Annotated in this window: 57 protein-coding genes and 4 riboswitches (2 of these 61 running past the window's edge); of the genes, 19 read left to right on the plus strand and 38 right to left on the minus strand. The window is 53.6% G+C overall.

Going from position 1 to position 57,671, the window contains the following annotated elements; all coding sequences use genetic code 11:
• A protein-coding gene (locus VN24_RS07245; protein ID WP_045669843.1) for a Fe-Mn family superoxide dismutase crosses the window boundary here: on the plus strand, positions 1-943 show its 3' portion. 263 nt of this gene lie to the left of the window's left edge; the window shows 943 of its 1,206 coding nt (coding positions 264-1,206); its start codon lies beyond the left edge, outside the window; the stop codon is at positions 941-943.
• Positions 944-1,049: 106 nt separating this feature from the next.
• Positions 1,050-1,994 (plus strand): DNA-3-methyladenine glycosylase family protein, encoded by a 945-nt coding sequence (locus VN24_RS07250; protein ID WP_238590854.1) that lies wholly within the window; start codon positions 1,050-1,052, stop codon positions 1,992-1,994.
• Between the two features lie 3 nt (positions 1,995-1,997).
• Here VN24_RS07250 and VN24_RS07255 read toward each other — a convergent pair whose 3' ends face one another.
• From VN24_RS07255 to VN24_RS28095, 7 genes are all read right to left on the minus strand, one after another.
• Entirely contained in the window at positions 1,998-3,284 is a 1,287-nt protein-coding gene (locus VN24_RS07255; protein ID WP_045669844.1) for a glycosyltransferase, read from the minus strand.
• A gap of 138 nt (positions 3,285-3,422) precedes the next feature.
• Entirely contained in the window at positions 3,423-4,040 is a 618-nt protein-coding gene (locus tag VN24_RS07260; RefSeq protein WP_045669845.1) for an NUDIX hydrolase, read from the minus strand.
• A 284-nt stretch (positions 4,041-4,324) separates the two neighbouring features.
• Positions 4,325-5,998, minus strand: a complete 1,674-nt coding sequence (locus VN24_RS07265; protein WP_045669846.1) for a glycoside hydrolase family 13 protein — start codon at positions 5,996-5,998, stop codon at positions 4,325-4,327.
• 137 nt (positions 5,999-6,135) lie between these two features.
• Positions 6,136-6,339 (minus strand): type II toxin-antitoxin system RelE/ParE family toxin, encoded by a 204-nt coding sequence (locus tag VN24_RS28690; RefSeq protein ID WP_082083657.1) that lies wholly within the window; start codon positions 6,337-6,339, stop codon positions 6,136-6,138.
• Positions 6,340-6,463: 124 nt separating this feature from the next.
• Complete coding sequence (gene csaA, locus VN24_RS07270; RefSeq protein WP_045669847.1) at positions 6,464-6,796, minus strand: chaperone CsaA; 333 nt, start codon at positions 6,794-6,796, stop codon at positions 6,464-6,466.
• A gap of 47 nt (positions 6,797-6,843) precedes the next feature.
• Positions 6,844-7,167 (minus strand): DMT family transporter, encoded by a 324-nt coding sequence (locus tag VN24_RS28090; RefSeq protein ID WP_238590855.1) that lies wholly within the window; start codon positions 7,165-7,167, stop codon positions 6,844-6,846.
• 11 nt (positions 7,168-7,178) lie between these two features.
• Positions 7,179-7,754, minus strand: a complete 576-nt coding sequence (locus tag VN24_RS28095; protein WP_238590856.1) for a DMT family transporter — start codon at positions 7,752-7,754, stop codon at positions 7,179-7,181.
• A gap of 157 nt (positions 7,755-7,911) precedes the next feature.
• Between VN24_RS28095 and VN24_RS07280 the strand changes: the two genes are divergently transcribed.
• The 3 genes from VN24_RS07280 to VN24_RS07290 all read left to right on the plus strand — a co-directional run bounded on the left by VN24_RS07280 (position 7,912) and on the right by VN24_RS07290 (position 11,387).
• Complete coding sequence (locus VN24_RS07280; protein WP_045669848.1) at positions 7,912-8,805, plus strand: AraC family transcriptional regulator; 894 nt, start codon at positions 7,912-7,914, stop codon at positions 8,803-8,805.
• A gap of 112 nt (positions 8,806-8,917) precedes the next feature.
• A complete protein-coding gene (locus tag VN24_RS07285) occupies positions 8,918-10,795 on the plus strand; it encodes a copper amine oxidase N-terminal domain-containing protein (RefSeq protein ID WP_045669849.1) in 1,878 nt (625 codons plus the stop codon).
• Positions 10,796-10,940: 145 nt separating this feature from the next.
• On the plus strand, positions 10,941-11,387 hold the full coding sequence (locus VN24_RS07290) for a hypothetical protein (protein WP_238590857.1): 447 nt from the start codon (positions 10,941-10,943) through the stop codon (positions 11,385-11,387).
• 98 nt (positions 11,388-11,485) lie between these two features.
• Here the strand turns inward: VN24_RS07290 and folE are convergent, their stop codons facing one another.
• The 7 genes from folE to VN24_RS07325 all read right to left on the minus strand — a co-directional run bounded on the left by folE (position 11,486) and on the right by VN24_RS07325 (position 16,298).
• Positions 11,486-12,079, minus strand: a complete 594-nt coding sequence (gene folE / locus VN24_RS07295) for a GTP cyclohydrolase I FolE (protein WP_045669850.1) — start codon at positions 12,077-12,079, stop codon at positions 11,486-11,488.
• A gap of 33 nt (positions 12,080-12,112) precedes the next feature.
• Complete coding sequence (locus VN24_RS07300; protein ID WP_045669851.1) at positions 12,113-12,352, minus strand: YneF family protein; 240 nt, start codon at positions 12,350-12,352, stop codon at positions 12,113-12,115.
• A 165-nt stretch (positions 12,353-12,517) separates the two neighbouring features.
• A complete protein-coding gene (gene queG, locus VN24_RS07305; RefSeq protein WP_045669852.1) occupies positions 12,518-13,696 on the minus strand; it encodes a tRNA epoxyqueuosine(34) reductase QueG in 1,179 nt (392 codons plus the stop codon).
• A gap of 224 nt (positions 13,697-13,920) precedes the next feature.
• Complete coding sequence (rnhA, locus tag VN24_RS07310) at positions 13,921-14,355, minus strand: ribonuclease HI (RefSeq protein ID WP_045669853.1); 435 nt, start codon at positions 14,353-14,355, stop codon at positions 13,921-13,923.
• 60 nt (positions 14,356-14,415) lie between these two features.
• Positions 14,416-15,030 carry a signal peptidase I gene (gene lepB, locus VN24_RS07315; protein WP_045669854.1) on the minus strand — a complete coding sequence of 205 codons (615 nt, stop codon included), beginning with the start codon at positions 15,028-15,030 and terminating at the stop codon, positions 14,416-14,418.
• Complete coding sequence (locus tag VN24_RS07320; protein WP_045673076.1) at positions 15,027-15,596, minus strand: DUF402 domain-containing protein; 570 nt, start codon at positions 15,594-15,596, stop codon at positions 15,027-15,029. The genes lepB and VN24_RS07320 overlap by 4 nt, the downstream gene beginning before the upstream one ends.
• A gap of 279 nt (positions 15,597-15,875) precedes the next feature.
• Positions 15,876-16,298 (minus strand): GNAT family N-acetyltransferase, encoded by a 423-nt coding sequence (locus VN24_RS07325; protein WP_045669855.1) that lies wholly within the window; start codon positions 16,296-16,298, stop codon positions 15,876-15,878.
• Between the two features lie 339 nt (positions 16,299-16,637).
• On the opposite strand from VN24_RS07325, the gene VN24_RS07330 reads away from it, so the two are divergent.
• Positions 16,638-17,252, plus strand: coding sequence for a superoxide dismutase (locus VN24_RS07330; protein ID WP_045669856.1), 615 nt, complete (start codon positions 16,638-16,640; stop codon positions 17,250-17,252).
• Between the two features lie 186 nt (positions 17,253-17,438).
• A complete protein-coding gene (locus VN24_RS27310) occupies positions 17,439-18,572 on the plus strand; it encodes a hypothetical protein (protein WP_148505207.1) in 1,134 nt (377 codons plus the stop codon).
• 760 nt (positions 18,573-19,332) lie between these two features.
• On the opposite strand, the gene VN24_RS07345 is transcribed toward VN24_RS27310, so the two are convergent.
• Together VN24_RS07345 and galU are read right to left on the minus strand one after the other, a co-directional pair.
• Positions 19,333-19,533 (minus strand): cation transporter, encoded by a 201-nt coding sequence (locus tag VN24_RS07345; protein WP_045669859.1) that lies wholly within the window; start codon positions 19,531-19,533, stop codon positions 19,333-19,335.
• A gap of 27 nt (positions 19,534-19,560) precedes the next feature.
• Positions 19,561-20,451, minus strand: coding sequence for a UTP--glucose-1-phosphate uridylyltransferase GalU (gene galU / locus VN24_RS07350; protein ID WP_082083658.1), 891 nt, complete (start codon positions 20,449-20,451; stop codon positions 19,561-19,563).
• A 211-nt stretch (positions 20,452-20,662) separates the two neighbouring features.
• On the opposite strand from galU, the gene VN24_RS07355 reads away from it, so the two are divergent.
• From VN24_RS07355 to VN24_RS07370, 4 genes are all read left to right on the plus strand, one after another.
• Complete coding sequence (locus tag VN24_RS07355; RefSeq protein WP_045669861.1) at positions 20,663-21,070, plus strand: secondary thiamine-phosphate synthase enzyme YjbQ; 408 nt, start codon at positions 20,663-20,665, stop codon at positions 21,068-21,070.
• A gap of 116 nt (positions 21,071-21,186) precedes the next feature.
• Positions 21,187-22,707, plus strand: a complete 1,521-nt coding sequence (locus VN24_RS07360; protein ID WP_045669862.1) for an MDR family MFS transporter — start codon at positions 21,187-21,189, stop codon at positions 22,705-22,707.
• A 178-nt stretch (positions 22,708-22,885) separates the two neighbouring features.
• Positions 22,886-23,824: a thioredoxin-disulfide reductase gene (gene trxB, locus VN24_RS07365; protein ID WP_045669863.1), complete on the plus strand. Its 939-nt coding sequence runs from the start codon at positions 22,886-22,888 to the stop codon at positions 23,822-23,824.
• Positions 23,825-24,772: 948 nt separating this feature from the next.
• Complete coding sequence (locus tag VN24_RS07370) at positions 24,773-25,219, plus strand: Dps family protein (RefSeq protein ID WP_045669864.1); 447 nt, start codon at positions 24,773-24,775, stop codon at positions 25,217-25,219.
• 117 nt (positions 25,220-25,336) lie between these two features.
• Here VN24_RS07370 and VN24_RS07375 read toward each other — a convergent pair whose 3' ends face one another.
• Together VN24_RS07375 and VN24_RS07380 are read right to left on the minus strand one after the other, a co-directional pair.
• The gene (locus VN24_RS07375; RefSeq protein WP_045669865.1) at positions 25,337-25,933 is read right to left on the minus strand and encodes a hypothetical protein; all 597 of its coding nucleotides are present in this window, start codon (positions 25,931-25,933) and stop codon (positions 25,337-25,339) included.
• A 214-nt stretch (positions 25,934-26,147) separates the two neighbouring features.
• The gene (locus VN24_RS07380; RefSeq protein WP_052702838.1) at positions 26,148-27,332 is read right to left on the minus strand and encodes a sulfite reductase subunit alpha; all 1,185 of its coding nucleotides are present in this window, start codon (positions 27,330-27,332) and stop codon (positions 26,148-26,150) included.
• A 149-nt stretch (positions 27,333-27,481) separates the two neighbouring features.
• Between VN24_RS07380 and cudC the strand changes: the two genes are divergently transcribed.
• Positions 27,482-28,057, plus strand: a complete 576-nt coding sequence (cudC, locus tag VN24_RS07385) for a choline uptake/conversion transcriptional regulator CudC (RefSeq protein WP_238590858.1) — start codon at positions 27,482-27,484, stop codon at positions 28,055-28,057.
• Positions 28,058-28,381: 324 nt separating this feature from the next.
• Here the strand turns inward: cudC and VN24_RS07390 are convergent, their stop codons facing one another.
• The 13 genes from VN24_RS07390 to VN24_RS07455 form a co-directional block, all read right to left on the minus strand.
• Positions 28,382-29,320: a glycine betaine ABC transporter substrate-binding protein gene (locus VN24_RS07390; RefSeq protein WP_052702839.1), complete on the minus strand. Its 939-nt coding sequence runs from the start codon at positions 29,318-29,320 to the stop codon at positions 28,382-28,384.
• 12 nt (positions 29,321-29,332) lie between these two features.
• Positions 29,333-30,193: an ABC transporter permease gene (locus VN24_RS07395; RefSeq protein WP_045669866.1), complete on the minus strand. Its 861-nt coding sequence runs from the start codon at positions 30,191-30,193 to the stop codon at positions 29,333-29,335.
• Positions 30,190-31,284 (minus strand): quaternary amine ABC transporter ATP-binding protein, encoded by a 1,095-nt coding sequence (locus tag VN24_RS07400; RefSeq protein ID WP_238590859.1) that lies wholly within the window; start codon positions 31,282-31,284, stop codon positions 30,190-30,192. Before VN24_RS07400 ends, VN24_RS07395 begins: the two co-directional genes overlap by 4 nt.
• Positions 31,285-31,323: 39 nt before the next feature.
• Entirely contained in the window at positions 31,324-32,475 is a 1,152-nt protein-coding gene (locus tag VN24_RS07405) for an aromatic ring-hydroxylating oxygenase subunit alpha (protein ID WP_045669867.1), read from the minus strand.
• Between the two features lie 28 nt (positions 32,476-32,503).
• Positions 32,504-33,661, minus strand: a complete 1,158-nt coding sequence (solA, locus tag VN24_RS07410) for an N-methyl-L-tryptophan oxidase (protein WP_148505208.1) — start codon at positions 33,659-33,661, stop codon at positions 32,504-32,506.
• 27 nt (positions 33,662-33,688) lie between these two features.
• On the minus strand, positions 33,689-36,130 hold the full coding sequence (locus VN24_RS07415) for a GcvT family protein (protein ID WP_052703186.1): 2,442 nt from the start codon (positions 36,128-36,130) through the stop codon (positions 33,689-33,691).
• A gap of 114 nt (positions 36,131-36,244) precedes the next feature.
• Positions 36,245-36,360, minus strand: a riboswitch (glycine riboswitch).
• 273 nt (positions 36,361-36,633) lie between these two features.
• Positions 36,634-37,476 carry a lipoate--protein ligase family protein gene (locus VN24_RS07425; protein ID WP_045669869.1) on the minus strand — a complete coding sequence of 281 codons (843 nt, stop codon included), beginning with the start codon at positions 37,474-37,476 and terminating at the stop codon, positions 36,634-36,636.
• 6 nt (positions 37,477-37,482) lie between these two features.
• Positions 37,483-38,913, minus strand: a complete 1,431-nt coding sequence (gene lpdA / locus VN24_RS07430; protein ID WP_045669870.1) for a dihydrolipoyl dehydrogenase — start codon at positions 38,911-38,913, stop codon at positions 37,483-37,485.
• Positions 38,914-38,944: 31 nt separating this feature from the next.
• A complete protein-coding gene (sdaAA, locus tag VN24_RS07435; protein WP_045669871.1) occupies positions 38,945-39,835 on the minus strand; it encodes an L-serine ammonia-lyase, iron-sulfur-dependent, subunit alpha in 891 nt (296 codons plus the stop codon).
• A 25-nt stretch (positions 39,836-39,860) separates the two neighbouring features.
• Positions 39,861-40,526 (minus strand): L-serine ammonia-lyase, iron-sulfur-dependent subunit beta, encoded by a 666-nt coding sequence (gene sdaAB / locus VN24_RS07440; RefSeq protein WP_045669872.1) that lies wholly within the window; start codon positions 40,524-40,526, stop codon positions 39,861-39,863.
• Positions 40,527-40,542: 16 nt separating this feature from the next.
• Positions 40,543-41,439, minus strand: a complete 897-nt coding sequence (lipA, locus tag VN24_RS07445; RefSeq protein ID WP_274520425.1) for a lipoyl synthase — start codon at positions 41,437-41,439, stop codon at positions 40,543-40,545.
• A 4-nt stretch (positions 41,440-41,443) separates the two neighbouring features.
• Complete coding sequence (gene gcvH / locus VN24_RS07450) at positions 41,444-41,836, minus strand: glycine cleavage system protein GcvH (protein ID WP_045669874.1); 393 nt, start codon at positions 41,834-41,836, stop codon at positions 41,444-41,446.
• Positions 41,837-41,873: 37 nt separating this feature from the next.
• Positions 41,874-43,124, minus strand: a complete 1,251-nt coding sequence (locus VN24_RS07455) for a serine hydroxymethyltransferase (protein WP_082083661.1) — start codon at positions 43,122-43,124, stop codon at positions 41,874-41,876.
• A 148-nt stretch (positions 43,125-43,272) separates the two neighbouring features.
• Positions 43,273-43,392, minus strand: a riboswitch (glycine riboswitch).
• 149 nt (positions 43,393-43,541) lie between these two features.
• A riboswitch (glycine riboswitch) is annotated at positions 43,542-43,645 on the plus strand.
• Positions 43,646-43,648: 3 nt separating this feature from the next.
• A riboswitch (glycine riboswitch) is annotated at positions 43,649-43,755 on the plus strand.
• 107 nt (positions 43,756-43,862) lie between these two features.
• Here VN24_RS07455 and gcvT point away from each other — a divergent pair.
• The 4 genes from gcvT to VN24_RS28425 all read left to right on the plus strand — a co-directional run bounded on the left by gcvT (position 43,863) and on the right by VN24_RS28425 (position 48,254).
• On the plus strand, positions 43,863-44,972 hold the full coding sequence (gene gcvT, locus VN24_RS07460) for a glycine cleavage system aminomethyltransferase GcvT (protein WP_045669875.1): 1,110 nt from the start codon (positions 43,863-43,865) through the stop codon (positions 44,970-44,972).
• 5 nt (positions 44,973-44,977) lie between these two features.
• Entirely contained in the window at positions 44,978-46,336 is a 1,359-nt protein-coding gene (gene gcvPA / locus VN24_RS07465; RefSeq protein WP_082083662.1) for an aminomethyl-transferring glycine dehydrogenase subunit GcvPA, read from the plus strand.
• Positions 46,337-46,338: 2 nt separating this feature from the next.
• Entirely contained in the window at positions 46,339-47,850 is a 1,512-nt protein-coding gene (gene gcvPB, locus VN24_RS07470; RefSeq protein ID WP_045673085.1) for an aminomethyl-transferring glycine dehydrogenase subunit GcvPB, read from the plus strand.
• Between the two features lie 269 nt (positions 47,851-48,119).
• On the plus strand, positions 48,120-48,254 hold the full coding sequence (locus VN24_RS28425; protein WP_082084191.1) for an IS3 family transposase: 135 nt from the start codon (positions 48,120-48,122) through the stop codon (positions 48,252-48,254).
• 80 nt (positions 48,255-48,334) lie between these two features.
• On the opposite strand, the gene VN24_RS07475 is transcribed toward VN24_RS28425, so the two are convergent.
• The 5 genes from VN24_RS07475 to VN24_RS07495 form a co-directional block, all read right to left on the minus strand.
• A complete protein-coding gene (locus tag VN24_RS07475; RefSeq protein WP_045669876.1) occupies positions 48,335-49,045 on the minus strand; it encodes an AAA family ATPase in 711 nt (236 codons plus the stop codon).
• 139 nt (positions 49,046-49,184) lie between these two features.
• Complete coding sequence (locus tag VN24_RS07480) at positions 49,185-50,348, minus strand: MFS transporter (RefSeq protein WP_045669877.1); 1,164 nt, start codon at positions 50,346-50,348, stop codon at positions 49,185-49,187.
• A gap of 36 nt (positions 50,349-50,384) precedes the next feature.
• Positions 50,385-50,768: a VOC family protein gene (locus tag VN24_RS07485; RefSeq protein WP_045669878.1), complete on the minus strand. Its 384-nt coding sequence runs from the start codon at positions 50,766-50,768 to the stop codon at positions 50,385-50,387.
• 279 nt (positions 50,769-51,047) lie between these two features.
• Positions 51,048-51,704: a fumarylacetoacetate hydrolase family protein gene (locus tag VN24_RS07490; protein ID WP_045669879.1), complete on the minus strand. Its 657-nt coding sequence runs from the start codon at positions 51,702-51,704 to the stop codon at positions 51,048-51,050.
• A gap of 74 nt (positions 51,705-51,778) precedes the next feature.
• On the minus strand, positions 51,779-53,827 hold the full coding sequence (locus tag VN24_RS07495; RefSeq protein WP_045669880.1) for an ABC-F family ATP-binding cassette domain-containing protein: 2,049 nt from the start codon (positions 53,825-53,827) through the stop codon (positions 51,779-51,781).
• Positions 53,828-54,040: 213 nt separating this feature from the next.
• Here VN24_RS07495 and VN24_RS07500 point away from each other — a divergent pair, with 213 nt between their 5' ends.
• Positions 54,041-54,772, plus strand: a complete 732-nt coding sequence (locus VN24_RS07500) for a hypothetical protein (RefSeq protein ID WP_045669881.1) — start codon at positions 54,041-54,043, stop codon at positions 54,770-54,772.
• A 137-nt stretch (positions 54,773-54,909) separates the two neighbouring features.
• On the opposite strand, the gene VN24_RS07505 is transcribed toward VN24_RS07500, so the two are convergent.
• Positions 54,910-56,133, minus strand: coding sequence for an IS110 family RNA-guided transposase (locus tag VN24_RS07505; RefSeq protein ID WP_045669882.1), 1,224 nt, complete (start codon positions 56,131-56,133; stop codon positions 54,910-54,912).
• 353 nt (positions 56,134-56,486) lie between these two features.
• On the opposite strand from VN24_RS07505, the gene VN24_RS07510 reads away from it, so the two are divergent.
• Positions 56,487-57,005 carry a GyrI-like domain-containing protein gene (locus VN24_RS07510; RefSeq protein ID WP_158453662.1) on the plus strand — a complete coding sequence of 173 codons (519 nt, stop codon included), beginning with the start codon at positions 56,487-56,489 and terminating at the stop codon, positions 57,003-57,005.
• Between the two features lie 50 nt (positions 57,006-57,055).
• Here the strand turns inward: VN24_RS07510 and VN24_RS27910 are convergent, their stop codons facing one another.
• Positions 57,056-57,364: an IS110 family transposase gene (locus VN24_RS27910; protein WP_045669884.1), complete on the minus strand. Its 309-nt coding sequence runs from the start codon at positions 57,362-57,364 to the stop codon at positions 57,056-57,058.
• A gap of 239 nt (positions 57,365-57,603) precedes the next feature.
• Here VN24_RS27910 and VN24_RS07520 point away from each other — a divergent pair, with 239 nt between their 5' ends.
• Positions 57,604-57,671: the 5' end (the start) of a hypothetical protein gene (locus VN24_RS07520; protein ID WP_238590919.1), read on the plus strand. It continues 826 nt past the right edge of the window; only the first 68 of its 894 coding nucleotides appear in the window; it begins with the start codon at positions 57,604-57,606; its stop codon lies off the right edge, out of view.

Below are 57,671 nucleotides of genomic sequence, written 5' to 3' on the forward strand. Positions count from 1 at the left end.
GCTGCTGCAGGCGGCGGCCCTCCAGTCGCAGACGTTCGCCTTGCAGCTGATGCAGATCGTGGGCGGCAGCGCCGTTTTAAAGGCGGATGGGGCAGCGCGCTCGGTCGTGCTGCATGCGCTGCGGGAATCAACGTATTACTTGGGCAAGATGGAAGCGATCGAGCATGCCCGGAATCAAGGCGTGGATCCGCACACGGATCCGGCAGCGGAAAAGGGCGGTATACCTACCGCCGGATTGCCTGGAATCGGAGACGGCAGCGGCATTTTGGCTTATGAGCATAATTTGGACCTGATAGGCGTGGAAGAGCGCGAATCCCGCAAACCGGTGCCGATCGGCGGGCATACGCTCCCTCCGCTGCCCTACCCTTACAACGCGCTGGAGCCGTATATCGACGAGGCCACGATGAGGATTCATCACGATAAGCACCATCAAAGCTATGTCGACGGACTGAATAAAGCGGAAAAAGAACTGCAGCAGGCGCGACAGAGCGGCGACTTTTCGCTTGTTCGCCACTGGGAGTGCGAGCTTGCCTTCAACGGAGCGGGGCATTATTTGCACACGTTGTTCTGGAACGTCATGTCACCTCAAGGCGGCGGCCGGCCGGTAGATGAGCTTGCCGATGAAATCGACCGCAGCTTCGGCAGCTACGAGGCGTTCAAGAAGCAGTTCAGCGAAGCGGCTGCCAAGGTACAGGGGGGCGGCTGGAGCATTCTCGTCTGGAGCCCGCGCAGTCAAAGGCTGGAAGTGCTGACCGCAGAGAAGCATCAAAACCTGTCCCAATGGGACATCGTCCCGGTTCTTCCGCTTGACGTATGGGAACACGCTTATTACCTCAAGCACCAAAATAAAAGGGCCGACTACATCAAAGACTGGTGGAACGTCGTCAACTGGCCGTATGTAAATGAACGGTTTCACAAGGCGAAGACGCTCGTATGGGATTGAATGACCCTATTTCGCCCATTAGTTTCGAATACTTGCTGTCCTATTCCTCCGCTATTATCAGGGGGCGGACAGTGGTTTATAATGGGCGAAGAGGAGGTGCGTGATCATGATGGACAAGCCGGCTGTCGAAACATACGGGGAACCGTTCCATTCGGACGACCGGTCTGTGACGCTGACGACGCCAAGCGAGTTCAGTTATACCGAAACTCTCATGTATCTCTCGCGGTCGGCCGCCGAATGTCTGCATTACGTTGAAGGCCGCAGCGTTTATAAGCTGCTTGAAATGGAACGGGAGCCGGTGCTTATTGAAATTAGCGAACAGGACTCCTCTTCCATTCGAATCCGATTTGCGGACAGAGCGCCCCTAAGCCGGGCGGCATGCGGTCAAGCTGCGAATTATGTACGGGAGTGGTTCGATCTGCACACCGATCTGGCCCCATTCTACCGGATGGCGAAAGACGATCCGCTGCTCGGAAGGCTCGCCTCCGATTATGTTGGCCTGCGCATTATCGGCGTTCCCGACTTGTTCGAGGCGCTCATCTGGGCGGTGCTTGGACAGCAGGTCAACCTGAGCTTCGCTTATACGCTAAAAAAGCGTTTCGTGCAAACGTTCGGCAGATACACCCAGTGGAACGGACGGCAATACTGGCTGTTTCCGAAACCAAGCGACATCGCCGCCCTCGCGGTCGACGAGCTGAAGAAGCTGCAGTTTACGGGCAAGAAAGCCGAGTACATCATCGGAATCGCCCGGCTCATGGAAACCGGTGCGCTCTCCAAGGATGGGCTGATGGCATCCGGAGATTTCAGAGCTGCCGAGCGGCGGCTGCTTGAGATCCGCGGCATCGGGCCGTGGACGGCGCATTACGTGCTGATGCGCTGCTTGCGCGATCCTTCGGCGTTTCCGATCGGCGATGCAGGTCTGCAAAACGCGCTGAAGCAGCTGCTTCAGCTGCCGCAAAAGCCGCCGGCGGACGAAATCCGCCGGCTCTTCGTGCCATGGCGGAGCTGGGAGGCCTACGCCGTCTTCTATTTATGGCGAAGCCTGGTATAATCGTCAGCGAGATTCGGCGAGCCCCACCAGCTCTTGCGCCGTTCTTTCAAGCGCATTGCAGGACTGAAATTCCTTGGACAACCGCTGCACGTTTTCCTTATAGGACGAGGTGTGCAGCACTTCTCTTACCGCACGCAGCACCTGGTCCTTCGTCGGACGTCCCGTTTTCAGATTGATGCCCACCCCCGCCCACTCCACCCGCGCGCATACTTCCGGTTTATCCTCGGATTTTCCGGCCGCAACGAGCGGGACGGCAGAATGAATCGCCATTTGAACGCCGCCGTACCCGGCATTGGTAACCATCACATCCACATGGGGGAGCAGCTCGTGATGAGGAATGAATTTCTCCAATCTTACATTGTTCGGAAGCGGTATATCGACCATCTCGAGCGGTTTGCCTCCGGTCGTCGCAACGACCAACATATCTTCGGATGCGAGCGCTTCAATCGTCGGGATCAGCAATTGATGAAAGTCGGCGTTGGCAATCGTCCCCTGTGTCACATGCACGACCGGACGATGCTCCTTCATCTCCTCCCACCAGATTGGAGGGGTGAAGTCCTGCGGTTTCGCCGGCAAATAAGGGCCAACGAAAGTGACGTTCTGCGGCAGATCGCTGCGCGGGTATTCGAAGGAGGGGCAGGTGCCCTGAATAAACAAATCGCTGAGCGCCGCCGGCGCATCCAAATAAAAGCACGGCAGCTTCGGAGCCCCCAATCGAGTCAGCAGCGCGTTCACGTGCTTCTGTACGTCCGCAAACACCATATTTTGCACAAAACCATTCAGCAAGCGGTTCCGGATCCGGCCCAGCGGCGTAGCGCTCGGCTGCAGCCCAAATCCGAATGGAGCGGCGTCCCTGCTGCTGAGCGTCAAGGGCAGGATGCCGTATACGGCGCTTTTGGGCGCTCTGCCCCTCAGCTTCATCGGCATCATGCCGGCAAAAGCCGAATCCATCACGACCGCATCGGCGGGATATTCCTCCAGAATGCGACCCAGATCCGCGTCGAACCCGACCATTTCGTCAAAAAAGATATGCTTCATATCAAACTTAAGCTGGTTTAGCCCATTCAGCTTGCCTCTTCCCGGAAACGCCTCATTCAAATCGCCGTCGTCATAATCCTTGGCCGCCTGCACCTTCGTAAAACGGGCGCCGGTTGCTTCGATTTTACCCTGGTACTTCGAGGTGCTGTACCAGAGAACCTCGTGTCCCATTTCCACCAGCCTGCGGGCAATCGGCAGTCCCGGACTGATATGACCGTGAATCGGTACAACCGTGAACAAAAATTTCGCCATTCGAATCGCTCCCATCCCATCAGGGTCAGCTCATATTTAACTTCAGCCTTGCAATTCCTTCACTGCAGGGACAAAAAATGCCGTCAAGAAACATCTCCTGACGGCATTCATGCTGCGATATTTTGCCATGCTTCAAGCTTAATCGAGAATAACGCTTTTGTGCGGAATTTTCAGAAATTCGAACATCGTTCGGATTTGCTCTTCCGTGTTGCGCCCGAGTGAGAGCTCCGGCAGCTTATCCTCTTCGAAAAACGCGACCGCGCTCGTTTCCACCCCGCCGGCCGCTTGTCCGCCGACGATTTCGCACTCAATAAATAGCTTGTAAATATGAAAAGGGTCCGGCGGATGACCGTGAAATTTCTTGTCCAATACCGCGAGCAGCCTGACCGGCGCGACATCGAATCCGGCCTCTTCCTTGATTTCTTTCACCGCGACTTCGGACGGCGAATAGCCGATATCGGCCCAGCCGCCCGGCAGCGACCAGGCGCCGTCCAGCTTCTCGCGAACGAGCAGCACTCTATCGTCCTTGAAGACGACGCCGCGAATATCGACCTTCGGGGTGGCATAGCCTTCATCGCTTGCAAACGCAAGCTTGATTTCGTCCTTGCCGACGAGCATGTAATTGGCCAGCATATCGATGCTGATTTCCCTTAGCGCCTCGTACCGTTCAATATCGTACACGTCTTTGGCGTAGGTCAGACCCGTTTGCGCAATCGCTTGAATCTGTTTCGCCCATTCCAAACCTTTTATTTCCATTCAACCGCCCTCTTTTCGGACAAATGATGAAATCGGACACGCGCTTGAATGTATTCGCTTATTTTCCATTCCATTCCTGTCTCCAAACAATATCGAATTTAAATTTAATTCATATTGGAGATGTATGCTTCACGGGTAAAATAAAAATTAGCGGATATGCCAGAGGTATGCCGTAGGAGAGATGATTAAGATTGAAGACGGATCAGCCTCGGGAAAGACATGCAGCTTCGAACGTCGGTCGCAGCCGGCATCTCTTTCCCGCCTGATCGCTTTGGTGGTTGTTTTTACTTGGTGCTTAGCCGATAAACTCTCGCTTCATACGGTCGTAACGACATTTTTCGGACGCTGCTTGCGGGATCGGTCTCATAATTGGCCAGCAACAGCTCCGAGAAGGAATATTTAATGTCTTTCGGCAGGCTAAATACAGTCTCTACCGCAAACAGATTGGTAATAACAAGCAGCTTCTCATCACCGAGCGTCCTTGTATAAGCATAAATATGCTTATGGTTCGGCAGGATGAGATCATAGGTCCCGTAGACGGCGCTCAAATATTCTTTCCGCAGCCGGATCATCGTTCGATAATAATGGTAAATGGATCGGGAGTCTAGGACAGCCCGCTTGACATTGATTTCCTTATAATTCGGATTCACCTTTAACCAAGGCGTGCCGGAAGTAAATCCGGCTTGATCGGTGTCATCCCACTGCATCGGCGTTCGCGAATTGTCGCGGCCGTTCTTCCAGATGATCGGCATAATTTCATCATGCGTTTTTCCGTTTTCCGTTTCAATCTGGTACAGATTTTTGATCGCCACATCGTTGTAATCGTCAATCGACGGAAATTGCACGTTGGTCATCCCGATTTCTTGCCCTTGATAAATAAAAGGCGTTCCCTCCATGAAAAAATACATGGTCGCCAGCGCTTTTGCGGACGGGTCCCAATAGGTCCCGTCATCGCCCCACGTGGAGACGGAGCGCGGCTGGTCATGATTTTCGAGAAACAGCGCATTCCATCCGAAGCCTTCAAGACCTTTCTGCCATCTGGTGAGCGTTTTCCGGAGCGCTTGGATATCCAAACCGCCGCCCACGCTTGTACTCCAAAGCCCTAAATGCTCAAATTGGAAAATCATATTGAATTTCCCTTGCTGCTCCCCTACCCATAATTCCGCATCCTGGACGCTTACCCCGTTCGCTTCGCCGACCGTCATAATGTCATAGTTATCAAACGTTTCCCGCTTTAACTCATCCAGAAAATCTTGAATGCCTTCGCGGTTCATATGCCCCTCGAACGAGGGTACATAGAGCAGCTCCTGCGGATTCGGCAAGTCCGGGAAACCCGGCACTTTCTTGATATGGGAAATCGCGTCGACCCGAAAACCGTCGATTCCTTTATCAAGCCACCAGTTGACCATCCCATACAGATCTTGACGCACATTTGGATTTTCCCAATTTAAGTCCGGCTGTTTTCTCGAGAAAATATGCATAAAATATTGACCGGTCAGCTCATCGAATTCCCAGGCCGGGCCGCCGAATATACTCTCCCAGTTGTTTGGCTCCGCCCCGTTTTTCGGATCGGCCCAAATGTAATAGTCGCGTTTCGGATTGCTTTTACTCGAGCGCGATTCGATGAACCAAGGATGCTCGTCGGACGTATGGTTGATGACCAAATCCAGAATGAGCTTCATTCCCCGTTCATGAACGTCGCTCAGAAGCCGGTCAAAATCGTCCATCGTTCCGAACTCGTGCATAATGTCCTGATAATCGGAAATGTCGTATCCGTTATCATCGTTCGGCGATTTGAAAATCGGACAAATCCAAATGACGTCAATCCCCAAGTCTTGCAAATAATCAAGCTTGGAAAGGATACCTTGAATATCGCCAATGCCGTCCCCGTTGCTGTCCATAAAACTCCGAGGATAAATTTGATAGGCTACCGCTTCTTTCCACCATTTTCTTTCCACTGCTTCTGCCCCCACGTCTCGTATGTCGATTTTTGAACTAGCTGCTCCTTTATTTAAGCAGAACGGCTTTAAGTTGTGCAACAGTTCAATTTATGGGAGCGTATACTTTCGATTAAGTTAAGGGAGTGAAAACTGCATTACAATAGAAATTCGTATTGCCGTTTACCGTGCAATATACGCCTGATCTGAACTACATCCCCCACGACCACATAAAACACGAGGTAACTTTGCACCACGAGCACACGGTACCCTTTGGCCCGAAGAACAGGATTTTTCATCAACGGATACCGAAATGGCAACTCCGCAAGTGATGCCACATGCTCCACGATTTCATCGTACAACTTGTTATAGCATAATTATGAGTAAATTATGTGCCATATTGTGAGCGAATGTTTAGTTTCTGCATACAAAATAGGCTCACTCCAACTGCAAACAAGTGGAATAAGCCTTTACAGTAACGCTCGATCACCCAATCGGTGTTCCATCAGGCAGTTTGAAATCAGGTTTTAACAGGACTACATCCCCCTTTTCGGGTATTCCTCCAAGAACTAATACCTCTGAGTCAAACCCGGCTATACGACGCGGAGGAAAATTGACTACCCCTATTACTTGCTGCCCTATAATATCTTCAGCCGTATATCTTTTTGTAATTTGTGCACTAGACGTTTTTATTCCGATTTCTTGTCCAAAATCAATCTCAAGTTTGATAGCAGGTACTTTCGCCTTTGCGAAAAACTCAGCTTTAATAATTGTTCCAACACGAATATCCAGTTTCAAAAAATCATCAATCGTTGCCATTTTAACATTCACCTCATCTATTGTCTTTTCTTAAAATTACACACGAATCAATTTGAATTATAATTAGCAACTGAATCGTTTAAGGATTGTGACCAAAAATACATACCCATGCCCAGTAATGTCATCAATCCACCTATGAATTGAAAGATAGAGATTGTTTCTCCCAAGAATAAATAAGCGAGAATTATTGCTAAAACAGGCTCTCCAATAATACCTACAGAAACCGTAGTTGCGCCTATAGATTTTAACAACAGATTAAAAATATATTGCCCAAAAATAGTTGGGATTACCGCGAGTAAAACGAAATATGTCCAATCCGAAGCGTCATATTCGATCAAAATGATATTATTTAACAAACTGTAGACTAGCATGACGCTCCCACCTAGAAAAAAACAATAACACTGTATAAATTCGCGTCTATTTTGTGGCTTACTTTTTGACCTGCCAGCATATATGCTGAAACCAAGATGGTTCCTAATAAGGATAATCCATCTCCCATTAACGCCTCCCGCGAAACCCCGATGTCTCCCCAAGCTATAATTACTGAACCTAAAAGAGCAGCAATCAAACAAAGAATTGTTAATACGTTGGTTCGTTCTCTAAACATAAAGTATGAACCAATCATTACAAATAACGGTTGTAAAGATAAGATGACCATGGAGCTCGCAACTGAGGTATAGACTAAAGATTCCATCCAACATAAGAAGTATAACCCGAGAAATAGACCGGCTAAAAAAACGGTACTCCAATCTTTTTTGTTCATCTCTGAGGATCGGAGAGTTTTCCAAGGTACAAAAGGAAGCATAATGATTACGGATATATACAATCTGTACATCCCAGCCACAGAGGTTGGAGTATCTGAGGATTTTATCATGATGGAAGAGATCGAAACAGACAGTATGCTGATGAAAAGCAAAATATACGGATGAAACGGTAACGACGATTGATTTATTTTCACATGTACGCCTCCAAAATGTCTTATCCAATCGTCTGTGCACAGGATTGTAATGATAAGCCGAAGATCTGATATAATAATATCACCACTTTTATTTTATTTGTGTAACTATATCTTTAATTTATATAGAAATATCGTCATAAGAAAGGACTTCGCTAAAATGGAAAAACAATTGCACGAGACCATTTTATATCCCGATGTTTCATTTCCATACATCATGTACACCCATACTATTCATAAAAGTATTCCTGAAGGTAGAGGATTTAACGATTTACATTGGCATGAAGAACTACAAATCACTTTGGTTACAAAAGGAAAACTAGTTATACAAGTTAATGGGATTAATCATGAATTAGAAACAGGTCAGGCCATTTTAATTAATAAGGGCATCCTTCATGTTACTACGAACCTGACACATAACGGCCAATATATCAGTTTTAATTTTCCTGAGAAGCTGCTGGCCTTCTACGGTGATAGTGCCATGGAAAAAAATTATGTACTGCCTTATACAAACTCTTCCTTAGTGTCACTAGTAATCAAGGGAGATGTTGAATGGGAAAGTCAAGTACTCGAAATGCTTTGGGATATGAAAAAGAAATTTGATATGAAAAAAAACTGGGGGTGGGAATATGAGGTTTCGATCAAAACGGTACAAGTATGGTTTACCTTAATTTCTAACATTTCACTCTCTTCTGAGGAAGCACCTAAATACTTAAAGCTGCAACAAGAAAGACTTCAATTAATGCTCAGCTTCATCCATCAGAACTACTCCAATCATATAACACTTCAAGAGATTGCTGATGTAGCGCATCTAAGTGTTTCGGAATGCACTCGGAGTTTTAAGAGAACCATTCATATGACACCTTACGACTACTTAATTAAGTACCGTATCAAGAAAAGCAGCGAGTTATTAAGCTCAACAGATTATCCAATAACCGAAATAGCCCACAGAGTGGGTTTCAATCATGTAAATCACTTCATTCAGTCTTTTAAAAAATATCATGAAAGAACACCTAAAGATTTCCGGAAAATTAGAAATGAAATCAATGAGTAAGGAATTAACCCGGCATACACTAGTTTACTCTTATCAACCCGCTCAATTGCAACTTTCTGGAAAATGAGGCGTCTAACATAAAAAAGGCTTGTCTATAAGGAGGCTGTACAACGTGGCTATCGTTGCAAAAACCGTCAAGCGGCGGATCGGAACCGCCCTTGCCGCGCTGGTCATCGCCGGATCGGTTCCGCTTGGCGTATCAGCGTTCGACCCCACAGCTTTCGGGGCTTCTGCATTCGCCGCTTCTGCGGCCGGGGCCGCCTCCTTGGGCGGGGACAGCGGGCGCGTCGTGCTCGATCCCGGCTTCGGTTACAGGAGCATTTGGGAGCCGCTCGCGAAGCGGCTGTACGGCGGCAGTCCGGTAACAGCTTACTTGCCGACCCGTTTGCCAGACTCGGACTGGCATTATTACGGCCTGAAGAGTCGGCTCCGGATGGACGGCTACGAAGTGTACGGCTACAAGAGCGACCGTCCCCCTTCAGCGCAAAGCAGCCTGCCGTCCGCTTCAGCCGCAGAAACCGATGCCGATTTCGATTCCGGTGCATTCTTGTTCAAAATATCCGTAGGGAATATATCGGCCGAAAGCGTCAGCGATATCGGAAGCAACTTTACGTCCAGCAGAAGCACCATTCTTTTATACGAAAAAGACCGATGGAAGTTCGAGGCGGACAAGGCCGCGGCTATGGACGACTCAGAGAAGAAGCAGCTCGAGGACGCTTTCGTTCGAGCCGCCCGGTTTAGCGTCCCTTTTGCCGATGCTAAAGGCTTCGTCCGTGTGACGGGTTCAGGCACCGGCCGAACGTATACCGCCTATTGGACGTTTGACGGAAAAACAGGCTACACGTTCGAGAGCCGATCATCGCTTGAAGATTTTATATCCGTGCTGTACAGCTTCAGGCCGGTTATTAACCTGCTCGACGCCGCCGACGTGGTGCTGCTTCCGCTCGAAACCCGGCTCGATCTGCAGGTCGGCCGAAACGAAGCGTTCGAGCCGCGTGAGAACAAGTTCATTACGCTCAGCCGCAAGCCCGCCATCATCGGCGGTTCGGTTTATTTGCCGCTCAAAGATATTGTTCAGGTGATTCAGGGGCACATTCAATATGTTCCGCAGGAGCATGCGGTTTACTTGTCCGAGAACGGCTATTATAACGAGCTGAAGCTGAATCTCCAAACCGGCGGGGTATACCGGAAAGGAACGAAAATCGGGACGGTTCCGGTCCGCACGGTGGATGGAACGACTCTTGTTCCGCTGCGCTTTTTAACGGAGCAGTTCGGACTGAAGCTGGATTATAACCCGATTTCCAAGACCGTCTCCATTCACTATAACAGCTGGTTCACGAACAGCCGCGCTTTGGAACAAGCGGATAAAGCCGACTATTCCGTAACGGTGCTCAGCACCGCCGGTCCGTCTTTCCTCTATGAGAACAGCCGGCTCGGTTCCGAAAATGGCTGGTCATATATACAAAACAAACCGCCGCAAGGCTACAATACGCTAAAATATACCGTTTACGTTGTCCGGATTCCGCTGCTGCCCGGCGACAATGAATTTGTGTACCGTGACGCTTTAAGCAGGCGAGTCATTAATTCCATCCCGTTTAAGGCCAATTTGTCCGATGCGGACATTCCGTTCCGCTACAGCGGCTATCCCGCATTCGACGGACTGGATTTGAATCTCAAGCTGATTTCAAGCGACGGCAAGGCTTGGCCGGCCGGCTATGCGGAGACGAGCTCTTACGCGGATATTATAGGAATAATGGAACCGGAAACCTTCAAATATACTTCCCTGCGGATAACGTACCGCAAAGTTGGCGGTACGGAAACCAAACCGTTATCGTTCCCGGTCGCGAAAGACGGCAGCTTCTCGTTTCGCTTCAAGCCTGAGGACGACCCCGGCACCTATACCTATATCGTCACGCTGTATAATCCGCCGCGTACCATCGTAAAAGCCGACCGCGCGGCAATCGTGTCGTTTTACGTAACCGTGAAGTAGTTTCATAGAATCCGGTAATGATAAGATTTCCCCGTCGTTCAACAGGATCGAAACGGTCCGCAAAATAAAGGAGACAACCCCTAACCGGTATGCTATATTTGGAAACAGAATTCTATTTATCCATATCCTAGGGGGAACGAAACCGGTGTTAAAAGCTATGAAATCCGCGCGGGCGCTTTATCTCTGCCTGGCGCTGATGCTGCTGATGCTGGCAGGCTCCTATTCTGTTTATGCTGCCCAAGCCGCCGCCAAAACGGCAACGTATACGGTGACGCATATCGAAGCGGAGCTCGTATCCAACGATCATGTCGGCAACGAGTGGGAAACGGAAGCGGAAGTGAACGGCAAGCCGCTTGGCGCCGGCGACAAAATAACGCTGAAGCTCAAATCTTCCGATAAGATCAAGCTTGAGGTCACAGCCGGCGAAATGGACAAAATCCCGGATATCGGGACGGCAGCCAAATCGGTCGCCGTAAGCGGCATCTCCTCCTCGAAGACCGTGACGATCACCGCCACCGTAACCGAAAACCGCGGCCGGTACTCCGGCAATACGGCGGTTTGGAAGTTTGTTTTTCGCATTCAGAAAGGCTGATTGCCTGTACAAAAAAACCGTTCCTCCCGCCGGAAAGCCTGCGCTTTCGCGGTGAGAGAAACGGTTTTTTTCGACGCTTTTTTCAGGCGGTACATTGACTATTGCTTGAGCAGCGACAGAAACTCCGAGCGCAGCGCTTCGCTGCTGCGGAACTCGCCGCGCACCGCAGAAGTAACGGTTTTGCTGCCCGGCTTCTTGACGCCGCGCGCGCACATGCACAGATGCTCGCCTTCCACCACGACCATGACGCCGTGCGGCTGCAATGTTTCCACCAAAATGTCGGCAATCTGCGTCGTAATCCGCTCCTGGACCTGAAGCTTGCGCGAGACGGCTTCCACCAGCCGTGCGAGCTTGCTCAGTCCGGCGATTTTCCCGCTCGGGATGTAACCGATATGAGCTTTGCCGAAAAACGGGGCCATATGGTGCTCGCACTGGCTGTAGTAGACGATGTCGCGGACGATGACAAGCTCTTCATGCCGCTCGTCGAACGTGACGCCCAGCACATCGCGGGGGTCCACATCGTAACCGGCGAAAATCTCCTCGTACATCCGAGTAACCCGCGCAGGCGTTTCGAGCAGCCCTTCGCGCTCCACATCTTCGCCGATCAGCTTCAAAATTTCTTTAATATGATATTCAATCTGTTCCCGATTCCGGGAAACCATCGAATTAACGTAATCTTTTGCTCCCGCCATTCGATTCACCGCCCCTTCCGGTCCTTCGGACGGTTACTTGCGGCCGCCGAATTTCTGGTTTTGACCCATTTTCTGGTTTTTCATCATTTGCTGAGCCTTCTGCATCTGTTTGCTGTTCAGATTGTAGCCCATTTGCTTGGCCATCTTCTGCAGCATCTCCGGATCGCTCTGCATTTTCTCAAGCTGCTTGCGCAAATAAAAAACGCCGATGAAAAAGCCGCCGACAGCACCGACGATAAGCGTTACAATCGGAATAATAATATCCCATACCATGACCCAAGATTCACCTGTCCTTTGTCATTATCTCCTAATTCAAGCGTTAACGCCCCTAATGATAGCATGTCCGCCCCTTATTCGCAAACGGTTAAAACACTTGTTTTTCCGCTACGGAACGCCGCTTGCGCACCGCTTTTTTTGCTCCGGAAACTGCCTTACAGCTTATGCTTCATCCTTCTTATCTGCCAGCGCTTTTTCAATCGCGGCAAGCGCTTCGGGATCGCGCTCTTCCTCTTTGGCTTGGCGCAGCGCTTCGAGTGCAGCCTCCCCGCCGATCCGGCCGAGCGACCACGCGGCGGTTCCGCGCAGCACGGGGCGCGGGTCGCTGCGCAGCACCTCCGTCAGCTGCGGAACGGCGCCCGCTTCGCGGAAATTGCCGAGCGCGATGACGGCGTTGCGCTGAATCGGCTTTTTGCCCCGCCAGGACGAGGCGTTAGAGCCATATTGCCGCTGGTATTCCTTGTTGCTCATCTGAAGCAGCGGCTCCAGCAGCGGCTTGACCTTCTCCGCGTCCGGCTGCAGCTCGGGGTGGTGCGTCCAGTTTACGCCCCGGTTGACCGGACAAACGATCTGGCACGTGTCGCAGCCGTAGAGCCTGTTGCCGATTTTGCGCATCAGCTCGTCGCCGACCATTTCTTTCGTCTGCGTCACGTACGAGATGCAGCGTTGCGCGTTCAACTGGCCCGGACCGACGAGCGCCCCGGTCGGACAGGCGTCGATGCACTTCGTGCAGGTGCCGCATCCTTCCTCGGCCGGAGCATCCGGCGGCAGCGGCAGATTAGTGATCATCTCCGCCAAATACATCCAGGAGCCCAGCTTCTCGTTCATAATAAAGCTGTTTTTGCCGCTCCAGCCGATGCCTGCCCGCTCGGCGACGGCACGGTCGGAGAGCGCGCCGGTATCAACCATGCTCTCCGCGCGCAGCCACGGCACCCGCTCCCGCAGCCATTCCTCCAGCCGCTGCAGACGGCTGCGCAGCACGCGGTGGTAATCCTCGCCCCAAGCCGACCGGGACAAAATGCCGCGCCTTGCGCCCGGCTCCGACTTCGGCGGATCCGGCAGCTTGGACGGGTACGCCACCGCGATGGCGATAATCGACTGCGGCTCGCGGAACAGCAGCGCCGGATCGGTGCGCTTCTGCAAATCCGCTTCCTCGAAGCCGGATTCGTATCCGAGCTCCCGGTGCCGCATGAGCCGCCCTTTCAGCTCTGTGAACGGATCGGGCGAAGCGACGCCGACCGCGTCAATGCCAAGGCCGGGAGCCGCTTCCTTCAGCTCCGCCTTCAGCGCTTCCCAGAACGACCGCTCCTCCGCTCCCCTCTCCTGTTCACGCATCGTCATGCTGCCTTACCTCCATATCATAAGTTCGGTGATCTATTGCCCGCTGCGCGGACGGATCATTCTTTAGGGTCGCTGTTGCCCCCAGATTTCTTACATTTATCGCAATAGTGGTAGAAATCCGGGGACAAAGGCGAACGCTATCGCTTCTCCAGAACGAATCCGCCCACTCCGCTTCTTTATCACCGCACTTAATGATGTTTGCGTTTGCCGCTCACCGGGGCGTCCTACAGCTTGCGGATCGCTTCCCGCGCCAGCTCGTCGCAGCGGTTGTTCCATTCGTTGTCGCTGTGCCCTTTTACCTTCACGTAACGGACCTCATGCCGTTCCATCTGCTCCAGCAGCTTTTGCCACAGCTCCTTGTTTTCGACCGGCTGATTTTTGCTGTTTTTCCAGCCGTTGCGCAGCCACCCTTTTATCCAGTTCTGCTGAAAGCAATTCACCACATAGGCGGAGTCGCTGTGCACTGCCGCCTTGCACGGTTCCTTAAGCAAGCTGAGCGCCTCGATGACGGCCTGGATTTCCATCCGGTTGTTCGTCGTAAGCTTCTCGCCGCCGGAAATTTCTTTTTTATGCTGCCCATAAAACAGCACGGCTCCCCATCCGCCCGGTCCGGGATTGCCCGAACAGGCGCCGTCGGTATAAATGATAACCTCTTTCAAACCTGCAGCTCCTTCCGAAAGTTTTACCTTGCCCGTACGAGCAACGTTTTAACCCCGCGTTTAAAGTGCCTTCAGCTGGCGAACCGGCCATAAAATCAAATCCGCCCGGCCTTCGATCTGGCTGCCCGGAACCGTTCCGAACGAGCGGCTGTCCCGGCTTGCGCCCGTATGACGGTTGTCTCCCATCACAAAATATCTGCCGGGCTCCACGACAACCGGACCGTAATCCGCGTCATCGATATCCGAATCGGTGTACGGCTCTGCCGCCGGGGCTCCGTTGCGGTACAGCTTGCCGCTGCGAATTTCAATCCGGTCTCCCGGTACACCGACGACTCTTTTGACAAGATAGCTTTGTGGTCCCGAAGGCGTGGAGACGTCTTTCAAAACGACGATATCGCCCAGCCGGGGCTTCCCAAGCCGCAGCGCGAGCTTGTTGACGAACAGCCATTCCCGCTCCTTGAGCGTCGGCTCCATGGAATGTCCGACGACCGTCGACAAATTGAAAACAAACACATGCAGCAGCAGCACGATGACAAGCGCGGCCGCGACCATTTTCACCCACTCAAGCAGTTCCTTCACCCATGAAGGGCGGCGCTCCGATGGAGCGGAACCGCCTTGCGGTGCGGAGGGTGTAAGCTGCGCTTTGCCGGATTTCCCCTGCAAAAAACGGCTCATAATTCGGCCTCGCTCAAATTCCCTTCCATATACTCGAGCCAATCTTCGTAGTAAGCGAGCGCGGCTTCGTCCTGAAAAGGAGAACTTCCGTTCATGATCCGCCTTTGAAGCTCGCCCAGTCCCTGCCCGGTTTTGGCGTCGATTATCGGTGGGTATTTGTATTCGGCTTTATGAAGCTCATATTCATCGCGATCCACAACATGCATCTCCCCTCCGGCGGTTCGGATTACGTCCAGATCATAATCGATGTAAGTGAGCACATCGCCCGAGATATACGGCGGCGACGCGATGTTGCAATAATAGCGGGTCCCGCTGTCCTCCAGCAGAGCCACGACGTTAAACCATTGTCCCGGGATAAAAAAAGAGACCGCAGACACGCGGCTCACCCACATGCCCCCGTCCGCTTCCCGGATCGGCGTCTGCCTGTTGATCAGAACGTGCATCCCTTCCGCTTTATGTTCCGGCAGAAGCCGGCTGCGGGGCACGCTCCAATTGCGAAACCACATCCGGTGCAGATGACCGTCATGTTTAAAGCTTTTGATGACACAGCGCCGATAGGTATCCATTCCTTTACTCCTTAAAGTTTTGCGAAGCAAAACTGCTTCGTAAGCATATGCTAGGTTTTGCGTATGCAAAACCAACTTCGTAAGCATTCGCTTCGTTTTGCGGAGCAAAACCACTTCGAGCATATGCTTGATTTTGCCTGATTTTTCGCACCATTCTCTACAATAAGAAAAGCATATCTCAACGCCAAATGCAATGACGTCAAGACATGCTTATAGGGGGCCATTCCTTCACAAGAAGCGAAAAGACCGGCCGAGTCCTTGCAGGCTTTGCGCTAACATTCAACCGGCTACAATGCTAAGCTTCTGGAAAGAACGAAAAAAGTCGTTCGATGCATAACCGATTGATTCATAAAACGGCAGAATCTGTTCGTTATGTTCATCCGCCGTTACCATGATCTTCGTTACATTCCTTTGTTCGAAACGCTGTCTGAGCAGACGGGTCAGCTCTTTGCCGACACCTTGCTTCCGGTAATCCGGATCTACGGCGACACGGTAATAATAACCGCGGTTATTGTCGATCGTGCCGATGATCATCCCAATAACTTTGTCTTCCTCCTCGGCGACCAGGACAAGCTCGCTATCCCAAGAAAGCTGTCTGCCGAAGGCTTTCATCGTAAGCTCATAGCAATCTTCCGACAATACGGTTTCCAACAGAGACGTGACAGGACGGTAATCAGCCAGCTGAAAAGAACGAACATGCATAGATGTTTTCCCCTTACATCAAATGTCATTGTACAAGCTACTGACCATTATACGACAAAAGTTAACGAAATGCTCCTGATTTCTTCAAAAAGAATTTAAAAATTTAATATTCCGATAACATTTGACTGAAATCGCTTTCTTTTTCAGGTTGCTGTTTCAAACTTTTTATTAGAGGTTAGATGTATAAAGGCTATTTCGTTGAGCCAGACTAGTTGGGCAAAATAGGAGTCGTCTAGGCGATTATTCCGACTTTTGCAACAGGTATGTTGATTTATTCGTCAGGTTGAGGGATAATGGGCTGGGACGACTACATATTCTATTTTTTGGAGGTAATGAATGATGGCACATCAACTACCGGCTTTGCCTTACGCTAACAATGCACTGGAACCGCATTTCGATGCTTTGACGATGGAAATCCACCACGACCGTCATCACAACACGTATGTAACGAACCTGAATGCCGCTCTGGAATCCGCTCCTGAGCTGCAAAGCGCATCCGTTGAAGATCTGATCTCCGATCTGAACAGCGTGCCTGAATCGATCCGCACCGCAGTCCGCAACAACGGCGGCGGTCATGCCAACCACAGCCTGTTCTGGCTTACAATCGGCCCTAACGGCGGCGGAGCTCCGACTGGCAAGCTCGCTGCGGCGATCGACAGCGAACTGGGCGGCTTCGAGCAATTCAAAGCCGATTTCGCCAAAGCGGGAGCAACCCGTTTCGGCAGCGGCTGGGCGTTCCTCGCAGCTGACAAAAACGGCAAACTGAAAGTATACAGCCTGCCGAACCAAGACAGCCCGCTCATGGAAGGCGAAACGCCTCTGCTCGGACTGGACGTATGGGAGCACGCTTACTACCTGAAATACCAAAACAAACGCCCGGACTACATCGCAGCTTTCTGGAACGTTGTCAACTGGGAAGAAGTCGGCAAACGCTACGACGCGGTTGCAAAGTAATAAACGTTTCACAAGCCATAACCGCCCCGCTTGGGACGGTCGAATCAGCAAAAACACCTTTTCGCGCTCTGTTGAATGCGATAAGGTGTTTTTTCGTTGTATAGAGAAAACACCCAATGGGCGGATGCCGCATAAGCTTTAGAGAGAAAGTAACCATCCTCGGACGAAAAAGGAGTTGCTTACCCGATGCGGTATACCCATTCGAACGACACGGGTTCATTTTACCGTCCTGCCAGCGCGGACGGGGACTGCGGCTGCGGCGGAGCGCCCGCCGCACAGCCCGGCCCCGGGCAGCAGCCGGACCGTGCGCTGCTCCTCCCGTTTCTTATTCCGGCACTGTCCGGCGGCTTCTCGCCAGGTACTGGGCCATTCCCTCCGGGATACGGGACGTTCCCTCCCGGACCGGGGGCGGTTCCTCCGGGACACGGCCCATTCCCTCCCGGACCGGGGACGTATCCGCCGGGATACGGGCCGTTCCCTCCCGGACCCGGATCGTTGCCTCCGGGATACGGGCCTTACCCTCCTGGACCGGGGCCGTTCTCTCCCGGACCGGGGACACTTCCTCCGGGACCGGGGCCGTTCTCTCCCGGACCGGGTACGTATCCTCCGGGATACGGGCCGTTCCCTCCCGGAACGGGGACGCTTCCTCCGGGACTCGGGCCGTTCTCTCCCGGACCGGGGACGCTTCCTCCGGGACCGGGGCCGTTCTCTCCCGGACCGGGTACGTATCCTCCGGGATACGGGCCGTTCCCTCCCGGAACGGGGACGCTTCCTCCGGGACTCGGGCCGTTCTCTCCCGGAACAGGGACGCTTCCTCCGGGACTCGGGCCGTTCTCTCCCGGAACAGGGACGCTTCCTCCGGGACTCGGGCCGTTCTCTCCCGGAACAGGGACGCTTCCTCCGGGACTCGGGCCGTTCTCTCCCGGAACAGGGACGCTTTCTCCAGGACTCGGGCCAAGAACGCCGATTCCGGCGGATGCACCGGGCGGGGCACCCCGACCAGGCCAAACCTACAATAATTATGCCGGCCCGGTATTCAGCACGGTTGTCATTAACGGAGGCCGAACCTTCCCTTACGCAACGAGCTCCTATTCCGTTCTTTGGCAGCCCGGTCTTACGGTGGCGGCCGCGCTGGCCGGAACAAACGTCGTCCGCTTCACGGAAGGCGGCGGCATCGCTTCCGTAAGCGGCATCCGAACCGGCGACGAAGTCCGCTGTCTGCTGCGGATCAACGATCGTCAAATCCCTTCCACTCTGCTGTCGTTCCCGGTTCAGGCTTCCGATACGCTCACGGTTGAGCTGCTCTACGCCGGTGCCTGAGCAAGGGTGCCGTACCGGGTCGAGAGCCTTGACTAACCGGAGAAAAAAGCGTACATGCGCGAAGTGATGATGTACCGCTGAAAGAACGTATCCCCCGCCTCCCTCCCGCAGCTGCGCGGATACGCACCGCAAATGAAACAGGGTTGTCCCGAAAGGATCGAATCTGATGAAGCCGTCAATGTTTGCTATACCTAACGGAACTCATCGCCATAAAAAGCAGGAAAATGACCATATTTCTAACGTAACGGAGACCACAGCCTCTATTAGGCACATAAACGGCCTTAACACGGTGTTGTTCAGTAAATAGAATCCCTTGGCTCCGTTACAATTCTAAAGTGCTTCATTTTCTTCAAATAGCGGCTGCTCGTTCCGTTAGGATTTTAACAACCGGGGGGCCCGGGGTGTCCGTGGTGTCCAGGGATTCCGGGTGCCCAGGGTGTCCAGAATGTACGATGATTCAGAGGACTCCGAGGTTTCCGGGTTTCCGGGTTTCCGGGTTTCCCGGTTTCCGGGGTTGTCCCGGGGGCCCGGGGACTCCGGGGTTTCCGTCGTTTGAGGTCGGGTGGCATTGCCTAGCCCCGTCTCACTATACCGGCTGCCGCTGGCGCAGACTTGTCTTTGGCGCAGGCTTGTTTTATGACGCAAGCTTTGCTAATGAAAACAGCAAAAAACCATCCGGGTAAGGAGCGACTCCCGCTCCCTCCGGACGGTTTAAGACCGCGTGTTGAGCTCGCGCGCCCCGCCATAAGATGCGGGAGCGTTACTTCACATCATACCCCTGTTCCTCGATCGCTTCTTTAATCGCGTCAACCGACACCCGGCTTTCATTGTACGTCACGGTCACGCTGCCGCCGGCCAGATCGGCCTTTCCTGCGGCTCCTGCCGATTGCACCGCTCCTTCGACCGCTTTGACGCAATGATCGCAGGACATGCCCTCCACCTTCAGCGTCACTTCTTTCATCTTACATCCCTCCTGAAAACGATTGGTTTAAAACCGCGTAGGCTCCAAAGAAAGCTTTTGCCTCATATATTCCCGCACCGCATCCGCCAAATCGTCGCGCTCAAGCGCGATATCGATCGTCGCCTGTACGAACCCGAGCTTGTCGCCGACATCGTGCCGGCGGCCCTGGTACTTGAACGCGTGCATCGGCGCAGCGGCGTTCAGCTTCTGCAAGCTGTCGGTCAGCTGGATTTCCCCGCCTTTGCCGGGCTGGGCCGCCTCCAGCAGCTTGAAGATCGCCGGGTCCAGCACGTAACGGCCGACGACGGCCCAATTGGAAGGCGCTTCTCCCGGAGCCGGCTTTTCGACCAGACTGCGGATGCGCGGGAACAGTCCGTCCCCTTCCAGCGCCGCAATCCCGTACTTGTGCGTCTGGTCCCAAGGCACTTCCATCGTTGCAATGACGGAGGAAGAATGCTCATGATAGTAATCGATCATCTGTCCGAGGCACGGCTTCGGCGAGCGCAAAATGTCGTCTCCGAGCAGCACCGCAAACGGCTCGTCTTCGATAAAGCTGCGGGCGCACAGCACCGCGTGCCCGAGACCGAGCGGCTCCCGCTGGCGCACATAACAAATGTCCGCCATACGCGAAATGCCGCGCACCAGCTTCAGCATTTCCTCATTTCCGCGCGCTTCGAGCTCCGCTTCCAGTTCCACCGATTTATCGAAATGGTCCTCGATCGCCCGCTTGTTGCGGCCGCTGACGATCATGATGCTTTCGATTCCGGAAGCGACCGCTTCCTCCACGATATATTGAATTGCCGGCTTGTCGATCAGCGGCATCATTTCTTTCGGCTGCGCTTTCGTCGCGGGCAAAAACCGGGTTCCGAGCCCTCCCGCCGGAATGACCGCTTTGCGTACCTTTTTATTCATTATCATTCCATCTCCCTATCCTAAATCTATTTCATTCATCCGTTTCTATTCCCCGGTCCTGGCGTTAAATTCCATTGTAGCAACAAATGGGCCTTCCCGCCACAAGGACGAGCGAGCCTATGTCCACGCGCCCCGACATCCGGTTTGACACGTCTTTGCCGCACTGCCAAACTAGGAGCGAGTGGTTATTTGCCATAATGAAACGGAGGAAAAAAACATGCTGATTACCGAAACGCTGCGCACGTCGCGCCATGACGACATGATTGATATTACCCGCCGCGTGGCGGCCGCCATCACCGAATCCGGTGTACAGGACGGCATCGCCCTCGTCTACTGTCCGCATACGACGGCGGGCATTACGATCCAGGAGAACGCGGACCCGGATGTGAAGCACGACATTCTGTTGCGTCTGAATGAAGTCTATCCGTGGGAGCATCCGAAATACCGTCATGCGGAAGGCAATACGGCCGCGCATCTGAAGGCGCTCACGACCGGAACGAGCCAGCAAATCATTATTTCCGGCGGCAGGCCGCTGCTCGGGAGATGGCAGGGCATTTATTTTTGCGAATTTGACGGTCCGAGAACACGGGAGTTCACCGTTAAAATCATCTCCGACGGTCAATAATGCATCATATGGAGGGTCGTTTGTCCACTTTGTTATAACCATTTTTGACATTGAGTTTTATTCAAATTTGAATATAATGATATCAGATCAACAATTTCCAGAAGAGGAGTAAAATCATGACAGAGCAAGCCAGAAATATGCGGTTTGTCATAGCGGGACTTATGCTCGGCATTTTGATGGCCGCGATGGACAATACAATCGTAACGACCGCAATGGGTACGATCGTTTCCCGGCTGGGCGGCATGGAGGAGTTCGTATGGGTCACATCGGCCTATATGGTCGCACTCGTAGCCGGGACGCCGATCTTCGGCAAGCTGTCCGACATGTACGGGCGGAAGCGGTTTTTCGTATTCGGGCTGATCGTATTCATGCTCGGGTCGGCTCTATGCGGCACCGCAGACAGCATCGTACAGCTTAGTATTTACAGGGCGATCCAAGGAATAGGCGGCGGCGCGCTGATGCCGATCGCGTTCACGATCATCTTCGACTTGTTCCCACCGGAGAAGAGGGGCAAAATGACCGGCTTGTTCGGCGCGGTATTCGGGCTCTCCAGCGTCCTCGGCCCGCTGCTTGGCGGCTATATTACCGACCATCTCGGCTGGAACTGGGTATTTTACATCAATGTGCCGATCGGTATCGTCTCCCTGTTTTTCATTGTGCTGTTCTACAAGGAATCGCTGCAGCATTCCCGCCAGCGCATCGATTGGGTTGGCGCCTTCACGCTTGTGGGCGCGATCGTCTGCCTGATGTTCGCCTTTGAGCTCGGGGGACAAAAGTACGCGTGGGATTCGTCCGTTATTATCGGGCTGTTCGCCGGCTTTGTCGTACTGCTCGCCGTGTTTCTCTATGTGGAAACGAAAGTGTCCGAGCCGATTATTTCATTCGCCATGTTCCGCCAGCGGCTGTTTGCGACAAGCGTCATCGCTTCGCTGTTTTACGGCTCGACCTTTATTGTCGCCACCGTCTACATCCCGATTTTTGTCCAGGGCGTGTTCGGCGAATCGGCTTCCAATTCCGGTCTCATTCTAATGCCGATGATGCTCGGCGTCGTGGCCGGCAGCCAGGTCGGCGGGGTGCTCTCGACCCGCACCTCCTACCGCAATACGATGCTGCTGTCGGCAGCATGCTTCACCATCGGCATCCTGCTGCTCGGAACGCTCAGCCCGGATACGTCGCGGGCAATGGTTACCGTGTACATGATATTGAGCGGCTTTGGCGTCGGCTTCTCGTTCTCCGTGCTGAATATGTCGGCCATTCACCATTTTGACATGCGCCAGCGCGGCGCGGCTACATCGACGACAACGTTTATCCGCTCGCTCGGCATGACGCTCGGCATTTCAATTTACGGCATCGTGCAGCGGAACGAATTTACAAACCAGATTACAAACGCTTTCCAGGGACAGGATCAAGGAGCGTTCGCCGGCCAGGCGGCAACGGCGCTCACTCCGGAAACGCGGGCGCAAATTCCCGCTCCCGTTCTGGAAAAAATCACGTCCGCCCTCTCAACCTCCATCTCCCAGATGTTCTTGTGGGCACTGATTCCGACGGCGCTGGCGTTTATTACCGTGGTGATGATGCCCGGCGACCGGATCATCATTCCGTCCCGCAAAAACGTGCCGCAAAAAAGCGCAAACTGATTCTGTGCCAGCTGCGCATACGCTCAAAAGACCTTTCCGAATTTCGGAAGGGTCTTTTGTTCATCTAACCTTCATGTTCTGTCCCCCGCATATTATTGACTTCGCCTTTTTTGTAAATTATAATGATTCTAAATTAGTATTCATTATCACATTTTAATTAAACGGAGGCTGATTGTTTATGTATAAATCGATTATTGTAGGTACGGGTCCTGCCGGGTTGACGGCGGCTATTTATCTGGCGCGCGCCAATATGAATCCTCTTGTGCTCGAAGGGCCCCAACCGGGCGGACAGCTGACGACGACGACGGAAGTCGAAAATTTCCCCGGCTTTCCCGAAGGCATTACCGGACCGGAGCTGATGGCGAACATGCGGCAGCAAGCCGAGAAATTCGGCGCCGTCTTTAAAACGGGTTGGGTCAAAAGCGTGAAGCTCGACAATCGTCCGTTTACGCTGGACGTGGAAGGCCACGGCGAGCTGCAGACGGAAACGCTCATTATCTCCACCGGCGCATCGGCCAAATATTTGGGCATTCCCGGTGAGACGGACAACGTCGGACGCGGCGTCAGCACGTGCGCGACATGTGACGGATTCTTTTTCCGCGGCAAAAAAATTATCGTTATCGGCGGCGGAGACTCCGCGATGGAAGAAGCGCATTTCCTTACCCGCTTCGCTTCGGAAGTGCGCCTCGTAAACCGCCGCACCGAGCTGCGCGCTTCCAAAATCATGCAGGACCGCGCCCGCTCCAACGAAAAAATTTCCTGGAGCCTGGACCGCACCCCGCTGGAAGTCATCTCCGACGGTCTGAAAGTAACCGGCCTGAAAGTGCGCAACAACGAGACCGGCGAAGAGGAAGTGCTGGAAACCGACGGCGTCTTTGTCGCCATCGGCCATACGCCGAACACCGGCTTCCTGGGCGGACAAGTCGAGACCAACGAGCAGGGCTACATTAACGTGACGCCGGGCACAACCCGCACGAACATCCCGGGCGTCTTCGCTTGCGGCGACGTACAGGATCAGAACTTCCGCCAGGCGATCACCGCGGCGGGCAGCGGCTGCATGGCGGCGCTCGAGTGCGAACGGTTCCTGGAAGCGGAAGAATTCGAAGCGGTAGTTTAAAAAAGGAGGCGCTGCGCGGGCGGGTTTGATCTTACGATCGCCGCAGTCTCTGGAGTGAAGCAGTGCGGTGAAGCAGGGCCGCTGCGCGGCTGACTTGTGCTTCCGAGCGCTGTTGTAGACGGATCGCATTCAATTGTCCCCTTAAAGGGAACGATCCGTCTAAGCATTTTGCTTCCGAAGTGGCTTTCTTACAGAAAGCCTGCAGGCGAACGCTGACGCTTCTCCAGTCACAAGTCAGCCTCTCCGCTCATCTTCACCGCACGTTTCTAACACCCGGGACGAACGCTAACGCTTCTCCAGATTCAAACCGCCCGCTTCGCTTACCTTTTTCAATAGGGAACAGCAGACGCGGCTGCGCGTGTGACGCGCTTGCTGGCTGAACCGACTAACCCAAGGTCGTCCGCGCGGCGAGCCTTTGTAAACCTGCAAATGTGCAGTTTTTATCGGTCAAACTCGCTTATCGAGATAGAATCCTGCAAATGTGCAGGTATTCCAAGCTATTATTGCCTGAACTTGAGCTTGGACCGAAAAAAAATGTATTTTTGTAGGAATTTTTACGAGATGGATAAATAGAGAAGGAATAGATGTACGAACGCAGGTTTTTCAAAAACTACTTTTCGTACTGCACAATATGGTTGCCTTTCGCCAGGGCGGCAGCAGAACGCCGGCGCGTATGTGCACGTTATGCTGCGAGTTGTACCGCCATCCGTGCCGGCTGTGTGCAGAAGCTGCCCCCTGTAAGGCTAGAGACCCGCTCCCGCCCCCACGCGGCTGCGCCAGAGGCGCGCTTGCCAGCTGAACCGGCGAAAGGACGTGCCTATTAACCCCGATTGGTTGTATAATGAATGAGGAAACGGGATTAAATATAAACTACCTTAACAACTAAGAGCCTAAGACATCTTATGAGACTGCGAAATCCGATTTACCAACGAAAGGATGGGATTCTCAATGAGTACGCAAACAACAGTTCAAGAAGTGCTAAACCGCCAGCTGGCCAACTGGAGCGTTCTGTACGTGAAGTTGCACAACTATCACTGGTATGTGAAAGGGCCGCAATTTTTCACGCTGCACGCTAAATTCCAGGAGCTGTACGAGCAAGCGGCGCTGCATGTGGATGAGATCGCCGAGCGTCTGCTTGCGCTGGAAGGGCAGCCGATCGCTACGATGAGCGGCTTCCTCGCCGCATCGTCCGTCAAGGAAGCTTCCGGCAGCGAGTCCGCCGTCGAAATGGTCGATTCTGTTGTGGCCGACTTTACCGTCGTCATCGGCGAATTGAAAGAAGGCATGGCGATCAGCGCCGAGCAAAACGACGAAACGACCGGCGATATGCTGCTTGCGATCCATACCGAACTGGAAAAACATGTATGGATGCTGAAAGCATTTAACCGCCAGTAAGCCGGCAGCCGAATAGCAATCCCCCCCTGCGCCGTTTCTTTGATCTGCAGCGGGTGAACTATGGCCCGTAAGATGGACACTTTAAAAAAATCTTACGGGCCATTTATGTTTTTAAATTTATGACGAAGAAGCTCCCTTGATGAGAACACCGCCTGCTATGGCATACAAAAACAAAAGGGCGAAAAGCTGAATGATCAGGACGGCAAGGAAACCTCCCCATTGCCCCAAGGCAAAGAGCGCCACAAAGGCGATGCCAATAATAGCCCCCAACAGCTTCGGGCACAGCACCTTCACATTATATAGCGAACACTCCGTCGACAGAAAATGTGCCTTTTCTTGCGAGATCCCATGGCTAACGGCTGCGAAACCGAGTCCAGCGCACAATGCGGCAAACGTGAGAACTGTAAAGTCACTGCTTTCCCAAACAAACATGCAAATTAAGGCCGCGATGCAAATCAGAAAACCCGGTTTAATCATCGACCAAGCCGAACGGTTCAGGGTATGGTTTGGCATGTAGGTGCCTGTGCCAAGAAGAATGCCTGGAAGCAGTTCCATCCCAATCTTGGCAGGAGTGTGGCCAACGGATGTATAAAGAGCGTAAGCGGCAGAGCCGAATAGAGCGAAGCAGAAGAAATAAGAGACAAAAAGAATCGAGGGTTGCCCGGGATTCGACATATGGTGCACGGCAAGGAATAACCGTTTTTTAGGTTTCATACGGTGACCATCCTCCTTTTTATCCGAAAATTCCAGCTATCTGCACCATATTTCTCGCCAGCAAGCCGGGAGGTCAGTTCCATCTCGAACCAAGTTAACGTCCCGGGGATAAGCTCTCCTCCCAGGCCTCGCAAAGGAATGCCTTCAGCCCCTTCATGCGAATAAAGCCACTCCCCATTTTCTAAATATTCGACTGTGAAATCATCTATGAAATTTAATATACATCACGTTGGTAGCGCCCTTGCTCTTTCATGTCATTCAGATACGCTTCCGCTGCTTCACAGGTCATCATACCTTCTTCTTCAATAATGTGAATAAGTGTGTTGTGGACGTCTTTCGCCATATGCTGCTTGTCTCCACAAACGTAAAAGTATGAGCCATTTTCCAACCACTCAAACAATTCTTTGCTGTTTTCAAGCATTTTATGCTGTACGTATACTTTTTCCGCCGTATCACGGGAGAACGCAGTCTCTAATCTGGTTAGTAACCCGTCTTTTAAATAACCTTCGAGCTCGGTTTGATAGAGGAAATCCGTGGCCGAATACTGGTCACCAAAAAATAGCCATGCTTTACCTGTTGCTTTATTCACTGCACGTTCCTGAATAAAGGAACGGAATGGCGCAATGCCTGTGCCCGGACCAACCATGATAATGTCTTGTTCTTGAGACTCAGGCAGATTAAAGTGTTTGTTTTGTTGTATAAATATCGGTAATGTATCTCCTTCTTGGAGACGCTCAGCACAAAAGATAGAACAAACTCCTTTTCGTTCGCGTCCGTGAGCCGTATAGCGTACAGCACCGATGGTTAAATGCACTTCCTCAGGATGAGCGGTAATGCTGCTTGCAATTGAATATAGCCGTGGCGTCATTTTTCTTAAAAGAGAGAGTGTTTCCTGGGCAGAAGCTTTCCACGGTCCAAAATCACGTAACAAATCAAGCAGATCACGCCCGTCTATATACTCTTTGAGTTGATAAGCATTTTCATCCGAAACAAGCTTTTTCAAGTTTTCGTTTTCTGTTAATTCCGCTGCCTGCTGCACCATTTTTTTAGTCAGCAGCGTAATTTCAAAGTGCGTTGTTAGAGCTTCCTTTAATGGGGCTGTTTCACCTTGCTTATTAAGTTGAACAGCCGTTTCTGCGTCCAATTTTAATTCCTCAAGGATGAAATTCACGAGTGCCGGATCATTTTTGGGAATAATCCCAAGGCAATCGCCAGGGACATAGGAAAGGCCGGATCCAATTAACGACAACTCGATATGCCTTGTCTCTTTACTGGACCCAGCAATATTTAAATTTACATTTTTGAAAACTTTCGCATAAAATGGATTTGTTCTTGAGAATCTTGTAATTACCATTCTATCTTCTCTCTTATTTTCGCTGTTTACTGCCAAAAACTGCATCGCCTTCACCTCAAAAAAAAGTAATTTCTAAAAATATCAACCAATAATACAAATAGAATTTTCAGAATTTTTCGATTGACTTTTCAGGTTCGTTTGATATATTAAACTTATATTGGTAATTATTAATAAACTAAAGAAATGAGGTACTAATGAAGGTGCCGAATCCAATCAATCCTCGAGAAAATACTCTTCAGACTGATCGATATACTCAAATTCTTAAAGAAGCGGAGAACGTTATAATTGACGCGATCGCAGACACGATGGATCAGTACGGCGTTACGCATTCCATTGGAAGACTGTACGGTGTGATGTATTTAAGCGATTCGCCGATGACACTGGATGAGATGAGCGACAAGTTAGGGTTAAGCAAACCCCGCATGAGCACCGCTGTCCACTCCTTGATTGATATCCACATGATTCAGAAGGTATGGAGAAAAGGAGAACGGAAAGATTTGTACGAAGCGGAGAAAGATTTCTTTCGATCCTTCATCTCGTTTTTCTGCATGAAATGGGAAAGAGAAATTTCCGTTAATCTGGAAGCTATAACGAAAGCAAATGAAAAATTGGCCGAATTAATGACGTCTGAAGCCGTTCCAGACGTCATCCGGGATAAAGCGCAAAAAAACGTGCATCAGCTTGAAGAATCGATCCAATACTACAATTGGCTGAAGAAATTGGTACATACATTTAAAAGCAAAGAAATATTTGCAATGCTCGAATTGTAAGCGCGAGCAGCGATGCCTGTCTTAAGATGCCTCATTTACGAAATGATTTCGAATGTCTGTGCGAACGCCTAATTCGGCAGACGTAACAGACATTTTTCTTACTCTTCGATGCATTCAAGGAAAACCTGGTCAGAGCCGCAAACGTACGAAATGAATCGTTCCGTCCTCGATTCTCTGACCGCGTTACACCAGGGCGTCTGCATCTAGAAAAACCCGATTTATACTCAATTTCGGTTGTTCCTGTAATATATCCGCCGCCAACCCAACACCAATACGATAACGGGACCAAGCTCGAATTTTAGATCATATGGAAGGCCAACCTTCCTATTTCAACCAGAGTTCAACATCTTTTCGATTTTCCTTCATCCATTCTTGCACACCTTGTTCCTCATTCGGGGCAGTCTGGATTGTGGATTCAAGATTGGCAAGCTGCTCCAAATTCATCTTAAACTCGCCAAGCCAATTTGCCACTTCCGGGTAGTCTTTGGCGAACCCTTTGCGTCCGATCGTTTGAAGCTTCTCGGCTCCTTGCGGGTTTAAAATGTTTTGAGGGTCTTCCAGGTAATGAATCTTATATTTACTGAACGCCCAGTGCGGCTTCCACAAGGTTACGACGATCGGTTCTTTCTTGTTGATTGCTTTTTCAAGTTCGGCAAGCATGGCCGGCGTGCCGCTTTCGACAAGCTGCCAATCTTTCAAATCATATTTTGGCAAGACTCCTTCTCGTACGGCACGCATTAAGCCGGCCCCCGCCTCAATTCCGATAATCTTCCCTTTAAATTCATCTTTCTTCTCTTTCAGCTCTGCGATCGACTTGACATCGACATAATCCGGTACGGCCAGTCCACTGTCCGCTTGATCATACCAGGTCCCCAAAACATCGAATTGGCTGCCGAACTTCTTCATATAAGACTCGTGGGTGATGGGCGACCAGACATCCATGAAAAGATCGACGCTTCCATTAGCCACGCCTGAGAAAACCGGTGCAACCTCCGCTTGAACAAGCTTGACTTTGTAGCCTTTTTCCTCTAGCAATTCTTTCCACAAATAGGTTACGGCAACGTCTTCATCCCAAGGGATGTAGCCGATGGAAATTTCTTTGGAGGTGTTGGATGCGCTGCTGCCCCCTCCGGCATTGGAGGCGGATTTTTCGCTATTCGAACCGCTTTCCATTGTTTTGCCGCATGCCGGGAATACGAATAGTGAACCAATCAATAAGGCCGTAAACCATGCTTTTCCTAACCGGGTTGCATTGTTTCTCATTGTTTTCTCCCCCTAATGTCCAGTATGAATATTCGTTTTTTGACCAAATCTCTGTGAGATCCGATCAAGTAAAACCGCAATGATAACGACGGATATGCCGCCGACGAATCCGCGCCCGACATCCAGCGTACTGATGCTTCGAAGCACTTCCGCGCCCAATCCGCCTGCGCCGACCATAGAAGAGATTACGACCATGGATAACGAAAGCATTATCACCTGGTTGATGCCGGCCATGATCATCGGCTTTGCCAGGGGGAGCTGCACTTTAAACAGTTTCTGCCATTCCGTGGCTCCATAGGCTGTGGCTGCTTCAATCGTCTCTTTGGGTACTTGCTGGATGCCAAGAAGTGTAAGACGAACCGAAGGAGGCATAGCGAAAACAAACGTTGCGATCAGCGCCGTTACATCTCCTAATCCGAACAGCAAAACCACAGGTATCAAATAAACGAAAGCCGGCATCGTCTGCATTATATCGAGCGTCGGTTTGATGATCGCTCCGAACCGTTCAAATCGGTATGCCAGAACGCCTAGCGGCACACCGCATACAAGGGAAAGTATAGTAGAGGCTAGAACGAGGGAGAGTGTAATCATGGAAGCTTCCCATAATCCGAGTGCAAAAAGAAGCAGCAGGCCAAGAGCTGTGTAAATAGCCGTTCTGATTCCGGCAAGTCGCCAGCAGAGCGCCACCAGGACAACAGCAACAAGCCATTCGGGTGGAGTCAATAACACCCATTGAAGCAAACGGATGAACGCCGTTATGATGTTGTTCAACCCGTCAAACACTCCGGAAAACGAATGAATGATGTAATTAATGGAAATATCAGCCCATTTTTCCAATGGAATGAGAGGTTCTCGGCTCGCGTACGTCATCATACCATCTCCTTCCGATATTTCGGGTTTAAATAGTCTTCTTCAGAGTATGCTTGCTTTGCGGAGCCGGTCAGGCTCGAAATGATGGATTCAACCGTAATAATCCCTTCCAACTGATCCTCACCGTTGACGACCGCGATCGGGCCATTGTTCTCAGCAATGAGCGGAAGAACGTCCCTAAGCGGACAGTCGCGACTCACCCGATGTACAGGAGATTCTTGCTTATAAGTATTGTTCTTCACTTCAATCATCGCGCATTCGGCCTTACGGACTTTGCTGTAATCGATATCCTGTACGAGCTGCCTAATATAATCTGTCGCAGGCTCGGATATAAAATCTTCGGCAGTCCCAATTTGAATGATCTTCCCGTCTTTCATTACAGCCGCTCGATGTCCGAGCCGAAATGCTTCATCCAAATCATGCGTGACAAAAATAACTGTTTTGTGCACTTCATTTTGAATCTCGAGAAACAGCTTTTGCATTTCACGCCTGATCAGCGGGTCCAATGCTGAGAACGGTTCATCCATCAATAAAACTTCCTGGCCGGTAGCCAGCGCCCGGGCGAGGCCGACACGCTGCTGCATCCCTCCCGACAGCTGGTCAATTTTTTTATGGCCTTGTCCCTGGAGATTGACCATTTCGAGAGCCGCTTCACCTTTTTTTGTTCTCTCTTTTAGTCCAACACCTTGAATTTCGAGCCCGAACGTCACATTATCGAGCACCGAGCGATTCGGAAGCAATCCTACATTTTGGAATACCATTCCGATTTTGTTTCGCCTGACTTCCTGAAGCTGTTTGTTTGACATGGTGGCAATATTTTCACGGTTAAGAAAGACGGACCCTTGGGTCGGATGAATCAAGCCGTTCAGGCACCGGAGAAGCGTAGATTTCCCGCTCCCCGATAACCCGATCAGTACGAAGGTTTCTCCCTGCTTCACTTCAAAGCTGGCGTCGTGTATGGCGACAGTGGTGTTGGTCAATTGTTCTATTTCCGACTTACTTTTTCCAGCAGCCCTCATGTCGAGAGCTTGCTTGGAGTGTCGTCCGAACGTCATGGATACATGGTCGATTCGGAAAATCGGTTCCTTTGTCACAAAACCTCACCTTCTTTCGATAGAATAACGGCGCTGCGCTTACTCGTGCTTCATACCAAGCTCATTGCAGATGTAGGTGTGGAAATTCGCGATATGGTGTTCGATCGGAACGAATACTCCTCCATTTTGATAGGCTCGTGAACCCATATTGGTCTGACACCATTCGGCCGCATCGAAGTCCTGAGTGTTGACCCGATGAAACAATTCCACGGCGTCGGAGGGATCGAAATCGGGTTTTTCCATTTCCTCCGGATCAAACAACCAGTCGCATACCAGCATGGTGCGATCCTCCGCAATCGGGATCATTCGATGGATGATGACATGATCGGGAACCAAATTAATGAATACTTGCGGAAGAACGGTGATGCCAAAGTACGTACGATCGTCTTCGGGCTGAAGCCCTTTCAGCATGGACCGCCCCCCTTTGCCGGTCAGCGAGAATGCTTCGATATTGTCCCCGAATTTTGCTCCGCTGCCAATCGCGTTCTGCGTTCCTTTCCCGCCCCGGAATCCCGGGAGAGTGGCTGTCAACTCCGGATGGATCAGCGTACAGTGGTAACATTCCATGAAATTCTCGATAATGAGCTTCCAATTCGCTTTTACATCGTATTCAATCCGGCGTGCGACCTTCAAATCTTGGATTCCATACCGTGAAAAAGTTGTCAAATTTCCAAAACGGTTCATAATCTGCTCGTCGAGTTGCTTCTCTACCGGGAGAGGATCGTCCGCCAAACTGATCCAGACCATGCCGTGCCATTCGGTCAGATGCACCGGCGTCAAATGAAATGCTTCGTCATGGACCATGTCCTGGCTGCACCCCGTCGTATGAGGAACACTTGCAAGCTTTCCGTCGAGCGAGTAATTCCAAGCATGGTACGGACACTGCATGACTTTGCCTACTTTGCCTTTTTCCTGGGTGCAGAGCAATGAACCGCGATGTTTGCAGGCGTTAATAAAGGCTCGGAGGACGTTGTCTTTGCCCCGAATGATGATCACATTCTCATTACCGATTTTTGCGGTAAAGTATTGGCCCGGCTGGGCTGCCTCATTCGCAAACCCGACACAAAACCACGACTTCATAAAGATGTTTTTCATTTCACTCTCAAAGATAGTCGGGTCGGTATAAAAATGCCCTTTGAGTGTCGGGATCAGCGTGCCTTCTCCATACGTTTTCATCTGGTTCATCGCCATTATTGGTCTCCTCCAATTATCGCCTAAATTATAATTGTACTTTGCCAAACCGATTCGGGCTGAACAACTCGATTGGAAGCCGGGATGTTCCTTCCGTGGCCAGATCAGCCAATATTTCCCCGACTACACTGGCGAATTTGAAGCCATGTCCCGAAAACCCGGCTCCAATTGCAACCTGTTTATGCCGGGGATGAAGGGAAATGAGAAAGTGTTCATCCGGGGTATTGGAATAAAGGCATGTTCTTGCCTGCAAAAGCTTTCCATTCAACTGCGGAATACGGCTGCCGATATATTCCCTCATCTTATCGATCTCGGAGTCGTAAACGTTCCGGTCAATCGTATCTGCCGTGCACGGCTGCCCCATCCGGAAGAAGGCGATTTTGGCCCCTTCCCCGCCAAGGCCGAATGAAGGAAATCCATAGAATTGCACACCGTCTTCCGCTTCCCAAATGTAGATCGGCATGTTACCGACTCTGAACGGTTCGATTCCGTCCGTCGGCGCAAACCACATCATGACCTGCCGTTCGATCAGCAGATTAACTCCCAGATCTTCCAGCACGTTCGGCGCCCACGCTCCCGGAGAAACTACCAATCGGCCTGCTTCATATTCGCCGTCCGCCGTGACAACGGTCACTCCTTCACCGGAAGGATGGGCTTCCCAACGGATAACGGGTTCGAAAAACCTCAGATCCGCACCGTGTTTCTCAGCTTGAAGCAGATGAGCGAGCACGCTATTCTCAGGTCTTACAAAACCGGCTTTCTCTTCGTATAAGGCGATTGTGCCTTCGGGTGGTGTGAATATTGGGAATTTTCTGTGTATTTCTTTGGCATCAAGAATGTCGTACGATAAGTTCCACGCCTTCGCGCTATCGATACTGCCCTTTACCGTGAGGCTGTTTTCGCTGCCCATCATGAGGCCGCCGGTGATGTTTAAAATGTTGGTGCCGCTTTCCTTCTCGATCTCTTCCCATAATTCATAGGCCCGCAGAAGGAGCGGAACATAAGCGGGATCTTCAAAATACGCTTGGCGAATAATGCGTGAACCGCCGTGGTGGGAACCTTGATCGTGCGGCGATCCGAACCGCTCAAGCCCGAGCACGCGCTGCCCCCGCTTCGCCAAATGATAGGCAGCTGCACTTCCCATGCTCCCAAGTCCGATGACAATCACATCATAATGCTGCTTCAATGCAATCTCCCCTTCAATTGGTTTCTCTTACTTGGCGGCAACTGAATATTGTGCGGCAACCGTTACCGGGTAACGGCGCCCGAAATATTCGACCTGCAGCGTTTTTCCGGCGAGAGCCGCCTGCGGGCTCAACCACGCGTACGCAATGGTCCCTCCTTCGGAGTATCCGTAACCGGTACTCGTAATAAAACCTGCGGCTTTGTCGCCGTCGAATACAGGTTCGTATCCCATGATGACCACCGACGGATCGTCAACCGTCAGTACCGTCAGCGATTGCTTGGGACCGGCGGCTCGCCGCTCCGATAATGCCCTGTCGCCGATGAACCCGGTCTTACCCGCCTCGACCGCCTCCTCGATTCCCGCTTCGTAAGGATCATGTTCGCTCCAGTAATCTTTTCCATAGTCCGGGGTACGTGATTCGAGCCGCAAACTATCGTAAGCCTGACTACCGGCTGCAATCAGCCCGTGCGGCCTTCCCGCTTCCCACAGCAGATCCCAGAGCCTGAGTCCTTGATCGTGGCTCGTGTACAGTTCCCATCCGGGAAGTCCGAACGTCGGGAGGTAAACGACCATTACCGGCACTGTATCGATGTGCAGCTCCCGCGCCTGACCCGGAATCCACCTGCCGGGATTAAAGGCAGTGCGGTCTGCCGCTTGCATGATGTCGGCGGCCATTGGTCCGAGAATCCCTATTGTGCACGTACCCGAGCTCAGATCCTCGATCCGAACGGACGATGCGAAAGGCGACTGCCGAAGCTGTCTCTGAACCCAATCCCATTCCACCGCTCCTTTGACCGTGAAGAAAAAGTCGGTATCGGACAAACAAACCGCGTTAAGGTCCCCTTTAATGCCTCCTCTTTCATTCAGCATGAGTGCTGAGGAAGCGTAGCCCGGGCGGTTTTGCGAGAAACCGGTTGTAAGCATCCGCAAAAATTCCGCTGCTCCTTCGCCGGTCAACCGGCCGCGCTTCTTCAAAGCCGTAAGATCAAACATCGCCGCCTGTTCAAGTGCAATAAGATGTTCTGCGCCTGCAGCCCGCGACCAATACCGGGCTTCCCATCCGGCGCGCTCCGGGATGTTATTTGCTCGTCCGGCTGCCATTGCGTCGTTCGCCCCGTACCACCGCGCTTGCTCCCACCCGTTCGTTTCCGTAAATTGTGCGCCAAGCTCTTTCTGCCTCGCGTAGAACGGACTTAATCTCATATTGCGACAAGAATCGGCAGGCTCCAGAGGATGGTGAATGTTATAAACTTTCTCGAACGCTTCCGAACAACGCTGTTTGATGTAAGCAGGGCTTTGGGAATAGGAATCGAAACGATTGATGTCGCACACTTCCAAATCAACATCCGGTACGCCGTCGACCATCCACTCGGCCATCGCTTTGCCGACGCCTGCCGAATGTGTTACCCAAACCGCTTCAGCAACCCAAAATCCTTTGACCTTGGCGGCCTCGCCCAAGATCGGCATCTCGTCCGGAGTGAAGGAGAAGAGTCCGTTAATCGCGCGCTTGACCGGCGCAACCTTCAAGGCCGGAAGCAGCTGGGTTGCGTCCTGCCATGCGTTCCCGAAATCTTCCGGAGTGAACGGCTGGACGGACGGCATTTCTTCCGTCTCGCCGTGACGGGCGATCTGTTCGACTTCGACAGGTATGGGCCGATGCTGATAGGAGCCCATGCCGATTCCGTCGAAAATTTGCCTGAAATAAAGCGAGCGGTCCTGATGCCGGAGGATTGGCAGCCGTACTTCTTCCGTCTCATCGGCAAATTCCTTTAAGGGGGAAGTATACGCATATTGATGCGCCATCGGCTGAAGAGGGATGGAAACCCCCGCCATCCGGCCGATCTTTGGTCCCCACATGCCTGCGCAGCAAAGCACAACATCGGCTTCATAGATACGGTCGTTTGTTTTTACCGCCGTAACCCGGCCATCTGCAACCTCGATGCCGGTAACTTCGATATTTCCGTAAAACTCGGCCCCCCGTTCCTTCGCATATCGGGCCATTACCTGTACGGCACGGAGAGGTTTGGCGATTCCGTCTGTAGCCACATGCAATCCTCCGTAAACTCTGGAAGGATCCAGCAGCGGAAAATGTCCAGCGCACTGTTCCGGCGTAAGGAGCGAAGCTTCTATCCCCCATGAGACGGCCAGTCCGCGCTTGCGCTTGAGCTCTTCCCATCGTTCTGGCGTGGCCGCCACTTCGAGCCCGCCGACCGGATAGAAACACGGCTGGCCGTCAAGGTCGAGGCTCATGAAGCATTTGACGGTTTCGGACGCGAGCCGGGTCATTGTTTTGGATCCGTTCAGTTGAAACACCAAGCCTGGGGCATGGGAGGTCGATCCGCCGGTTTCGAACAACGGCCCCTGTTCCAGCACCGTGATGTTGCGAATTCCTTTTTGACTCAAGAAATACGCGGTGCTGCAACCAACCACTCCCGCTCCGATAATGACCACCTTTTGATCTGACAGCAAACTCATTACCTCCTATCCGAATAAGTAAGGCTGTGAAGCTCGGTCATCACTTCCGCTCTATATCGCCTGGAAGTAATCGATCCGAATAGAGAAAAAGGACAGAGAAAGGCCTCGAGACCTTTCTCTGTCCTTTTACCTGAGAGCTTTCCTTTCTCGTCTCCATCAGACGGATCATAAACGAGAAAGGTTTCCCCTTCGGTGGCCAAACGGCACTCTCCAGAGTTGCGTCCGATAATATTCTAGTAACCTGAGAGATTATCCTAAAGGTATTTTTTTAGGACTTGCTCCTTCGGCGCCGGATCGGCTTTTCATATTATCTTCATTCGCAGTATGTTAAGTATATTTTTATTTTATTTAAAAAACTAAATCTAGTCAATCCTTATGTCACATTTGATCACATTATGTCACACTTTGTCTAAACTTTCGTAACACGTTACGTTATTATTTATATCATCATTCGAGAGGTATTGACCCGTAATTAGGTGAACCGTTGCCGGGTTTCATTATCTTTGCAGGTTCCAGCTGTCAGCGGCATACTTCTCTTGAGCCAGGCGCCTCACCAGATCCGTCTCGTATTCGGTGAGCTCCCCGGTAACAAGATCTGTGCCCAGTCCTGCCGAGAATCCGGACCGGAAAGACTGCTCCAGATCCCGCATCGTCGCAATCGGCAGGCCTTTATGACGAAGGCATGAATTAATGGCCACCGCTTTGCGTTCAAAAACCTTCTTCATTCGGCATTTGTCGGACGGCTCGCGGAAACGGAGAACCTCGAACAGCGTATCCACGTCTAGCTCCAGCAGGATCGAGCCGTGCTGAAGGATAACTCCCTTGGAACGCATCTGCGCGCTGCCCGCAATTTTTCTTCCTTCGACGACGAGCTCGTATTTGGAAGGCGAATCGAAACAAGCCGCGGACATCGGCCCGCCCGGGGAAGATGCGGCCCCATTGCCCGCCGGCACGTCCAGTCCCGTCATCCTGGCGTCTAGACCGAGCTTGCGAAAGCCGAGCAGCAGCCCCATGCTCAGCACGCGATAAGCTTCCGTTACGCTCGCCGGGATGCCGGGATAATTCTCCGGGACGATAAGGCTGTAGGTAAGCTCGTTATCATGCAGTACCGCCCGTCCCCCGGTCGCCCGCCGGACAAAGCCGAGGCCGCGCTCGCGAAGCGCCCCGAAGTCGATCTCCTTGCTCGGCTGAAAATAGCCGATGGACACGGAAGCGGGGTTCCAGCCGTAGAAGCGGACGGTCGGCGGCACAAGCCCCTTTTCTTGCGCGGCGAGTATCGCTTCGTCGATCGCCATGTTCTCCGCCGGAGAACGATTTCCGGTATGAATGAATCTCCACATTGGCGGTCACCCCCCCAAAGCCTGCAGATCCGCACCGAGCATCGCTTCCCCGATAATCTCCGACAGCGTCGGATGCGGATGGATCATTCGGCCGACCTGCATCGAGGTCGCCTCCAGAAGCTGCGCCAGCGCCGCCTCTCCGATGAAATCGGTCACGTGCGGACCGATCATGTGAACGCCCAGTATGACGCCGCTAGCCTTCTCGGCCACGACTTTGACGAAGCCGTCGGATTCTCCGAGCACAAGCGCTTTGCCGATCGCTTTGAATGAAAATTTGCCCACTTTAATGTCGTAGCCCTTGTCGATGGCGGCTTGCTCGGTCAGGCCAACGCTCGCCATCTCGGGTCGGCTGTACACGCATTTGGGCACAGATGCGGGATCGGGAGCATGCGAATCCAGGCCGCAGATGCTCTCCACCGCGGTCACACCCTCGTGGCTCGCGACATGCGCAAGCTGCAAACCGCCGATCACGTCTCCGATGGCGTAGACGTGCGGATCGTCCGTCCGCATGCGGCGGTCGACAACGATTGCTCCCCGCTCGACCCGCGCCGCCGTCCGCTCCAGGCCAAAGCCCTCAACGTTTGCCGTACGGCCCACAGACACAAGCAACCGCTCGGCTGCCAGCGTCTCCGTCCTGCCGTTGCGCTCGATCTGCACTGTCGCCCCGTTGTCGTCCGCGGTCACGCCCGCCTCAAGAAGCCTCACCCCCATCAACGCCTTGATGCGCCGCTTGGCGAACAGCCGCGCCAGCTCGCGAGACACGTCCGCATCCTCCGTCGGCACGATCCGGTCCGCGGCCTCGACGATCGTCACCTGCGCTCCGAAATCGCTCAGCATCGACGCCCATTCGACGCCGATCACTCCGCCTCCGATAATCAGAACCGATGACGGAACCTCAGTCATCTCCAGCGCATCGTCGCTGGTCATGATTCTCTCGTGCGTCGGAAGGCCCGCAATGCGGCGCGGACGCGATCCGGTAGCGACGATCAGATCACGGTAGCCGATCCGGATAGAAGACATGCCGGTAGAAACCGCTTCGGCGCTTGTTATATCGATGATGCCGTTATAATGACCAGATGAGGAGGTTTCGGCAATGACACCGGTTCCTTCGTAAACGTCGATCTTGTTCTTCTTCATCAGAAACTGTACACCGGTCTGAAGCTGTTTGACGATGGCGTCCTTGCGTGCCTGTACGCCGCCGAAATCAAGAGCGACGTCAGAAGTGAGTATGCCGAAACTTTCGCTGCGCTTCATCGACTCGTACAGCTCGGCGCTGCGCAGCAGCGTCTTGCTCGGAATGCAGCCCTTGTGCAGACAGGTCCCGCCGAGCTTATCCCGCTCGACGAGCGCGGTCCGCTTGCCCAGCTGCGCAGCGCGGATCGCGGCGATGTATCCTCCCGGACCGCCGCCCAGAATGACGATATCGTAGATGTCCATAGGATCACACTCCATCCATGTATTTGCGATGCTAACCAAATGGTGGCTTGGCTGCCTTGATCTGTTCCGTCAGCTTGCGACCGGTTGGCGTTTGGGCCAGGCCGCCGAGCGCCGTTTCACGGTGTTCGCCCGGCATCTTCGAGCCAACCTCCAGCATGACGCCGATCACCTCGTCCGAAGGAATGACGCTTCGCACCCCGGCAAGCGCCATATCTGCCGCCGCCAGCGCGTTTACTGCGCCCAGGCCGTTGCGGACGATGCAGGGAACCTCGACAAGCCCGGCAACAGGATCACAGATTAGCCCGAGCGTATTTTTGAGCGCGAGACCGACGGCATGAACCGCCTGCTCTGGGCTCCCGCCGCGCAGCTCGACGAGCGCGCCCGCCGCCATGCCGATGGCGGAGCCGATCTCCGCCTGGCAGCCGCCTTCCGCACCGGAGATGAACGAGTTGTTGGCGATGACATAGCCGATCGCCCCGGCGCAGAACAAGCCGTTCACGAGCTTCCCGTCTTCCCAGCCGAAGCGCTCTTGGGAGCTGACGAACACACCGGGAATGATGCCGCAGGAACCTGCGGTTGGTGTCGCAACGATGCGCCCCATCGAGGCGTTGACCTCGGATACCGCCAGCGCGTACGCCATCGCCTTGCCGGTCCAATCCCCGACGGAAGGCTCGCCGGCGGCAACATGCCCGAGCACCTTGCGCCCGTCGCCCCCGACGAGCCCGCTCCGCGACGAGGCGCCGCCCTCGAGCCCTTTGCGAACCGCTCTCTTCATAACTTCATAATAATCGGCCATCTGGCGCACGATCTTATCCGGCGGCTCCCCGGTCTCCTTCGCCTGCTCGGCGATCATGAGCTCGGCGATCGAGAGTGACTCCCTGCGGCACAGGTTCGAAATATCATTAAGAGTACGAAAATTCATGTCAACAACTCCTCCGGACTATCTGTCAGGTCAGATCGATGACGGTCGCCCCGCCGATATGCGGCAGGCAGGCTAGGGCTTCGAGCAGCGCTCCGTCCGGTCTACGGTCGCATTCGAGCACCGTCATCGCCGCCCCGCTTCTTTCCTTGCGGTCAACGTTCATAAAGCCGATGTTCAATCCTGCGCTGCTGACAGCTCCGGTTATAGAGGCCAGAACGCCGACCTGATCGTCGTGAGAGATGACAATCGTCGGATAATAGCCGGAGAAGCCCGCGGCGAAACCGTTCATCGAATGAATCTCGATATTGCCTCCGCCGATGGAGGCGCCGCTTATCGTAATCTCATTGCCGCCAGCGATCGCCGAAATCTCGACGAAGTTGGGATGAGGACTCATTCCCGCGCCCGTCCGCAGCTCATAGCTTAGCCCCGCCTTGTCTGCCTCCGCGAAAGCGTCCGGAATTCTTTCGTCATCAGTGTCGAAATCAAGCAGTCCTCCGACGAGCGCCAAATCCGTGCCGTGGCCCGAATATGTTTCTGCGAAGGAACCGTGCAGCGTAATAACGGCCTGCTCCGGCACACGTCCGAGCAGCTGCCGGGCGACACGACCGATGCGAACCGCCCCGGCTGTATGAGAACTCGACGGTCCAACCATAACCGGACCGATAATGGAAAATACATGTTTGAACCGCATCCCCGATTTCTCCCTTCTAAACGATAACACCGGAGGCTGCTTTGGCATGTTCCGCCTGCTCGAGGGCGTGGTAAGAGCTGCGTACGAGCGGCCCCGCCTCGACGTGTGCGAACCCGAGCGCCTTCCCGGCTTCCTTCAGCTCGGCGAACTCCGACGGATGGTAATAGCGGCTAACCTCCATATGCTTCAGAGACGGCTGCAAATACTGCCCGATCGTCACAATGTCACAGCCCGCCGCCCGTAGATCCGTCATCGCTTCGATCAGCTCCTCCTTCGTCTCTCCAAGCCCGACCATAAGGCCGGATTTCGTCACTTGACCGGGACGAAGCGCCTTTGCTTGCCGCAGCACGGACAGGGAACGGTCATATTTTGCCTTGGCGCGCACTTTATCCGAGAGGCGGCTGACCGTCTCCAGATTGTGGTTCAGCACGTCAGGCCCGGCTTCCAGCACGACCGCCAGCCTCTCCGCCGCGCCGCCGAAGTCCGGAACGAGCACCTCGACGTTCGTCAGCGGATTGCTCTCCCTTACCGCCCGTATCGTCGCCGCGAACATGGACGCGCCGTGATCGTTCAGGTCATCGCGGGCTACGGACGTAATGACGACGTGATTAAGCCCCATCTCTTTGACGGATTGTGCAACCTGCTGCGGCTCCTCCAGGTCGAGCTCCGTCGGCAGCCCGGAGGTTACGGCGCAAAAGCGGCAGGCTCGCGTGCAGATTTTTCCCAAAATCATGAAGGTGGCCGTGCGCTGGCTCCAGCACTCGAAAATGTTCGGGCACCTCGCCTCTTCGCAAACGGTGTGGAGCTTGCGATCGCGCATCATTCCCCGGATCTCTTGAAAATTGTCCCTGGTGTTCAGTGATATCTTCAGCCATTCCGGCTTGCGTTCTCTGGTTTGCGACATGCTCCGCACCTCCTTATTTGCCCGAGATGAAGGCCTCGTATTGTTCGGCGCTGAGCAGAGCTGCCACCACTTCTGCGGCGTCCCCGTCCACCTCGACCTCGACGATCCAACCTTCCCCGTAGGGGTCCGAGTTCACATTCTCCGGCGAATTCAGCAGCGCCTCGTTTATCATAACCACCGTTCCGCTGACCGGACTAAATAGGTCGGATACGGTTTTGACCGATTCGATCGTCCCCATCGGTGCGTCCGCCTCAAGAACGGCACCTGTCTCCGGAAATTCGACGAACACGATATCTCCCAACTGGCTTTGCGCGAAATCGGTAATGCCGATCCGAACCAGGTTTCCTCTGGCTTCCGCCCATTCATGCTCCTCCGAATATCCAAGGCCCGCTTTAACTTCACTCATTGCCAACATCCCTTCGAATGATTTATTTGGGGTTGTTTCATTCCTTTATTTCCCTTGTGAAGAGCGGAAAAGACGCCGCAAGTGCGGCCGTTTGCTCTCTGACCTTTGCTGCCGTGAACGGATCGTTGCGGTGCTTCAGCGCATCCGCGATACAGCGGCCGAGCTGCTTCATCTCCTTCTCCCCCATACCCCGGGTCGTCAGCGCCGGCGTACCGATGCGGATGCCGCTTGTGACGAACGGACTTGCCGTTTCACCGGGAATTGTGTTTTTGTTGACGGTGATGCCGACCTGCCCGAGCAGCGCTTCCGCTTCCTTCCCGGTCAGCCCCCACGGACGGACGTCGATCAGCAGAAGATGATTGTCGGTCCCGCCCGATACGAGCGTCGCCCCTTCCTCTGTCAGCGTCTGTGCCAATGTGCCGGCGTTGCTGACAACCCTCTTGGCGTATGCCGTAAAGGAAGGCTCAAGCGCCTCTCGGAAGCAAACGGCCTTCGCCGCTATGACGTGCATGAGCGGACCGCCTTGGATACCGGGAAAAATGGCCTTGTTCAGCCCTTTGGCCATATCCTCGTCGTCGGTCAGCAAAAGCCCCCCGCGCGGCCCGCGCAGCGTCTTGTGCGTCGTGCTCGTCACAACGTCGGCGTGCGGGAACGGAGACGGATGCAGGCCAGCCGCCACCAATCCGGCTATGTGCGCCATGTCAACCATCAGTTTCGCGTGGACAAGATCGGCGATCTCCTTGAATTTGGCGAAGTCGATCAGGCGGGGATAGGCGCTCGCCCCGGCGATGATAAGGCGGGGCTTCTCCTTTCGGGCGATCGCTTCGACCTGATCGTAATCGATGCGATGGGTGATCTCGTCGACGCCGTAGGACACGACGTCGAACCATTTGCCCGAAAGGCTGACCGGACTGCCGTGCGTCAGATGTCCTCCCTGGTAGAGGTTCATGCCCATCAGCTTGTCTCCGGGCTCAAGAAGATGAAACAGAACTGCGGTATTCGCCTGCGCCCCGGAATGCGGCTGGACGTTGGCGTAGGCTGCGCCGAACAGCGCCTTGGCCCGTTCGATCGCAAGCGTTTCCGCTTCGTCCACATACTCGCAGCCTCCGTAATACCGTTTGCCGGGATAACCCTCGGCATATTTGTTCGTCAGCTCGGACCCCATCGCTTCCATGACTTCCGGACTGACAATATTCTCCGAGGCAATCAACTCCAGCGTCTTCAATTGTCTTTCGCGCTCGCGGTTAACGGCCGCATGGATATCAGGATCGTACGTTTGCAAACTCAAAAGTGCCACCTCCACATGGTGTTTCAAATGTAAAAAAAAGGACAGAGAACCGGCTTGTCGCCGTGTTCTCTGTCCGGGTACCTGAGAGTTTAAGCGGTTCTTAAACCGCTGTTACCCCTTTGGTGGCTGTTCGCTCTCTCCAGAGTTGCGTCGGATGGCGGTTCTTTTTACCTGAGAGATTAATCGTCCGGCTGGCTGGCCGTCGACTTGCTCCTTCGGTGCCTGGCGATCCTAGATTGTCCGCCCGGTCTCTCCCTGCCATCGTCATCCGCTTATTTCAAAATTGTTTGACGCACTTAGAGTAATCGACACTCCGTTTACATGTCAAGATACCTCACAATAAAATTTCGCAAATAGGAAATATATATTGACATACCCCTCGGAAGTCAGGTATTAATAAACTATATAATCATGCGGATGATGGTAACGGGAGAGATTGCCCAAGTCAGCTGACAGGGCGGCGCCGAAGGAGTAAGCCTGATGCAGGTGAATCTCTCAGGCAAAAGGACCTTTACCGGACGCGCCTCTGGAGAGAACGTTCGGAACGCGAAAGGCGTGCCCGTCGTCACCCAAGGGGAAACCCGGGCAATCATTTCAAGTTCGGGGTAACTCTCAGGTACAAAGGACAGAGCGAAGAGGAAACGGAAAGCGGCATTCACGCTGCGGACGTTCAGCCTTTTTGCTGCTGTCCTTTATTGCGTTTAATGGGTTTTCACGTTACCTGAGGAGGAGAGAAGGATGACTAAACTTAAACGAACCCCGCTTTACCCGCTCTACGCCGATTATCCCGGCGTCCGATGCATCGACTTCGGCGGCTGGGAGCTTCCCGTTCAATTCTCGGGCATTCAGAAGGAGCATGACGCCGTGCGGCAGCAGGCCGGTCTGTTCGATGTCTCCCACATGGGGGAGATCAAGGTGACCGGGCAATTCGCGGAAGCTTTCCTGCAAATGATGACGACGAACGATGTAACGAAGCTCTCGAACGGCCAGGCGCAGTACACGCTTATGTGCTATCCGGACGGAGGCGTCGTCGATGATTTGCTCGTGTACCGGCTCACGGCCGACCAGTACATGCTCGTAGTGAACGCCTCTAATATCGACAAAGACTTTGATTGGCTGCGCGAGCATCTGATCGGGGATGTTGTACTCGAGAATATCTCCGATGAGTTGGCGCTGCTCGCCCTGCAGGGTCCGAAAGCGTCCGCCATTATGGATGCGCTGGGGGCAGAGCCGGCTGTTGGCGAACTTCTTCCTTTCCATTTCACCGCCGATGTCTCCATTGCAGGCGTGAAGACGCTTGTCTCACGAACGGGCTACACCGGTGAGGACGGCTTCGAGATTTACGTACCGGCGTCTCGCGCCGCTGACGTCTGGAACGCTCTGCTCGCGGCGGGCGAACCGCTCGGGCTCGTGCTGGCAGGACTTGGCGCCAGAGACACGCTTCGCTTCGAGGCGCGCCTGCCGCTGTATGGTCAAGAGCTTTCGAATACGATTACCCCGCTTGAGGCGGGCGTCGGCTTCTTCGTGAAGCTCTCCCAAGACAACTTTATCGGCCGTGACGCACTGCTGAAACAGAAAGCCGAAGGCGTGCCGCGCAAGCTCGTCGGTATTGAGATGATCGACCGCGGCATCCCCCGTCCCCAATATCCCGTCTATGCGAACGGCAAAGTGATCGGCGAAGTGACGACGGGCACCCAATCTCCGACGCTTAAGCGCAATCTCGGCCTTGCCCTGATCGCTGCCGATTACGCCGGGCCAGGCACCGAGCTCTGGGTGGAAATACGCGGGAAACGGCTGAAGGCACAAGTCGTCAGGGCGCCATTTTATAAAAGACTTCCGAAGGAGTGAGCTTCGTGGCCAACAAACACCGCTACATCCCGATAACCGAACAGGACCAGGCCGACATGCTGAAGACGATCGGCGCACAAACGATTGAAGACCTGTTCCGCGACATACCGGAGGCGATTCGTTACCGCGGCGTCCTGCCGATGTCTCCCGCTCTCGATGAGTTCTCGCTGCTTGAGCATATGAAGGAAATGGCCGGCCGTAACGCCGATACGGATCGCTACGCCAGCTTCCTGGGCGCCGGCATCTACGATCACCATATTCCGGTCGTCATTAATCATATGATCTCCAGATCTGAATTTTATACCGCCTATACGCCGTATCAGCCCGAAATCAGTCAAGGGGAGCTTCAGGCAATCTTCGAATTCCAGTCCTATATCTGCGAGCTGACTGGGATGGCCGTCGCCAACGCCAGCATGTACGACGGCGTGACGGCGCTGTCCGAAGCCGGCGCTCTGGCGAGCGGCGCGACGAAGCGCAGGCAGCTCGTTATCTCGCGCACCGTCCACCCGGAAGCACGCGAGACCGTACGTACGATGGCCCGCGGCCTGAACCTGGAGGTTGTCGAGGTCGGCTACGCGAATGGCGTGACGGATCTTGGCGCGTTGAAGGCGGCTGTAACCGGCGATACGGCAGCCGTGCTCGTTCAATCGCCGAACTTCTTCGGCTGTGTCGAAGATATTGCCGCGATCGAGCCGATCATTCACGGCGTCAAAGGGCTGCTCGTCGTCAGCGCGAACCCGATGTCGCTAGGCCTGCTTGAACCGCCCGGCAAGCTCGGCGCCGACATTGTCGTCGGCGATGCGCAGCCGCTTGGCATCTCCCAATCGCTTGGCGGTCCGACCTGCGGCTTCTTCGCGGTCGCCGAGCCGCTGATGCGCCGGATGCCCGGCCGGATCGTCGGCCAGACGACTGATATCGACGGCAATCGCGGCTTCGTATTAACACTGCAAGCGCGGGAACAGCATATCCGACGCGAGAAAGCCACGTCGAACATCTGCTCCAATCAGGCGCTGCTCGCTCTGTGCGTCTCGATCTACCTTTCGACGATGGGCAAGGAAGGGTTGCGTGAAGCCGCTAACCTAAACTTGCAGAAAGCGCACTACGCTGCCCGCCAGTTGGCCGAGCAGCGCGGCTTCAAGCTGCCTTTTTCCGCGCCGTTCTTCAACGAATTCGTCGTTCGGCTGCCGGAGGGAACTTCCGTGAAGGAGATCAACCTGGAGCTTCTTAAGGCTGGCTTCCTCAGCGGCTACGACCTGGGAATCCCTTATCCGGAGCTTAAAGGCCATATGCTGGTCGCCGTCACCGAGAAACGGACCAAGGACGAAATCGATCGTTTTGCAAGCAGATTGGGGGAACTGGCATGACAATGAGTACGACTACGACTACCATTACGACTCAAACTTCAATTACAGCTGCGGCTGCAAAAACGGATAAAGCGCTCATCTTCGAATTAAGCAAGCCCGGCCGCATAGCCTACTCGCTTCCGCCCTGCGACGTGCCGGAGGCAGCGCCAGGCGAATATATTCCGACCGCCATGTTGAGGAAGAAGCCCGCTCAGCTGCCGGAGGTTTATGAAGTCGACGTGATCCGTCATTACACCGAGCTGTCCCGCCGCAATTTCGGAGTCGACAACGGTTTCTATCCGCTAGGGTCCTGTACGATGAAGTACAATCCAAAGATTAATGAAGATACGGCCCGCTTCAGCGGCTTCGCCAAAATCCATCCTTACCAGCCGGAAGAGAGCATCCAAGGCGCGCTTGAGCTGCTGTATACGCTTCAGAACGACCTGGCGGCGTTGACCGGAATGGATCAGGTGACGCTTCAGCCCGCTGCAGGCGCGCACGGTGAATGGACGGGGCTTATGATGATCCGCGCCTATCATGAAAGCCGCGGCGAGAGTCGCACCAAGGTCATCGTTCCCGACTCCTCGCACGGAACGAATCCCGCCAGCGCCACCGTCGCCGGCTTTGAGACGATCACGATCAAGTCGAACGAACGGGGCATGGTCGATTTGGATGCGCTCCGCTCGGCGGTCGGCAGCGATACCGCTGCGCTTATGCTGACCAACCCGAGCACGCTTGGGTTGTTCGAGGAGCAGATCGAAGAGATCGCTGCAATCGTGCATGAAGCGGGCGGACTTCTGTACTATGACGGCGCGAACTCAAATGCCATCATGGGCATTACGAGGCCAGGCGATATGGGCTTCGACGTCGTCCACCTGAATTTGCACAAGACGATGAGCACCCCGCACGGCGGCGGAGGTCCCGGAGCCGGGCCAGTCGGCGTAAAGAGCAAACTAATCCCTTATTTGCCGAAGCCGATTGTCAGCCGCCGGGAGGACGGAACGTACTACTTCGATTACGACCGCCCCGAGTCTATTGGCCGGGTGAAAGCGTTCTACGGCAACTTCGGCATTCTCGTACGCGCGTACACGTATATCCGCACGTACGGCCCGGAAGGACTTCGCCGGGTATCCGAGTGCGCCGTCCTGAATGCCAACTATATGATGCACCGGCTTGCTCCGCATTATGAAATCCCATATCCCGGCGTATGCAAGCACGAATTCGTCATGTCGGGCCGCGGCCTGAAGAAATATGGCGTCCGGACGCTCGACGTGGCCAAACGGCTGCTCGACTTCGGCTACCACCCGCCAACCATCTACTTCCCGCTTAACGTCGAGGAATGCATCATGATCGAGCCGACCGAGACCGAGAGCAAGGAAACGCTCGACGGCTTCATCGATACGATGATCCGAATCGCCGAGGAAGCGAGAACAAATCCGGAGTTTATCTTGAACGCTCCGTACAACACGGTCGTGAAAAGACTCGACGAAACGACAGCGGCGCGCAAGCCGGTTCTGAACTGCGCCTGCGTTTAACCACAGCGTGTCCGAATTAACCAAGGGACAGCTCCATATTGATATGGGGCTGTCCCTTGGCTTCAATATCAGAAAGCGGAGCTTTCAATCGGGAAATGATTCCCTTCACATCTCCGCTTCCATCTCTATCGCTGATTCGATTGAAAAAAGCAAAAGTCCGCCGAACATAGAGTGCCGAGAAGGCCTTCCGCTCCTTCCCATTCTCCGATCTTTCCGATAGAACCCGCCGTGAGACTGTTTATCCGCGACAGCCGAAAGCCTGTCGACGACTGCACGTCAGTTCGTACACGGCCCTGAGTGCATGCATTAACGAATATATAACGTTTTACAATTCCGAAAGCTATCGATGGACATTAAAAAGGATGACTCCTGATGAATTCAGAAGTCATCACACGGCTGCTTAACACCAAAGGTCTTTTTTCAAAAACTGTCCATAAATAGGTTCACAGTTCAGGGACGGCCAAGGGGGATTTTTGCTGCCGACTCATTCCTCAAACAATTCCTTCAAAACCGTCTTCCTGTTTTCGAGAAAGCGCCGGGTCACGATATAGTGCATCGTATCTTCGTACCGAATCTCCCCTGCCGGCTGAACATCAAAATTGAAGATTTGCGCATCCGGATAGCCGAGTAAAATCGGAGAGTGCGTGGCGATAATGAATTGCGCTTCGTTCTCCAACTCTTTGATGATTCGCAGCAGGGCGAGCTGTCTTGCCGGCGAAAGAGCAGCCTCCGGCTCGTCGAGCAAATAGATCGCCTTTTTTCCAAAGCGGTGCTGAAAAAGAGAAAGAAACGCTTCCCCATGCGATTGCTCATGCAAGGAACGCCCCCCGTAATATTTCAAGCTTTCCGGCAGCGTGTCCAGATGCGAGGCGAAGTGATAAAAGGTTTCCGCTCTCAGAAAAAAACCGTTTGTGATTTTGGGCAGCCACGAAAGCCGGATACAGTCTCCCAAAGCGGAATGGGAAGCGTCTACGTCATAGACGTTATTCCTCCCTCCTCCAGCCGTATGAAAACCGCATTGATACGCAATCGCTTCCAGAATCGTCGATTTGCCGGAGCCGTTCTCCCCTACAAAAAAAGTGACGTTCGTGCGAAACGAAAGCGAATCCAGCGCCTTGACTGCGGGTATGGAAAACGGATAGCCGTCCGGGCGCGAACGCTCATCCCTCAAAATCTCCAGGCTTCGTAAGTACATTTCATTCAGCTCCAAATCAGTCTTTCAACTCATCCAGGAGTCGGTTTCATTTTTACATGCGGATATTCATCTTCCGGCACCTGTTCGGGCGGCTGGTTGATCGATGCATCCGTCTATTTTTCAGATAAAACGCTTCCTTTCAGTTGTCCGCCAAACGGCTTTCGCGGCGGGTTTGCGTCTGAAAGACCGCTGCAAACACGGCGATACAGGCCAGCGCAACGAGTGAATTGTAGAAAAAAACGTTTCGCATCCCGAACGCTTCACTGGCGACGCCGCCGACGAGACTGCCGATAATACGTGCAATGCCGAGGCTGAGCAGCGCGTTGAACGTTTGGCCGCTTGCCTTCAGCTCATTCGGCACTTCCCGGTTGATGACGATAGCCATCGTGACGGAAAGCACGATAAATATTGCGCCGTGCAGCAGCTGAATCGGAAAAACCCAGTAAGGGTCGTGGATGACCGAGAACAGATACCACCGCAGCGCGGCGGCGGCTCCGGCCCCGAGCAATATGTAGGACACGTTGATCCGTTTGAAAAGGAAGGCCGAAAACAACAGAAACGGAATTTCACTGAGCGAAGAGATGAGCATCGACCACCCCAGCCAAGAGCTGTCGCCGCCGAGTTCTTTGAAATAGAGCGGGAAAAAGGAGTAATAGTAGCCCAGCGTAATGTTCAGAATAAAGTTGAGCGTTAAATAGAGAACGAGCTTGCGGTTGCGGAACAGGACAAGCAGATGCATTTTCCGGCCCTGCGACTGATGTCCCTTAACGGCGGGAAAACGGAGAACCAGCAGGAAGCTGACGCCCAGGATCGCCGCATTGACCGGAAACAGCAGATTAATGTGTTGGGTGGCGATAAATCCGAACAAGACGGACATGACGGCGAACCCGATTGTGCCTCCGAGCCGGATCCGGCTGAAATCGCCCGATTTGCGCTTGTCCAGCGTCTCGAGCGTGATGGCATCTCCAACGGCGGCGATGGATGATGAAAAAAACATGAACAAACCGATCATCGCGAACACGTAACCGAACTGGGCGGAGAGCGGATACAGGAGCATCGAAACTCCGCTGCCGGCGAGCATAAGGAGGAGAACGCTGTTTTTCGTCTTGGCTCTGTCGCTCAGCGTTCCCCAAACCGGCTGCGCCATAATCGCAATAAGAGGCCCCAGACTGAGCAGTGTGCCGATTTGCGACGGAGTAAACCCGATCTGTTGAAAATAGAGCGGAATAAAGGTTGCGTATACCGCATTATTCATGTAGAAGATCATATAGAATAACACGATAGCTGTAATATTGATCGGCATATGATCGTGTCCTTTAGTTTTTTTTGGCGGCGGCGATTAGACCTGATAGAGCTGAATAAGGTTGCCGCAAGTATCGTCCAATACGGCAATCGTTACCGGTCCCGTTTTCTTCGGCTCCCCGCGAAACGCCACGCCCAGCTTTGTCATCCGTTCGTACTCGTGCCTAATATCTTCAACAACAAATGCCGCGGCGGGAATCCCCTGCTCAAAAATGGCTTTTTGATAGGCCATGGACGCCGGGTTGCCGTTTGGCTCAAGCAGCAGCTCGACCTCGTCCGGCGCTTCGGGCGAGACAACGGTCAAAAATTTGGCTTCCCCCAGCGGAATCTCCCTTTTCTTCACAAAACCGAGCACTTCCGTATAAAACTTGAGGGCTTTGTCCTGATCGTCCACAAATACACTGGTCAGTTTAATCTTCATCGTCATCCTCCTAAAGGTTTTGCCGAATGACAAAACCACTTTGTAAGCATTAGCTTCGTTTTTGCGTTAGCAATTCGGAATCATCGGCTTCTGCCGCAGCATAATCATTCAGACCCATTTGTTGCATTGCCCATTTTTGAAAAACGAAGCTGCCGGTCCTGCCCGTAAAAGTCGAAGCTCCGGCAGCCTTACTTTGACGGAACGCGCAGCCGCCTGTTTTGATGAGACAGACCCCGGCTAGCTGTCCGCCTCGCCCAGACGAAGCCGGCCTTTCGCGATTCAGACGAGACGGATCCGGCAGCTGCCGGCTTCTTGGCCTGCCCAGAGAACGGTCAGCTCATCGCCGTCCGCAAGCGCGGCGACGCCGGCCGGGGTGCCGGTAAAGATCAGGTCGCCGGCACCAAGCCCGTACGTACGGCCGATATGTTCGATCAGCGCATCGACAGGAAACAGCATGTCGCCGGCGTTGCCGAGCTGGGCCCGCTCTCCGTTGCGCCGCAGCTCAAAATCGTGCGCCTGCAAGCCTTCCCGGCCGGGATACGGCAGCCAAGGCCCAAGCGGCGCCGATCGGAGGAAGCCTTTGGCGTCCAGCCACGGCTGGCCTTTCTCCTTCAGCCTGCTCTGCACGTCCCGCAGTGTCAGATCGAGCCCGAGCGTCATGGCGTCGATCAAATCGTCCGCTTGCGCGCCTGGCTCGTAATCGCGCCCGATCCGCAGCACGATCTCCGTCTCGAAATGCACTTCCCCTCTGCTGCCGGGAAGCTCAATAACGCCGCCGTCCATCGGAACCGCCGTTTGCACCGGCTTCAAAAACACAATCGGCGCTTTCGGCACTTCGTTGCCCAGCTCCAGCGCATGCAGCCGGTAATTACGGCCGATGCAGTATATGTTTCGAATGCCGCTTGCAGCGGCTTCATACGGATTTGCCCTTGTCATCTGAAAGATCAGCTCCCATGCTTCGATTTGGAGTGGCGACAGATTCGTCGCGAAGAAGGAATCGGCTCGACAGACTAGCCTTTCTTCTGCGATTCGATCCGCTCGGCCAGCTCGTTAAGATAAGTCCACCGCTCCATCTGCTCTTCCAGCACCGCTTCCAGCCGCTGCTGCTCGGCAACAAGCTCCTGCAGCCGCGCCGAATCGCTGGAGGCGGCTTCCATCGTCTCACTCAGCTCCTGGAGCGCTTGCTCGGTCTGTTCAATCCAGCCGTCAATCTGCTCAAAATCTTTTTGCTCCTTATACGACATCTTCAGCTTCGCTTCCCGGCCGCCGCCCCGGCCGGTTCCGCCTCCGTCCGCCTTGGCGCCTGTGTTGCCTCCGCCGGCTGCGTCTCCCGTGTTGCCTCCGCCGGCTGCCGCGCTCCCGCCTCCTTCTTTGCCTCCGCCGGCTGCCGCGCTTCCGCGTCCTGCGCCACCTTTGCCTGCGGCGCGTGATGACTCCGGAACTGCCGGCACAGAAGCGGCGCGTTTCTCCGCATATTGCTGGTAATCGGAATAATTGCCTGTATGCTCGGTAATGACGCCGTCGCCTTCGAATGCGAAAATCCGCTCCGCCGTCCGGTCGAGGAAATACCGGTCATGGGATACGACCAGTACAACGCCCGGAAAGTCGTCCAAATAATCTTCCAGCACGCCAAGCGTCGCAATGTCCAGATCGTTCGTCGGCTCGTCAAGCAGCAGCACGTTCGGCGCGCTGATCAAAATGCGCAGCAGCTGCAGCCGCCGCTTCTCTCCGCCCGACAGCTTCGCAATCGGCGTCCACTGCATCGCCGGCGGAAACAGAAACCGCTCCAGCATCTGGGCCGCGGAAATGGTCGTGCCGTCCCCGGTGCGCACCTGCTCCGCTTCTTCGCGGATATATTCGATCACCCGCAGCGACTCGTCCATCTCTTCGTGCTCCTGCGTGAACCAGCCCAGCTTCACTGTCGGTCCGAGCTCGACCGTGCCGGAATCCGGCACAAGCGTGCCGGCGATCAGCTTCAGCAGCGTCGACTTGCCGCTGCCGTTGCGCCCGACGATTCCCACTCTATCCTCCGGCACGGCGATATAATCGAAGTGGCGGATCAGCGTCCGCTCGCCGTAGCCGTACGTCACATCGGTAAGCTCCACAATCTTTTTGCCCAGCCTTGAAGACGCCACCGACATCTCCAGCTTGCCGGCGGCCTTCTCCGGCGCCTGCCCCTTCAGCGCTTCAAACCGCTCGATGCGCGCTTTCTGCTTCGTCGACCGTGCCTTCGCCCCGCGCCGGATCCAGGCCAGCTCGTTGCGCAGCAAATTTTGCCGCTTCGCTTCCGACGCCGCCTCCCGCTCCTCGCGCTCGAGCTTCAGCTCCAGAAAGCGGCTGTAGTTGGCGGTATAAAAGTAGGCGCGGCCGCGGTCCAGTTCGATGACCCGGTTGCTTACCCGGTCGAGAAAGTAGCGGTCGTGCGTAATCATGAGCAGCGCGCCGCGGCGCTTCTGCAGCATGCCTTCCAGCCAGGCGACCGACTCGTTGTCGATATGGTTCGTCGGCTCGTCCAAAATAAGGACGTCGGACGGCTGCAGCAGCGCCGCCGCCATCGCAACCCGTTTGCGCTGGCCGCCCGACAGCGTGCCGAGCTTCGCGTCCTTGTCATGAATACCGAGGCGCGAAAGCGCCGTCTTCGCTTCGCTTTCCAGCTGCCACGCATCGTGCTCGTCCATTGCGGCGTTCGCTTTCACCAGCCGCTCCTGCAGCCCGGCATCCGACGGCCGCAGCTCCAGCGCTTCCATCGCCGCCGCGTATTCCCGCACGGCCTGCAGCTGCGGCGAATCGCCGCCCAGCACATGCCCCAGCACGGTCGCCTCGGGATCGAAGTCCGGATTTTGCTCCAGCATCCTTACCCTGACACGCGAAGGAATTGTCACGCTCCCGGAATCGGCAGGCTCAAGACCCGCGACCGCCTTGAGAAAAGTCGATTTGCCCGTCCCGTTCACGCCGATAATGCCGATTTTATCGCCTTCCGCAACGCCGAACGAGACGTCTTCAAACAATATTTTTTCGCCGTAGCTTTTCGTCAAATGTTCAACGGACAATAAATGCATGACGTATAAATACCTGCGCTTTCTGTTGGAATCGTAACTGCCCGTACTTCTTCCTCCGTATCATACCATATGTGGGCCCCCGCGGGCAGGCGCGCGGCGGCCGTTTCAGTTCTTCCGCCGACGGCGTTGTCCCCGGTTGTCGGTTGTTTTACAATTAAAACAACATCAGACCGCATCCCTGCTTATGCATCTGAAAGGAGGCTAACGACGAACATGTACATACCCAAGCCGGTGCGCGCTTTTGCCGCTCTTATAATCGCCCTGTTCATGCTGACTGCGTTATCGGCCTGCGCCGACGGCGAAGCGAGCGTCACGATTAACCGGAACGGCTCGGCCGATATGAATGTGAAGCTGCTCGTCAGCAGCAGCGCGCTGGAGCAAATCGGCAGATCCGATTTGATGAGCCGTCTGATCGACAGGCTGAAGGCGGACGGTCTGAACGCCGCGCCGCTGCAGGAAAACGGCCGGACGGGACTTACCGTGTCCAAGCATATGGATCCGGAAGATTTCCGCCATAACGCCGCCCTGCCCAAAGGAGTTACGATGTCCCGCACGAGCGCCCCGGGATTCTGGACAACGAAAGAACATATATCGGTAACCGTCGATCCTGCCGCCATGATGCCTACGCAGGCGTCCGGCGCCGTCGCCAAACTGGAGAACCTGTCTCCGCTGCTGAAAAAATTCGCGCTGTCGGGGTTCAATTTCGATTTGAAGCTGACGCTGCCGATCAAACCCGATTCCAGCAACGCCGATCATATCTCGGGCAACGGGCGCACCTTGACGTGGAACATAGCCCCGCTGCAGCCGAATACGTTCGATTTGACCGTCTCCGTGCCTAACATCCGCCATATCGCGTACGCCGGCGGCGCATCACTAATTGCGCTGATCGCGCTCGTTGTCTGGCTGATCGTCCGGGTCCGCCGCCGCAGGCGGAAGCAGCTTTAATGCGCCCGCGATGAGGATTATTGCGCTACCCCGAAAATTACTATTAGCTCAGACCCAAAAATGGCAGCACGAAACTAAGCCCAGCTTTTATGGTTTTTAAAAACTGTGCTTCTTCGCAATTTTGAGACATTGAAACGCTAAGAGGCCTCCGAATTAAAGAGGGCTACCTGAAAACCAAGATTCTCAAGCTTTCGTACGGCTTGTCTCACGATCGCTTCTTGTTGTCGCTGTTCAAAATAATGACTTCCTAAATCTTTGTAATCTTCTTTTCGTGTAAGAACGTAATAAACAATGGTCATGATGGAGTGCGCGACGGCTACGGCTGCTCGGTGTCTGCCTTTTCGGGCGGCAATGCGTCTGTACTGTGCTCCTAGGTAGTTGTCGGATCTGCATACGGAATGGGCGACTTCAATCAGTGCCGCTCGGAGATATTTGTTGCCTTTGCGAGTTTTTGAGGATTTTCGTTTTCCGGCACTTTCATTCTGCCCTGGAACTAGGCCCGCCCATGAACAGAGATTAGGGGCGGATGGGAAGCGCGAACCGACATCAGTCCCAACTTCGGCAAGGATTTGTTCTGCGGTTCGTCGGCCGATCCCTGGAATGGTATCTAGACGTTCAATGTCTTGCTGAAAAGGGTCGAGCCGTTTGGCTACCTCCGTATCCAGTTCGAGAATCTGCTCATTCAGAAAATCGACGTGTGTGAGCATCGTTTTCAGCATGATCCGTTGGTGGGCACTCATGTTGCCGCGTAAGGCCAATTCCAACTCTTCCTTCTTTTTCTTCAGAGTTCGTCGCGCGAAAGCTGCCAGCTTTTCGGGATCTTCTTCTCCCTCGATCATGGCCCCCATCATATCGCGGCTGCTCACGCCCATAATGTCGGAGACAACAGCAGCGAGCTTAATGTTGGCGCCTTCAAGGACCTTCTGAACCCGGTTATGTTCACGAGAGCGTTCCTGAATCAGGCTGCGACGGTAACGGACTAATTCGCGGAGTTCGCGTTGGTTACGGTCCGGAATGTAGCTGGGTTTGAGCAGTCCATGACGCAGAAGGTTACAGATCCACTCGGCATCTTTCACATCCGTCTTCCTGCCGGGAACAGCTTTAATGTGCTGTGCGTTTACGACGAGGAATTGAATCTCCTCGGCTTCAAGCAGGTTGACGATTGGTTTCCAGTAAACACCGGTACTCTCCATGGCCACGTGCGTACAGCGATGCTGCTTGATCCAGTCGATTAAATCCAGCAGGAACACCGTATGCGTACGAAAGGTCTTAATCTCCTTTCCTTCGGGAGTCATGACGCAAGCGGTAATGGACTTCTTGTGAACATCCAAACCGCAAGCGCGCTCGATGAGGACATCCATAACATTCACCTTTCTACGGCAATTGAAATTGAGGACTGGTGCAACAACCAGAAAGGATTACTCTACCCCGCGTGCTTCCCAAAAGGAGCGACATACCGTGGTGCACCGTGATCGTCGTAGTCAGACTAACGGATGGGTTCGCGACACCATAGCTTAACGACCTTCCTCACCAGCCGTAAGAATAGTATAGAACGCCGCACCAAAATTTTCATTACTCTGTGGTGCCCCGAGAGGGGCATGGATGGCTAACGGGGAACTAACCTTAATTTTGAATAGGATTTTTCTGGAGAATACCGAATAAAATTAACGGGATGCCAAATGCAAGGATAATCGTGATGAGGGGAGAGGGTAGCTTGCAGGAGACGATAGCGGTTGATTTGATTGAAGTCGCACCTTTCAAGGCTTTGGCAGTACGGACGGGAATGACACCTGACAAGAGCGGGACGCGGGAGGCGTGGAGCAAACTTACAGCGCAGATCCCCCTTGACGATGCGCGACTTACGGATGGGCCCTCAGCGTATGTGTTTATTCCGCAGGAGCAATGGAGCAAGCAAGTCGATACGCTCTGGGTCGGACTGGCGGTTCGTGAGTACGGAGATGTACCGGATGGCATTGAGACTCTGGAGGTACGCGGAGGGGTATGTGCCAGCGCCCGCGTTTACGGAAATGAGGCGCACATGTGGCTCGTATATGATGCGATGTTTGCGTGGCTGGAGCAGTCGCCCGATTATGAGCTTGATGTGCGTGAAGGCGTACTCGGGATGGAGACGGTTCCGCTTGAACCGTTGAACGCTCTCACAATCCCCTATGCAGAAATCGAAACATTCGACTTTACGATGCTATACCCGGTACGCAAGAAGTCAGAGGTTTAATACATGAGCAAGATGCTTTAGTTTTCTCACTCAGACTCATGTCGGTTCTCCTAGTTCTTTTTGACGACGTGGGGATTTATAAGAACAGCCTCCATTCCTTTGCCTGATAGCTGGCGTGCCAGGCTCAGCCAGTAGTGACCGGCGGGTTCCATGCCCACGATGACTTTGCTTAGCTTGTAAGACTTGAGCAGATCTTGAATCCAACGGCCGAACAGTTGAAAGCCTTTGTTATGGCTGCCGAATTCCAGTGGCGATCCAAGGGCAATTCCCCGATAACTGACCGCGCGGGCGACGTCCTTAACTTCATAGATGAGCGACCTCCAGATGGCGAGATGTAAGGGCTGTAGACCCGTTACCAACTCCCATGTTACAGAGGCGCTCTTTTTTTTACAAAGTCCAAAATAATGGATCCACAGGAATTCTAACGGGCAGTTTAACGCAACTTCCCAACTACTGGAAACGTAAATGATCAAGGGAACTGTGTCTGAAATGCTAACGAAAATATAAGAAGGAAAGGAATGACAAGATGATAGTAATGACAGAGGATAAAGGCTCACGTTTGATGAGAATGCGAAGAATTTGAGGATATGGCACCGCCATAGCGGTATCGCCGTATCTGCTGATTAAAATCGCCTGGACCTTTGGTCTCTTCATGCCGACCGATCA

This window comes from Paenibacillus beijingensis, from assembly GCF_000961095.1.
Classification (GTDB): Bacteria; Bacillota; Bacilli; order Paenibacillales; family Paenibacillaceae; genus Paenibacillus_O; species Paenibacillus_O beijingensis.

What these genes read in the sequence shown, in the direction of transcription:
- VN24_RS07320 (WP_045673076.1), bottom strand. Translation starts at nt 15,596, where the DNA reads ATGGATACCTATCGGCGCTGTGTCATCAAAAGCTTTAAACATGACGGT.
- VN24_RS28090 (WP_238590855.1), bottom strand. Translation starts at nt 7,167, where the DNA reads ATGCTAGTCTACAGTTTGTTAAATAATATCATTTTGATCGAATATGAC.
- VN24_RS07345 (WP_045669859.1), bottom strand. Translation starts at nt 19,533, where the DNA reads ATGAAAGAAGTGACGCTGAAGGTGGAGGGCATGTCCTGCGATCATTGC.
- VN24_RS07255 (WP_045669844.1), bottom strand. Translation starts at nt 3,284, where the DNA reads ATGGCGAAATTTTTGTTCACGGTTGTACCGATTCACGGTCATATCAGT.
- queG (WP_045669852.1), bottom strand. Translation starts at nt 13,696, where the DNA reads ATGACGATGCGTGAACAGGAGAGGGGAGCGGAGGAGCGGTCGTTCTGG.
- galU (WP_082083658.1), bottom strand. Translation starts at nt 20,451, where the DNA reads ATGATAATGAATAAAAAGGTACGCAAAGCGGTCATTCCGGCGGGAGGG.
- lepB (WP_045669854.1), bottom strand. Translation starts at nt 15,030, where the DNA reads ATGAGCCGTTTTTTGCAGGGGAAATCCGGCAAAGCGCAGCTTACACCC.
- VN24_RS07405 (WP_045669867.1), bottom strand. Translation starts at nt 32,475, where the DNA reads ATGGCGATGAACCAGATGAAAACGTATGGAGAAGGCACGCTGATCCCG.
- lpdA (WP_045669870.1), bottom strand. Translation starts at nt 38,913, where the DNA reads ATGGACATCTACGATATCGTCATTCTGGGCGGCGGTCCGGGAGGATAC.
- VN24_RS07505 (WP_045669882.1), bottom strand. Translation starts at nt 56,133, where the DNA reads ATGGATGTCCTCATCGAGCGCGCTTGCGGTTTGGATGTTCACAAGAAG.
- VN24_RS07260 (WP_045669845.1), bottom strand. Translation starts at nt 4,040, where the DNA reads ATGGAAATAAAAGGTTTGGAATGGGCGAAACAGATTCAAGCGATTGCG.
- VN24_RS07475 (WP_045669876.1), bottom strand. Translation starts at nt 49,045, where the DNA reads ATGTACTTACGAAGCCTGGAGATTTTGAGGGATGAGCGTTCGCGCCCG.
- VN24_RS07375 (WP_045669865.1), bottom strand. Translation starts at nt 25,933, where the DNA reads ATGAAACCTAAAAAACGGTTATTCCTTGCCGTGCACCATATGTCGAAT.
- VN24_RS07390 (WP_052702839.1), bottom strand. Translation starts at nt 29,320, where the DNA reads ATGAGAAACAATGCAACCCGGTTAGGAAAAGCATGGTTTACGGCCTTA.
- trxB (WP_045669863.1), top strand. Translation starts at nt 22,886, where the DNA reads ATGTATAAATCGATTATTGTAGGTACGGGTCCTGCCGGGTTGACGGCG.
- VN24_RS07355 (WP_045669861.1), top strand. Translation starts at nt 20,663, where the DNA reads ATGCTGATTACCGAAACGCTGCGCACGTCGCGCCATGACGACATGATT.
- VN24_RS07280 (WP_045669848.1), top strand. Translation starts at nt 7,912, where the DNA reads ATGGAAAAACAATTGCACGAGACCATTTTATATCCCGATGTTTCATTT.
- sdaAA (WP_045669871.1), bottom strand. Translation starts at nt 39,835, where the DNA reads ATGAATTTTCGTACTCTTAATGATATTTCGAACCTGTGCCGCAGGGAG.
- VN24_RS07360 (WP_045669862.1), top strand. Translation starts at nt 21,187, where the DNA reads ATGACAGAGCAAGCCAGAAATATGCGGTTTGTCATAGCGGGACTTATG.
- csaA (WP_045669847.1), bottom strand. Translation starts at nt 6,796, where the DNA reads ATGGCAACGATTGATGATTTTTTGAAACTGGATATTCGTGTTGGAACA.
- VN24_RS07325 (WP_045669855.1), bottom strand. Translation starts at nt 16,298, where the DNA reads ATGCATGTTCGTTCTTTTCAGCTGGCTGATTACCGTCCTGTCACGTCT.
- VN24_RS07490 (WP_045669879.1), bottom strand. Translation starts at nt 51,704, where the DNA reads ATGACAAGGGCAAATCCGTATGAAGCCGCTGCAAGCGGCATTCGAAAC.
- VN24_RS07250 (WP_238590854.1), top strand. Translation starts at nt 1,050, where the DNA reads ATGATGGACAAGCCGGCTGTCGAAACATACGGGGAACCGTTCCATTCG.
- folE (WP_045669850.1), bottom strand. Translation starts at nt 12,079, where the DNA reads ATGGCGGGAGCAAAAGATTACGTTAATTCGATGGTTTCCCGGAATCGG.
- VN24_RS07485 (WP_045669878.1), bottom strand. Translation starts at nt 50,768, where the DNA reads ATGAAGATTAAACTGACCAGTGTATTTGTGGACGATCAGGACAAAGCC.
- VN24_RS07500 (WP_045669881.1), top strand. Translation starts at nt 54,041, where the DNA reads ATGTACATACCCAAGCCGGTGCGCGCTTTTGCCGCTCTTATAATCGCC.
- VN24_RS07395 (WP_045669866.1), bottom strand. Translation starts at nt 30,193, where the DNA reads ATGATGACGTACGCGAGCCGAGAACCTCTCATTCCATTGGAAAAATGG.
- VN24_RS07300 (WP_045669851.1), bottom strand. Translation starts at nt 12,352, where the DNA reads ATGGTATGGGATATTATTATTCCGATTGTAACGCTTATCGTCGGTGCT.
- VN24_RS07370 (WP_045669864.1), top strand. Translation starts at nt 24,773, where the DNA reads ATGAGTACGCAAACAACAGTTCAAGAAGTGCTAAACCGCCAGCTGGCC.
- VN24_RS07495 (WP_045669880.1), bottom strand. Translation starts at nt 53,827, where the DNA reads ATGCATTTATTGTCCGTTGAACATTTGACGAAAAGCTACGGCGAAAAA.
- sdaAB (WP_045669872.1), bottom strand. Translation starts at nt 40,526, where the DNA reads ATGCGGTTCAAACATGTATTTTCCATTATCGGTCCGGTTATGGTTGGA.
- VN24_RS27310 (WP_148505207.1), top strand. Translation starts at nt 17,439, where the DNA reads ATGCGGTATACCCATTCGAACGACACGGGTTCATTTTACCGTCCTGCC.
- gcvH (WP_045669874.1), bottom strand. Translation starts at nt 41,836, where the DNA reads ATGAGTGAAGTTAAAGCGGGCCTTGGATATTCGGAGGAGCATGAATGG.
- cudC (WP_238590858.1), top strand. Translation starts at nt 27,482, where the DNA reads ATGAAGGTGCCGAATCCAATCAATCCTCGAGAAAATACTCTTCAGACT.
- gcvT (WP_045669875.1), top strand. Translation starts at nt 43,863, where the DNA reads ATGACTAAACTTAAACGAACCCCGCTTTACCCGCTCTACGCCGATTAT.
- VN24_RS07425 (WP_045669869.1), bottom strand. Translation starts at nt 37,476, where the DNA reads ATGTGGAGATTCATTCATACCGGAAATCGTTCTCCGGCGGAGAACATG.
- gcvPB (WP_045673085.1), top strand. Translation starts at nt 46,339, where the DNA reads ATGAGTACGACTACGACTACCATTACGACTCAAACTTCAATTACAGCT.
- VN24_RS07480 (WP_045669877.1), bottom strand. Translation starts at nt 50,348, where the DNA reads ATGCCGATCAATATTACAGCTATCGTGTTATTCTATATGATCTTCTAC.
- VN24_RS07330 (WP_045669856.1), top strand. Translation starts at nt 16,638, where the DNA reads ATGGCACATCAACTACCGGCTTTGCCTTACGCTAACAATGCACTGGAA.
- VN24_RS07380 (WP_052702838.1), bottom strand. Translation starts at nt 27,332, where the DNA reads ATGCAGTTTTTGGCAGTAAACAGCGAAAATAAGAGAGAAGATAGAATG.